Raw genomic sequence first — 53,574 nt, forward strand, 5'->3', positions numbered from 1 at the left:
ATAACGGTCCTAAGGTAGCGAAATTCCTTGTCGGGTAAGTTCCGACCTGCACGAATGGCGTAATGATGGCCAAGCTGTCTCCACCCGAGACTCAGTGAAATTGAAATCGCTGTGAAGATGCAGTGTACCCGCGGCTAGACGGAAAGACCCCGTGAACCTTTACTACAGCTTGACACTGAACATTGACCCTACATGTGTAGGATAGGTGGGAGGCTTTGAAGCATTGTCGCTAGATGATGTGGAGCCGACCTTGAAATACCACCCTTGTAGTGTTGATGTTCTAACGTTGTCCCGTTATCCGGGATGCGGACAGTGTCTGGTGGGTAGTTTGACTGGGGCGGTCTCCTCCCAAAGAGTAACGGAGGAGCACGAAGGTTGGCTAAGTACGGTCGGACATCGTACGGTTAGTGCAATGGCATAAGCCAGCTTAACTGCGAGACAGACACGTCGAGCAGGTACGAAAGTAGGTCATAGTGATCCGGTGGTTCTGTATGGAAGGGCCATCGCTCAACGGATAAAAGGTACTCCGGGGATAACAGGCTGATACCGCCCAAGAGTTCATATCGACGGCGGTGTTTGGCACCTCGATGTCGGCTCATCACATCCTGGGGCTGAAGTCGGTCCCAAGGGTATGGCTGTTCGCCATTTAAAGTGGTACGCGAGCTGGGTTTAGAACGTCGTGAGACAGTTCGGTCCCTATCTGCCGTGGGCGTTTGAGAATTGAGGGGAGCTGCTCCTAGTACGAGAGGACCGGAGTGGACGAACCGCTGGTGTTTGGGTTGTTATGCCAATAGCATTGCCCAGTAGCTACGTTCGGAACTGATAACCGCTGAAAGCATCTAAGCGGGAAGCAGGCCTCGAGATTAATTCTCACTAGGACTTTAAGTCCTCTGAAGGGCCGTTGGAGACTACAACGTTGATAGGTTGGGTGTGTAAGCGCTGTGAGGCGTTGAGCTAACCAATACTAATTACCCGTGAGGCTTAACCATACAACACCTAAGTGTTGCTAAACCTTATTTAGAACCATGAATGCTTGATAGTGCTCATGAGATAGTCAGCTTTTTCGAATGTTAAAGAACAACAAGTTTTTGCCTGGTGGCAATAGCGTTGTGGAACCACCTGACCCCATGCCGAACTCAGAAGTGAAACGCAACTGCGCCGATGATAGTGTGGGGTTTCCCCATGTGAAAGTAGGTCACCGCCAGGCTTCCAATTTGAAAACCCAGCTGATGGCTGGGTTTTTATTTAGCTGATATAGCTCAGTTGGTAGAGCGCACTCTTGGTAAGGGTGAGGTCGGCAGTTCGAATCTGCCTATCAGCACCATATACAAATAAGCCCGGCAAAACTGCTGGGCTTTTTTGTTTTTATCGGTCAATTATGGTCGATATTTCTTGTTAGCTTGCCGGATTTTTCGGCAGTGTTAGCGAACTAAGTGTGAAATAACCCATTTTTTAATGGTGAGTGAAGAGGCTTTTTGCTTTTAAGTTTTTGTTTTTAATGTGTTTTCTAAATAGATTAAACAAATTTTAGACAATCCTACCAATTAAAAAATTAGGGTGTTATAATTTCGCGCCCTTTAATTAGGCAGCCAGAGATCTCAGCGCTAATTGCTGGGATCAGTTGTAATATATAGCGGAGCACTGAAATGATCCAAATGCAATCTACTATGGACGTGGCGGACAATTCCGGCGCGCGCCTTGTACAGTGTATTAAGGTCCTAGGTGGTTCGCACCGCCGTTATGCACGAATTGGCGACATCATTAAAGTTACTGTAAAGGAAGCGATTCCACGCGGTAAAGTTAAAAAAGGTGACGTAATGAATGCTGTGGTAGTGCGTACTAGAAAAGGCGTACGTCGTCCTGATGGTTCTGTAATTCGTTTTGATCGCAATGCAGCGGTTATTTTGAATGCAAACAATCAGCCTATTGGTACTCGTATCTTTGGTCCTGTGACACGTGAACTTCGAACTGAACAGTTCATGAAAATTGTGTCTCTAGCGCCAGAAGTACTTTAAGGAGTCCCAAATGGCTAATAAAATCCAAAAAGGCGATGAAGTAATAGTTATTGCAGGTAAAGACAAAGGCAAGCGCGGTAGCGTAACCAAAGTTTTACCTACCGGTAAACTATTCGTTGAAGGCGTAAACGTAATCAAGAAGCACCAAAAGCCTAACCCTCAATTGGGTCAAGCTGGCGGTATTGTTGAGAAAGAAGCGGCCCTTGATGCATCAAACGTAGCGATTTATAACCCTGCCACTGGCAAGGCTGATCGCGTTGGTTTCCGATTTGAAGACGACAAAAAAGTTCGTGTTTTCAAATCGTCTAATGAAATTGTAAAGTAACTGGAGTTAACGATGGCGAAACTGCATGACCTATATAAGGAAAGTGTAACGCCTGAACTCATTAAGGAGTTCGGTTACAAATCCATCATGCAAGTCCCTCGGATTGAGAAAATCACCCTTAACATGGGTGTGGGTGAAGCGGTTAATGACAAGAAAGTACTAGAGCACGCAATTGCTGACCTAGCTGCTATCTCTGGTCAAAAACCTCTTACTACCAAAGCTCGTAAATCTGTAGCAGGCTTTAAGATCCGTGATGGATACCCAATTGGTTGTAAAGTAACTCTACGCGGTGAGCGTATGTGGGAGTTTTTAGAGCGTTTGATTTCAATCGCAATTCCTCGTATTCGTGATTTCCGTGGCCTAAATGCTAAGTCATTTGACGGTCGTGGTAATTACAGTATGGGTGTGCGTGAGCAAATCATCTTCCCTGAAATTGACTATGACAAAGTTGATAAGGTTCGTGGTATGGATATTACTATCACTACTACTGCCGAAACCAACGAGGAAGGCCGCGCTCTGTTGGCTGCCTTTAACTTCCCATTCCGTAAGTAAGGTAGAGTTAGTTATGGCTAAACAATCAATGAAAGCACGTGAAGCGAAGCGCGAAAAAACCGTCGCTCGTTTTGCGGAGAAGCGCGCGGCGCTTAAAGCGATTATTAGTAGCGTGAACAGCTCTGATGAAGAGCGTTGGGACGCAGTTCTAAAATTGCAATCTTTACCTCGTGATTCAAGTCGGTCTCGTCAGCGTAATCGCTGTAACGTAACCGGCCGTCCTCATGGCTACCTACGCAAGTTCGGCTTGAGCCGTATCAAATTGCGTGAAGCGATGATGCGCGGTGAGGTTCCTGGCCTTAAGAAAGCCAGCTGGTAAACCACTTAATTACGGAGTAAACGATTATGAGCATGCAAGATCCTATTGCGGATATGTTGACTCGCGTTCGCAACGGTCAATCGGCAAATAAAGTATCTGTTGTTATGCCTTCGTCAAAAGTTAAAGTGGCAATTGCTAACTTGCTGAAAGAAGAAGGTTATATCACAGATTATGCTGTGACTGGTGACGTTAAGAAGTCATTAGAAGTTACCCTCAAATATTTTGAAGGTAAAAAAGTTATTGAAAAGATTGAACGTGTAAGCCGTCCAGGCCTACGCATTTATAAAGGTGCTAAAGACCTACCTAAAGTTATGGGTGGTCTAGGCGTTGCAATCGTTTCTACATCGAAAGGCGTTATGACTGACCGTGCAGCACGTAAAGCTGGCATGGGCGGTGAAATCGTCTGTTACGTAGCTTAACCGGAGGTAGGTAATATGTCTCGCGTAGCCAAGGCTCCCGTTACAATTCCTGCTGGCGTTGAAGTCACAATCAACGGCCAAGAATTAACGGTTAAAGGTAGCAAAGGTACATTGACTCGCGTTTTTAATGACGCAGTTGTTGTAACGAAAGAAGAAAACGAATTGAAATTTGCTGTAGTTGAAGGTGCTTCTTCAGCTCAAGCAGGTACAGCTCGTGCTCTAAGCAACAACATGGTTGTTGGCGTTACAGACGGGTTTGAGAAAAAACTAACATTATTAGGTGTTGGTTACCGTGCCGCAGTTAAAGGCAATGTTGTAAACCTAACTCTAGGTTTTTCTCACCCTGTAGATTACACCTTACCAGAAGGTGTTACAGCAGAGTGTCCATCACAGACTGAAATCGTACTGAAAGGTGCTGATAAGCAGGTGGTAGGTCAGGTAGCAGCAAACATTCGCGCGTTCCGTCCGCCAGAGCCTTACAAAGGTAAAGGTGTTCGTTACTCTGACGAAAATGTTCGCCGTAAAGAGGCTAAGAAGAAGTAGGTTAACACTATGGAAAAGAAAATTGCTCGTCTGCGTCGTGCAACACGCACTCGCAAAGCTATGCAAGAGTTGGGGAAAACCCGCCTGGTGATTCACCGTACTCCGCGCCATATTTACGCGCAGGTGATTGCACCTGATGCAAAGGTTATCGCCACTGCATCAACAGTAGATAAAGCCGTTTCTGAAGGGCTAAAAAGTTCAGGTAATGTAGCTGCCGCTACTGCAGTAGGTAAAGCAATCGCTGAACGTGCTGCGGCAAAAGGCGTTACATCTGTAGCTTTTGACCGTTCTGGCTTTAAGTATCACGGCCGCGTTGCTGCGCTTGCAGAAGCAGCACGTGAAGCTGGTCTTCAGTTCTAAGGAGTGAGTCATGTCTAAATTTGAAGCACAAGCCGGTAGTGAGCTGAACGAAAAGCTTATCGCGGTAAACCGTGTGTCAAAAGTAGTTAAAGGTGGTCGTATCTTCAGCTTCACTGCTCTAACAGTAGTGGGTGACGGTAACGGTCGCGTAGGGTTTGGTTACGGTAAAGCACGTGAAGTTCCTGCTGCTATTCAAAAAGCAATGGAAAAAGCACGTCGTAACCTTACTAGTGTAGAACTTCGCGGTACTACACTGCAGCATCCTATTAAGGGTCGCCACTCTGGGTCGCGTGTTTACATGCAACCTGCATCAGAGGGTACTGGTATTATTGCCGGTGGTGCAATGCGTGCTGTTCTTGAAGTTGCGGGTGTGCAGAACGTATTGTCTAAAGCATACGGTTCTACTAACCCAATTAACATTGTTCGCGCTACTATTGACGCTCTTGAGAATATGCATTCTCCACAAGACGTTGCTGCTAAGCGTGGCCTAAGCGTCCAAGAAATTCTGGGGTAATAAGCCATGTCGAACAAAATTAAAGTAACACAGACCAAAAGTGCTATCGGCCGTTTGCCTAAGCACCGCGCGACCTTAACTGGTCTAGGTCTTCGTCGCATTAATCACACTGTTGAGCTAGAGGATACTCCTTGCGTTCGCGGTATGATTAATAAAGTTTCTTACATGGTTAAGGTTGAGGGAGAATAATCATGCGTTTGAATACTCTTTCTCCAGCTGCTGGCTCTAAGCCAAGCGCTAAGCGTGTAGGTCGTGGTATCGGTTCTGGTTTAGGTAAAACTGGTGGTCGTGGTCACAAAGGTCAGAAGTCACGTTCTGGCGGTACTGTGCGTCCAGGTTTCGAAGGCGGTCAAATGCCATTGAAACAACGTTTGCCTAAATTTGGTTTTACTTCACGTAAATCAATGGTAACTGCTGAAGTTCGCACTAGTGAGCTAGCGAAAGTTACTGCTGACGTGGTAGATTTGGACGCTTTGAAGGCTGCTGGTCTTATTACTCGTAACATTAAGTTTGCGAAAGTAGTATTATCTGGCGAAGTAAAAGCACCAGTTACCCTACGTGGCCTGCGTGTAACCAAAGGCGCACAAGCAGCTATTGAAGCTGCTGGCGGTAAAATCGAGGAATAAGTACAAAACATGGCTAAGAATCCAGGAACAGCATCAGCAAGTGCACAAGGCGGTTTAAGCGAACTTAAGAGTCGTTTACTATTTGTGCTTGGAGCAATTATTGTGTTTCGAGCAGGCTCCTTTGTGCCGTTACCTGGGATTGATGCCGCTGTACTGGCCGCGTTGTTTGACCAGCAGAAAGGTACCATTCTGGAAATGTTTAACATGTTCTCAGGTGGTGCTCTTTCACGTGCGTCTATTTTCGCGTTAGGTATCATGCCGTATATTTCGGCATCGATTATCATCCAGTTATTGACTGTGGTTCATCCCACTCTTGCCGAATTGAAAAAAGAAGGCGAGTCGGGGCGGCGTAAAATCAGTCAATACACGCGTTATAGCACACTGGTTCTAGCAACCTTCCAAGCTGTTGGTATTGCTACTGGCTTACCAAATATGATGGCGGGTCTGGTGATTAATCCAGGCCTACCATTCTATTTCACTGCGGTGGTTAGCTTGGTAACAGGAACAATGTTCCTGATGTGGTTAGGTGAGCAAATTACTGAACGCGGTATTGGCAACGGGATCTCGATTCTGATTTTTGCTGGTATTGTGGCAGGATTGCCTTCTGCAATCGGTCAGACGGCTGAGCAGGCGCGTCAAGGAGAGTTGCACTTATTGTTACTCTTGTTCATCGTTGCTCTTGTATTTGCGGTGACCTTCTTTGTGGTATTTGTAGAACGTGGACAACGTCGTATCGTTGTTAACTATGCAAAACGCCAACAAGGTCGCAAAGTGTTTGCAGCGCAAAGCACACATTTACCACTTAAGGTAAACATGGCTGGGGTTATTCCTGCTATTTTTGCTTCAAGTATTATTTTGTTCCCTGGCACTTTAGCTCAGTGGTTTGGTCAAAATGAAAGCTTGTCTTTCTTATCTGACCTATCATTAACGCTACAGCCTGGACAACCTTTATATGTGTTCTTGTATGCTGCGGCTATTATCTTCTTCTGTTTCTTCTATACTGCGTTGGTGTTTAATCCACGCGAAACAGCAGACAACTTGAAGAAGAGTGGCGCGTTTATTCCAGGGATTCGTCCTGGTGAACAAACCTCGCGATACATCGACAAGGTGATGACTCGTTTAACCCTAGCTGGTGCTTTGTACATCACGTTTGTATGTTTAATTCCTGAGTTTATGATGATCGGAATGAACGTTCAGTTCTACTTCGGTGGTACTTCACTACTTATCGTAGTGGTGGTTATCATGGACTTTATGGCTCAGGTCCAAACCCATTTGATGTCTCATCAATATGGTTCGGTTCTGAAAAAAGCTAATCTTAAAGGTTACGGCCGATAGGCCACCTTGAGATTGGACTTTAACTTTTGCGGAGATAGCAATGAAAGTACGTGCATCCGTTAAGAAAATCTGCCGTAACTGTAAAGTTATTAAGCGCAACGGTGTTGTGCGTGTAATTTGCAGTGAGCCAAAGCATAAACAGCGCCAAGGCTAGTTAGTAGATTTCAAGACAATATTATTTGCAATGTGGTCATCTGTTGAGTATCCTTACGGGCTTTTCACAGATGGCCTTCGTTTAACACGAAAAATAGGAGTGTGCCAATGGCCCGTATAGCCGGCATTAACATTCCTGATCAGAAGCACGCAGTTATCGCTTTAACTGCAATCTTCGGTATTGGTTTAACCCGTTCACAGCAAATCTGTGCGGCAGCTGGTATCGCTGAAGATGTTAAGATCAGAGAACTTGACGAAACACAAATCGATAAACTTCGTGACGAAGTAGCTAAATTCACCGTTGAAGGTGATCTACGTCGTGAAGTATCAATGAACATTAAGCGCTTGATGGACCTAGGTTGTTACCGTGGACTTCGTCATCGTCGCAGTTTGCCCCTTCGCGGTCAGCGCACTAAAACTAATGCGCGCACCCGTAAAGGTCCTCGCAAACCTATTAAGAAATAAGGGGTGAGGGAAAATGGCTAAAACTCCGACTCGCGCTCGTAAACGCGTAAAAAAACAAGTTGCTGACGGCATGGCTCATATCCATGCTTCTTTCAACAATACTATCGTGACTATCACTGATCGTCAGGGCAACGCGCTTTCTTGGGCTACCGCAGGTGGTTCAGGTTTCCGTGGTTCTCGTAAGTCTACTCCGTTCGCTGCACAGGTTGCTGCTGAGCGTGCTGCTGAAGCAGCTAAAGACTACGGCCTTAAAAACGTAGAAGTGTTTGTTAACGGACCAGGACCTGGTCGTGAGTCTTCAATCCGTGCATTACATGCTGCGGGTTTCCGTGTGACTAACATCACCGACGTGACTCCGATTCCACACAACGGTTGTCGTCCACCTAAGAAACGCCGCGTGTAGTTTCTGGATAGATTGGAGAAAGAAAAATGGCAAGATATTTAGGTCCAAAGCTTAAACTTAGCCGTCGTGAAGGTACCGATCTTTTCTTGAAAAGTGGTGTTCGCGCGATCGACACAAAGTGTAAGCTGGATACAGCACCTGGACAACATGGTGCACGTAAAGCGCGTCTTTCAGACTACGGTTTACAGCTTCGTGAGAAGCAAAAAGTTCGTCGTTTATACGGTATTCTTGAAAAGCAATTCCGCAACTACTATAAAGCCGCTGCTCGCCTTCAAGGCAACACCGGTGAAAACTTGCTGCAATTGTTAGAAAGCCGTCTAGATAACGTTGTTTATCGTCTAGGTTTTGGTGCTACTCGCGCTGAAGCTCGCCAGCTAGTAAGCCATAAAGCAATTCTAGTAAACGGTAAAGTGGTAAACATTCCTTCTTACAAGGTATTGCCAGAAGACGTTATCAGTGTTCGTGAAAAATCTAAGAAGCAAGCACGTATCGTTGCATCTTTAGAAATTGCCGGACAACGTGAAGCGGCATCGTGGATAGAAGTAGACGCTACTAAAATGGAAGGCACTTTTAAACGCCTACCTGAGCGCACTGACTTGTCTGCGGAAATTAACGAACAGCTGATCGTCGAACTTTACTCTAAGTAAAGTTGAATTATAGAGAGGACACAATGCAGGGTTCTGTAACAGAGTTTCTAAAACCAAGGCTAGTTGAGATTGAACAAGTTAGCCCAACTCGTGCAAAGGTTACGCTTGAGCCATTAGAGCGTGGTTTTGGCCACACTTTAGGTAACGCTCTTCGTCGTATTCTTTTATCTTCTATGCCAGGTTGTGCGGTAACTGAAGTTGAAATCGACGGCGTGTTGCATGAGTACAGCAGTAAGGAAGGCGTTCAAGAAGATGTCTTGGAAATCTTGCTAAACCTGAAAGGTATTGCTGTGAAGTTAGAAGGTAAAGACGAAGTAACCCTTAGTCTTACCAAGTCTGGAGCAGGTCCTGTGGTTGCAGGCGACATTCAGCACGATGCGGATGTCGAAATCGCGAATCCTGAGCACGTTATTTGTCACCTAAGTAGCAATGCTGAAATCAGCATGCGAATTAAGGTTGAACGTGGTCGTGGATACGTACCAGCTTCAGTTCGGGTTCACTCTGAAGATGAAGAGCGTCCAATTGGTCGTTTGCTAACTGACGCAGCTTACAGCCCAGTAGAGCGTATTGCTTATACTGTTGAAGCTGCCCGTGTGGAGCAACGCACCGACTTGGACAAATTGGTTATCGATATGGAAACCAATGGTACTCTTGATCCAGAGGAAGCCATCCGCCGCAGTGCAACTATTCTTGCCGAGCAATTGGATGCCTTCGTTGACTTACGTGACGTAAGTGAGCCTGAAGAAAAAGAAGAGAAGCCAGAGTTTGATCCAATCCTGCTTCGTCCTGTCGATGATCTAGAGTTGACAGTTCGCTCTGCTAACTGTTTGAAAGCAGAAGCGATTCATTACATTGGTGACTTGGTACAACGTACCGAGGTTGAGCTACTTAAGACCCCTAACTTGGGTAAGAAGTCGCTTACAGAAATCAAAGATGTATTGGCATCTCGTGGTTTGTCTCTAGGCATGCGCCTAGAAAACTGGCCACCTGCTAGCATCGCTGATAAGTAAGTCATCACTGGTTTTAACGTCTTATTATAGAAGGATAAGGTCATGCGCCATCGTCAGAGTGGTCGTCAATTGAACCGTAATAGCAGCCATCGCCAGGCTATGTTCCGGAATATGGCCAGTTCATTGGTTCGCCATGAAGTTATCAAGACAACATTGCCTAAAGCCAAAGAGCTTCGCCGTGTTGTTGAGCCATTAATCACATTGGCTAAAAACGACAGCGTAGCTAACCGCCGTCTTGCTTTCGCTCGCACCCGCGATGCAGAAGTAGTTGGTAAGCTATTCGCTGAAATTGGCCCACGATTCAAAGAACGTGCTGGCGGTTACACTCGCATTTTAAAATGCGGTTTCCGTGCCGGTGACAATGCCCCTATGGCATACATTGAATTGCTGGACCGCCCTGAAGTTGAAGAAGTAGTTGAAGAAGCTGCTGAGTAAACTTGGGCACCAAGCATAAAAAACCGGACTTAGGTCCGGTTTTTTTTTGTTCTTTTTTAAGGATAAATAGCAGTTATAGGCTTTTGTTGTTATCAAAGAAGTAGGAAATCCGCGTTCTAGGATTGAGGTATTCAAATACTGCTTCGGGTAAGGCTCCTGGCTTCAATGCTTTTTCAATGGTGAGCCCTGCCGCTTCCAAATCAATAATTGGGGCTTCACTGCGTGGAATGGCGGCATCATAAACCTGCACCGTTGGGAACAACAAACGTTCCGAATTTACCGACATCACCAAGCCAATTTGTCCTGAGCTGAGCTGTACTACGCTGCCTGGAGGATAAATGCCAAGTAGCCGAATTAATACACCTAAGTCACCGTTGTTCAGTTGTTTTTTACGTTGTTTATAGAGGTAGGCGATTACTGTAAACGGTATGCGTGACTGTTTGGGATCCCTTGGGTGGCACAGGCTGTCATACTCATTGACCACAGCAATTAACTGCGACAAGCGGTCAATTTGATCCCCTTTAAGTTGTTTAGGGTAGCCGCTACCGTCTAGGTATTCGTGATGCTGTTCGGCAATGACTTTCACTTTCTCGGGAATGGTTTCCGAGAGCTTCAAGAAATCGACGCCATACTTGGTATGCATCTTTAATAGATTGTTTTCTTGAGGCGTTAATTTACCTTGTTTGCGTAACACGGTGTCGGGAATTTTCATCTTACCCACATCGTGAAATAGGCCGGCTAGGCCAAGCAGCTTAATGTCCCGCTCCGAGAAACCAACCGCCTTGGCCAGCATCATCGAAAGAATAGATACGTTAAGGCTGTGGTAGTAGAAGTTATCCGCCTCGTTACTGTCGTTCATCAGGTGTAATACGATATTCTCACCTGAAAGTAAGTCTTCTGCTAGGTTATTAACTAAGGTGGTGGCGTCTTCTACCGCATTAAGTGGGCGGTTTTGTAACTTAGACATCACCGCTCGCACCTGAGCCATTGAGCGGTCAAATTCTTTTTCCACTTTTTGTAGGTTGCGACGGTAGTTTTTTAGCTCGTCGATGCGCGCGCGCTTTTCATCCCACAAGGCATTTTTTGAGTGCTCAGAGTTTTTATCGTCTGGAGACTCGTCCACCTTATGGTTTACCGGTAAGGGGGCTTATCACTTTTTTCAGGTACCACAATGACGTGCTTTAAACCAAGATTACGAATAACCTCGATTTGTTCTTGGCTTTTAATTTTGAAGCTAGTGAACATAAACGGGTGCTCGCCCCACTTCACGGGAAGCTTAACAAAGACCCCAATTTGTAAACGTTCTACCGTTAGCTTTAACTCTGCCATATTCCTTTACTACAAAAACAATCCAAGCTGCATTATGTATAAATTTGTACTTAAAATCAGCTGCTTTTAACAAGTTCTAGACATACTCTATAATCTAATTAAAATGGGTATCTAGATGTCTAGACATATATATTATGTTTGCAAGGAGCCAGCTAATGCCAATTTGTATTCCTGATCAATTACCTGCTGCTGAAGTACTACGTAACGAAAACATTTTTGTTATGCCAGAAAGCCGTGCTGCGCATCAGGATATTCGCCCACTGGAAGTGGTGTTGCTGAATTTGATGCCGAAGAAAATCGAAACCGAGAATCAAATCTTGCGTCTGTTATCTAATTCGCCATTACAGGTAAATGTTAAGTTATTGCGAATTGATCATCGGGTGTCGAAAAATACTCCTCAAGAGCATATCGATAGGTTTTATCGAGATTTTGACAAATTGCGAGAACGTAACTTTGATGGCTTAATTATTACCGGTGCGCCGCTGGGTCAAGTTGATTTTGAGGACGTTTATTATTGGGAACAGGTCAAAGAGATTATTGATTGGTCGACTACCCATGTTACCTCAACCTTGTATTTGTGTTGGGCGGCACAGGCGGCACTTTATCACCTTTATGGTTTGCAAAAGCAAACTCACGAAAGCAAGCTATCTGGTGTGTATTGGCATCAAACCAAACATCGCCATAACCCTTTGGTAAGAGGTTTTGATGATGCCTTTCTTGCGCCCTTGTCGCGTTACGCTAAGTTTGACTCAAGACTTATCACCGAAGAAACCGACTTAAAAGTCTTGGCTGATAGCCCTGAGGCGGGCAGTTACTTATTTGCCAGTGAAGACTTCCGGCAGGTATTTATTACCGGCCACCCCGAATATGCGGCCGATACGCTACATAACGAGTTTGTCCGCGATACCCAAGAAGGTTTGAATCCGCGTCTACCTGAAAATTACTATCCGAATAACGATAGTAAAGCCAGCCCTTGCGCTACTTGGCGTAGCCATGGACACCTGCTGTATAACAACTGGTTAAATTACTGCGTTTACCAAATTACGCCTTATGATTTGGCAGACCTTAAACCTAAGTCCGATAATATCTTGAAATAATTTCATATAACTTTATCGCAGAGATGTCATATAGGGCGCTGTGTTACACTGCCGCACCGAATTAACGGCGAAAGAAATAGGATATACCCGTGTCAGCAAGACAAAAACTAGAAAACCAGCTAAGCCAGCGCATCATGATTATCGATGGTGGCATGGGCACCATGATTCAGTCTTATAAACTTGAAGAGGCTGATTACCGTGGAGAGCGGTTTGCTGACTGGCACACCGATGTAAAAGGCAATAACGATATGCTGGTTTTAAGCCAGCCGAAAATTATTGCTGATATTCATCGCGAGTATCTGTTGGCCGGTGCCGACATCGTTGAAACCAATACCTTTAACGCAACCACTATCGCCATGGCTGACTATGATATGCAAGCACAGTCAGCGGAAATTAACCGTGAGGCGGCGCGCATCGCTCGTCAGGTGGCCGACGAGGTAACAGCGCTCGATCCACAGCGTCCGCGCTTCGTGGCGGGGGTACTTGGGCCAACTAACCGAACCTGTTCTATTTCGCCGGACGTAAACGACCCTGGTTATCGTAACGTCACTTTTAATGAACTAGTAGAAGCCTATCAAGAGTCGACCAAGGCCTTGATTGAAGGCGGCAGTGACCTGATTTTAATCGAGACCATTTTCGATACCTTAAATGCAAAGGCTGCGGTATTTGCGGTGAAGTCGGTATTTGATGAGCTTGATATTGAGCTGCCTATTATGATCTCGGGCACCATTACCGATGCCTCGGGCCGTACCTTAAGTGGCCAAACCACCGAGGCCTTTTATAATTCTTTACGTCACGCCAATCCGATTAGTATGGGCCTTAACTGTGCTCTTGGCCCTGATGAATTACGCCAATATGTGGAAGAGCTGAGCCGAGTCAGCGAAACGTATGTTTCTGCTCACCCTAATGCCGGCCTACCCAATGCTTTTGGGGAATATGATTTAGAAGCCGAAGAAATGGCCGAGCACATTGGCGAATGGGCGCGTGCTGGTTTTCTTAATTTGGTGGGGGGTGCTGTGGTACCACGCCGCAACATATTAAAGCTATGGCCGAGGCGGTGGAAGGCGTAGCGCCGCGCAAACTACCAGAAATTGACGTCGCCTGTCGTCTAGCGGGCTTAGAACCCCTCACCATTAGCCCAGAGACTTTATTTGTTAACGTTGGGGAACGTAACAACGTTACTGGTTCGGCTTTATTTAAGCGTTTGATTATTGAAGAAGACTACGACAAGGCGATCGAAATTGCCTTGCAGCAAGTGGAAAACGGCGCGCAAATCATCGATGTGAACATGGATGAGGGCATGCTTGACTCTCAAGCTGCCATGGTTCGTTTCCTTAATCTTATTGCCTCTGAGCCTGATATCGCCAAAGTACCGGTGATGATTGACTCATCTAAATGGGACATCCTCGAAGCGGGTTTACAGTGCGTGCAAGGTAAGCCTGTAGTGAACTCCATCTCGATGAAAGAAGGGGTGGAGCCGTTCATTCAGCAAGCCAAGATCTTACGCCGCTATGGCGCCGCTGTGATAGTGATGGCCTTCGATGAGGTAGGGCAAGCCGATACACGTGAGCGTAAGTTTGAAATTTGCCAAAAGTCTTACGATATTCTGGTCAACCAAGTAGGCTTTCCGCCAGAAGATATTATCTTCGACCCGAATATTTTTGCAGTAGCCACCGGCATCGATGAACACAACAACTACGCTGTGGATTTCATCGAAGCAGTAAAAGATATTAAAGATAAGCTGCCACACGCGATGATTTCGGGTGGGGTGTCTAACGTCAGTTTCTCGTTCCGCGGAAATAACCCTGTTCGTGAAGCCATTCATGCCGTGTTCCTCTATTACGCCATCAAGAATGGCATGGACATGGGCATCGTAAATGCCGGCCAATTAGCGATTTATGAAGATATTCCTAAAGAGCTGAAAGACAAAGTCGAAGCCGTGGTACTAAATACCCATGATAATGCCACCGAAGAGCTATTAGCGATTGCCGAAAAATACCGTGGTGATGGCAGTCAGCAAGAAAATACTCAAGATTTAGAGTGGCGTTCATGGGATGTTAATAAACGTCTTGAACACGCTTTAGTAAAAGGTATTACTGAATATATTGAGGAAGATACCGAACTAGCCCGACAAGCCGCAGAGCGTCCGTTACACGTGATTGAAGGCCCCTTAATGGATGGCATGAACGTAGTGGGGGACTTATTTGGCGCAGGTAAAATGTTCCTACCTCAGGTGGTGAAGTCGGCGCGAGTGATGAAACGTGCCGTGGCCTACCTGCAACCCTTTATCGAAGCCGAGAAAGGCGAAGGTCAGCGCTCTAATGGCAAGATTGTAATGGCGACGGTGAAAGGTGATGTGCATGACATCGGTAAAAACATTGTTGGCGTAGTGCTGCAATGTAATAATTTCGAGGTGATAGACCTCGGGGTGATGGTGCCCTGCGACAAAATCTTAAAAGTTGCCAAAGAAGAACAGGTGGATATGATTGGCCTGTCGGGTTTGATTACGCCTTCGTTGGATGAAATGGTGCATGTGGCCAAAGAAATGCAGCGCACAGGCATGGACATTCCATTATTGATTGGTGGTGCCACTACCTCTAAAGCACACACAGCGGTGAAAATTGAACAAAACTACCAGCATCCAGTGGTGTACGTTTCCAATGCTTCACGCGCAGTGGGGGTATGCCAGAGTTTATTATCGCAAGAGACCCGTGGCGGTTTTGCCGAAAAACTGGCTAAAGAATATGACATTGTGCGTGAGCAGCATGCCCGCAAGCGCCCTCGTTCGGCGCCGGTAAGTCTAGAGCAAGCGCGGGCTAATCGCCTCGACATAGATTGGCAAAACTATACTCCGCCAGTGCCTAAGCAACTGGGCGTACAACAATTTGATGATGTGTCGATTGCTGAGATTGAACCCTACATCGACTGGACGCCGTTCTTCATGACATGGTCTTTAGCTGGCAAGTACCCAAGAATACTTGAAGATAAAGTGGTGGGTGAAGAAGCGCAGCGTTTGTTTAAAGATGCCAAGGCGATGCTGGCGCGCTTTAAGCAATCTAAGGAAATTAAAGTCTCGGGAGTCTGTGGCTTGTTCCCGGCTAACAGTGTGGGTGATGACATTGAGATTTACCGCGATGAATCACGCAGTGAAGTGATAGCGCTTAGCGCTCAGCTACGCCAACAAACAGAAAAGAAAAATGGTGCAAACTATTGTTTGGCTGATTTTATAGCGCCTAAGTCTTCAGGCAAGGCTGACTACTTTGGTGCCTTTGCGGTGACTGGCGGTATTGGCGAAGATGAATTGGCCGAAGCCTATAAGGCCGATGGTGACGACTACAACGCGATTATGGTTAAAGCCGTGGCTGACCGTTTGGCAGAAGGCTTTGCCGAATACTTGCATGCTCGAGTACGTAAAGAGTTCTGGGGCTATGCCGCCGATGAGAACTTAACTAACGAAGAGCTGATCCGTGAGAATTACCAAGGGATCCGTCCGGCACCGGGTTATCCGGCTTGTCCAGAACATACCGAAAAGGGCTTGATCTGGGACTTGCTAGAGGTGGAATCGCGGATTGGTATGAAGTTAACCGAAAGCTACGCCATGTGGCCAGGGGCGGCTGTTTCGGGGTGGTATTTCTCTCATCCTGATAGCCGTTATTTTGCGGTAGCCACGATTCAAGCGGATCAAGTGCAAGATTACGCCAAGCGTAAAAACATGAGTCTTGAAGAAGCTGAGCGTTGGTTAGCTCCTAACATCAACTAGTTGTTTTAAGCGCTAATTAATGATTGCTTCTGAGCTTAGCTCAGGAGCAATAAAGCGCTTGAATTAACGGCTTTTCCCTCCTACAATTGCGCCGAATTTTTATCCGAGAAGCTATTATGACACCGGACCCCGACAGTCGACATTTTCATTGTTTTTTAATTCCAATCGTACACTATTTCTTCGTATAGACTGTCTGCTTAATGGCTAGCTCTATGCGAATGCTGGAGCAGTAAATGGCACATCTTCAACAAAATTAGAGCTTGCTCTGGTTAACTTAGATAAGTTAACTCTTCGTTCCACTCTTGATGAATACCACTTTGCCGATATCGGCCAAGCCTTAGCTGAATTTGCACCTAAGGAAGCCTTACCGCTGATCTCGATGTTCTCCTTGGCCGATCGCGCTAAAGTGTTTTCTTATCTGCCTCCTTATATGCAAGCCGATGTTGCGGCTTTAATGAAGCGACATAAATTAGCAGCCTTGTTTTCGCGTATGGAGGCCGACGAACGGGCCGACTTATTTAATGCCTTAGATGACGAACAGCGCGCCATGGTATTGCCGGGCCTAGCTCAGGCCGAACGAGAAGACTTACGTAAGCTGGCCAGCTATGCCGAGGGCACGGTGGGCTCGATCATGACTTCCGATTACGCCACCTTGAAAGAACACTGGGTGGTGAGCCGAGCCTTAAAGCAATTGCGTTTGGAAGCGCCCGATAAAGAAACCATCTATCAGACCTACGTTATCGACCGGGAGCGCCGTTTACTCGGTACCATCTCGCTTCGCGAGTTGATTTTAGCTTCACCCGATACCGCAGTGAGTGACTTAATGCGTAGCGAAGTGGTGTCGGTGACGGTGGATCAAACTCAGGAGACCGCAGCCCACCAAATTCGCCACTATGACTTATTGGCGCTACCCGTGGTGGACGAGCAGCAAAAGCTAGTCGGCATCGTTACCTATGATGATGCGATGGATGCGGCTGAAGAAGAAGCCACCGAAGATGCGCAAAAAAGTGCTTCGGTGGGCAAGTTGGATGAAACCGTTGACCGAGTCAGTATCTGGGAGCTGTATCGTAAGCGGGTATTATGGTTAGTATTGTTGGTATTTGGCGCAATGTTTTCGGGTGCCGGAATTGCCCACTTTGAAGATACTATTTCCAGCCATGTTGCCTTGGTGTTCTTCTTGCCTTTGCTGATAGGTAGTGGTGGTAATGCAGGCTCTCAAGCTGCAGCCTTGATGGTACGCGCCTTGGCTACCGGAGAGGTAGATAAAAGCGACTGGTCGAAACTATTTGCCAGAGAATTGTTAGTCGGTTTTTCCTTGGGGCTTACTATGGCAATTGCGGTATATGGCGTGGGCGTTTATCGAGGTGGGCCGGAAGTGGCTATCATCGTATCAATGTCGATGGTGATTATTGTGCTAGCCGGCTCGTTAGTTGGTTTGAGCCTGCCCTTTATGCTGAATAAAATTAAAATGGACCCTGCTACGGCATCAGGGCCATTGGTGGCCACCATTGCTGACGTAACCGGCGTATTGGTTTATTTCAGCTTAGCCAGTTTGGTCCTAGCCATATAGTGGGGATTAGCGGGGGAGATTACCCCGCTATGGGCTTAATCGGCTTTTTTCTGTTTGCTTTCAGTGGGGCGGATAAGTCCCACGCCCTCACGAATAATCATCAGCCCTAGATAAACCAATTTAACACAGACCCAAAGAAAAACGATCAACACGATGACTTTGATAAAGGTTTGGAATATCTCGAAAAATTCTTCGCTGACTTGGGTGATAATGGCGTCGGTATCGGCCATTAACCAATTAAAAAAGTCCTGCATAAATGGCGCATCATGCGGTAAGGTCACTAAGCTGATAGTTTGTGGTAGTACGTAGCCGATGACCGCTATCCCTACCACAATTAAGACTATTGCGAGTACCAAGCGAGTGAGTTCTAGTGACTTATTCATATACATCCTTGAATAATTATTAATATTTTTATTGCTAGTCACTTTACTGCACTCAAGCTGCCGGTCAAGTGATTTAGGGCTTGGCTTCTATACCAAAAGCTTGCTGTTGTTGCTCTAACTCTTCTTGAAGTTCAAACCACGCTAATTCGGTCTCTTCGAGTTCGCTTTTTAGCTGCGCCTGCTGCTGTAGATACTGCTGTAAAGTGGCTTTGTTATCCGCTTCATAGAGCTCTGGCTCAGCCATTTTCTGTTCAATTTCATCTAGGCTTTGCTGAGCTTTAGTGCTACGTTTTTCCAAGCTTTCTAACTCCTTACGTAGCGCTTTAGTTTGCTGGCGAAATTCGGCTTCTCGGCGTTTTTGCTCTTTACGCAGGTTAACCGGGTTATTCGCGTTGCTTGAGCTAGGGCTGCTGCTTTCGGCGCGATTGGCTTGGCTTAACCATTGCTGGTAGTCATCTAGGTCACCGTTAAAAGGGGATACGCGCTGGCTATCAACCAAATAAAACTCATCGGTAGTAGCACGCAGTAGTGCTCGGTCGTGCGATACAATAATCATCGCACCGGTAAATTCTTGTAGCGCTAAGGTCAAAGCATGACGCATTTCTAAGTCGAGGTGGTTGGTGGGCTCATCCAGCAACAATAGGTTGGGCTTTTGCCATACTACTAAGGCCAATACCAAGCGGGCTTTTTCACCACCACTAAACGGTGCCACAGCTTCTAAGGCCTTATCCCCTTGAAAACCAAAACTACCCAAGTATTTACGCAAGTCAGCTTCGCTGGTGGTAGGGGCCAGTCGCTGCAAGTGCTGCATCGGACTGTCTTCAGAACGCAGTGTTTCTAATTGATGCTGGGCAAAGTAACCTACTTTGGCCATTTTGTTGATTTCAACATTTCCAGCCAGCGCTTTAAGTTCGCCCGAAAGCAATTTAATAAAAGTCGATTTACCCGCGCCATTGCGCCCTAATAAGCCTATCCGGCTGCCCGGTACTAGGTTAAATTTCACCTGTTCTAGAATGGTTTTATCTTGGTAACCAGCACTGACCTTTTCCATGGTGAGTAGTGGTAGTGGCAAGCTGTCGGGTTCTCTAAAGCGAAAACTAAATTGGGAATCAACGTGCGCTTGGCTAATCACTTCCATTTTTTCTAAGGCTTTAAGGCGGCTCTGGGCTTGCTTTGCCTTACTGGCTTTGTAACGAAACCGGTCGACAAAGCTTTGCATGTGGGCGCGTTCGCGCTGCTGCTTCTCATACATCGCTTGTTGTTGGGCTAGGTGAGTAGCGCGCATTTGTTCGAAGTCTGAATAACTACCGGTATATTCATTGAGCTTTTGATGCTCAATATGCACGATGCGATTCACAATGTTATCTAGGAAATCGCGGTCGTGAGAAATCAGAATTAAGGTGCCGGGGTAGCGTTTCAGCCACTGTTCTAGCCACACTACGGTATCTAAGTCCAAGTGGTTGGTGGGTTCATCCAATAACAACAAGTCGGAGCGAACCAGTAGCGCTTGAGCTAAGTTAAGGCGCATCCGCCAACCACCGGAGAAGTCACTCACGCTTTGTTGTTGGCTGGCTTCACTAAAACCCAAGCCAGCCAGTAGTTCTGCCGCTTTGGTGGTAATTTGATAGCCGCCAATGGTGTCCATTTTGGTATGCAGAGTGGCGATGAGTTCACCCTGATTGGCCGCCTCGGCCGCGGCAATGTCTTGCTCTAGTTGTCGGTATTCCATATCGCCATCAATGACATAGTCAATTGCTCTACGTTCTAAGGCGGGGGTTTCTTGAGCAACGCTAGCAATGGCCCATTTACTGGGGATGGAGAGATCGCCCGCGTCAACATGAAGTTGTTGTTTTAGTAAGGCGAATAAAGATGACTTGCCACAGCCATTTTGTCCTACCAGACCCACTTTTTGGCCGGGATGAATAGTCAGGCTGGTATCGGCTAAGAGAAATTTGCTGCCACGTTGCAGGCTAATGTTGTTGGCTACGATCATGCTGGGTGTTATGTGCTGCTTAAACTATGCAATAATGCCGCTATGATACCTGATGTGGTGAAGGCCGCATAGCAACCGTCAAAAGCAAAGTTGAGTTAATAATGGCAAGACATCGATTTATTGCAGGCGCAGTCTGCCCCGCCTGTGGTGAGCACGACTCTATTCGTCTAATTGTTGAAACGGCGAGTAATAGCTCTGAAGAAAACGAGTTTATTGAATGCGTGAGCTGTGATTATCGTGCCGAGCGGCCTAAGCAGCAACAGGCTAGTCCAGAGCAAGATATCATCGGTTTATTTAAGCCTTAGCGGTCCCTTGAAACAGGCTTAATGCGGTTTGCAAAAACAAATTTTACTCTTCTACGGACTGCCATTGTCTTCAAATCCGACCATTTGGTAGCCACTAGCCATTAATAAGCGCAACATCGACGGATAACAACTCATCGATTTTACGCTAATCCTTTGATAACCATGCTCCATGGCCCAAGCTTCTTGCTGTTTGCGCAAGCGAGTGGCTATCCCCGTTTACGATAGGCCAGCATTATGCCGCCTAAGCAGCTGTAAAATTCATGCTTATTTAATTGATAACCGAGCTGGTAAGCAAGCGGCTGCTTATTATGGCTAACCAGTAGAATGAGCCTTGCCTTTCCTGCTAGTCGCTGCTGGAGTATTTGTTCAGTATTTGCTCTTGGAACTCAGGAATGGCTGCCTCAACTTGTAGGCCTTCTGCCAAAGATCCTTGATAATAATGAATATTAAGCTTGTCTTGCACGCTTAAAGGCCTAGTTAAGTGGCTTGCCAAGGATGCTTAGACTGTAGTCTTGCCCGTCCATTCTCGCCACATTAGGCAGCTTGCCCCAAGGTTGATAGGCCAGCTTCTCAAATAGCGCGATGCTAGGCGTGTTGTGGCTAAAGATAAAAGCCAGCAGCACTTCAATGCCTAATTGCTTGGCTATGGTTTCGGCCTCTTGTAATAAGCGTTTACCTAAGCCCTTGCCGCGTTGCGACTCGGCTAAATAGAGACTGATTTCGGCGCTGTGCTGGTAAGCGGGGCGGCCATAAAAGTCGCTAAAGCTAAGCCAAGCTATTACTTGTTGCTGTTGTTCTACAACATATAAAGGGCGCTTAGGGTGTTGGTGTTGGTCAAACCAGGCTTGCCGTGACGCGACGCTTTGCGGCTCGGTATCCGCGGTGACTTGGCGAGAAGCGATGGTGGAGTTATAGATCGCAACAATTGCGGGTAAGTCGGCTGCTTCGGCTAAACGAAATTGGTAAGTCATAGAGGCTACTAATAGTGAGGAGGAGGTGTTTCTTGTTCTTGAGGTGCCACGGCATTACCGGCGTCACCATCAAACAACTTGGCTCTAATTAATTTGAATTGATGCTGTAAAGTATCCAGTTGTTGCTGTTGATCCTGTAAAGCAAGGTTGAGCTGCTCAATGGTATCGTCTTGAAAAGCCAATTTGGTTTCAAGGCTCTCGATAATGTCTTCTAATTGTTGTTGCTTCATTGCGCTACTTATTTATTTGCCAAACTTCTACTAAACCACTCGAGCTGGCGCTCGCTAAGCGCTCATTATCAAGCATCGCCGCACTATACACAACTGCGCTTTTAGGGCGGGTTTTTTGGTGGGGGGTGACCAACCAATCTTGCAATAACTGGCCGCTTTTAACATGCCACAAGCTGAGTTTTCTGGCGGCTGAGCCGGTGATTAACCATTCACCTTGATTAGCAAAAGTGACATAAGAAAAAATATTTTGTCTGGCGGTGAGCTTTAACTGACTCACCTGCTCACCACTGGGTAAGGCCCAAATTCTTGCTAGTTTGCCGTTATCAGAAGTAAAGGCATAGCGGCCGTCACTTTGTAAGGCCACTGAAGAGACTCGTCCGGGGTGGGGGAAACGCAACAGTACCTGGGCGGTTTGGGTATCCCAAAATAGTGCTTGGTAATCGTTGCCTCCGGTGAGGGCGTAACGGCCATTGGCCGACAGCGCCACCGAGTTGATCTTTTCGCTGTGGCCTAAAAACTCTAAGCGGCGACCGGTTTGTAAATCGAGATGGATGACCTTGCCGTTGCCAAGTCCCAGTAATACTTGTTGGCCGTTGCTGGATAAGGCTACATCCCGAATGCTGGATTCGCTAAGTCGCCAATAACCAAGGGCTTGGCCAGTCTTAATATTCCATACTACAAAATCATCACGGCTGGCACTGATGGCAAAGTGATTGCCTTCAGCAATTTTAACCAGAAAAACCTGATTGTTTTGTTGGTTTTGGTGACTCCACTGAAACAGTTGACGTTGTTGTTTTACATCCCATAGGCTCAAACCATGGTGGATCGATGAGACCATGCTAAGACGCCCATCGGCCGATAAATCCGCGGCATAGGCACCCTCAACGGCTTGTTCCCAGCTGTTAAGGGGAGGCAGGTCGTCACTGCAACTGCTGATGAGTATAGCGACTAAGAGGATCACAAAGCGTTTAATAGATATCATCTTTTTGCGTAATTTTACGGAACTGTCACTAGGTTGTATTGACTAATAGGGTTAGTATAAGGGCTTTGTCGGCTAAGTGTTTAATTATTCATAATGATCTTGCACACACGCCACAGATTTAAAGCGACTCTAATGGAGATAATTGAATGAAAAAGTATTTTGCCGTGTCGGTTTTAGCCGCCTCGATTTTTGCCGTTACTGGCTGTCAAGAAGAGAAAGCTGAAACAACTGCGGCAGCACAAGTTGCCTTAGAAACAGCAGAGCAACAGCAAGCCTATGCCATTGGTGCATCGGTATCTCGCTACATTGCCACAACTTTAGAGCAGCAAAAAGAATTGGGCCTTGAGCTAGACAATGCTTTAGTTTTAAAAGGCATGGAAGACGGCTTAGGTGGCGAAGTGTCTATGTCTGAAGAAGAAATTCAGTCAACACTTAAAGCGTTAGACGAAAAACTAGCCGGTTTAGTGCAAGCTAAAGCTGAAGCCGATGCTGCTTCTGCAAAAGCGGAAAGTGAAAAATTCTTAGCCGATAACGCAGCTCGTGAAGGCGTAACGGTAACTGAGTCTGGCCTACAGTTTGAAGTATTAACTGATGCTGAAGGCGACAAGCCAAGCGCAGCCGATACTGTGACTGTTCACTACAAAGGCACACTTACCGATGGAACGCCTTTCGATAGTTCTTACGACCGTGGTGAGCCAGCGACCTTCCCATTGAACCGCGTTATTCCAGGTTGGACTGAAGGCGTTCAGTTAATGTCTAAAGGCGCTAAATACAAGTTCTTTATTCCAGCAGAACTTGGTTACGGTGAAAGTGGTGCTGGTAGCATTCCACCTAACTCAGTTCTAGTGTTCGAAGTTGAATTAATCGACATTGAAAAAGCAGACGCTCCTGCGGAAGAAACTCCAGCGAGCTAAATTGCCGAAAAATGGCCGTAAAAAAGCAGCATTTAGATGCTGCTTTTTTGTTTTCGCGGTAGAAACCAGCCGAGCTTATTCTGCGGCGGCTTGCTGTTGACTGTGCTGATAAAGGTGATCGAGTAGTTCATCTTCTACTTCAAAGCGCTCTTCCATCTCCTGTCCCAGTTGCGACAAGTCGCGGTCAAAACTATTGAGTTCAATATTTTCATCCACTTCAGCGTAGCTATCGTTAAACGACAAGGCGATGTCGGTGGTCTCAGTGATTAGCGGTAATAGCCGTTCTCCGGGAGTTGTATCACCATCGTTGGCACATTCATTTACGATTTGCTCATAAATTTCGAAATGTCCAGTAGAGACATAATCAACTAGTTGTTCGCAGAATTGAGAAATTTTGGAGGCGTCAGGAAGGGAGCGGTCGAGCTTGTCATAAGGTGGCAGGCCGGCCAACTCACAATAGGCTATGAGTAATTTTTTTCGTGCGCTTAACCAAGCATCGATTACTTGGCTGGCACCACCCCATTTAGCCTGAGCTTGTTCTACTTTTCTTAGCATGCCCTTGCTCCTTCATCCCCTAAATAGTCTATCTATAACTAAATAAATTCCTTGCTCTCGTCAACTGGTATTTAGCTTAAGTGCGGAGTGCTAAACATTTGTTGTTAGTGAAAAGCTTGTTATGTCGTGTAAGCTTGGTCATTATTCGCTTACTGAGCAAGTGCAGGATAGAGCAAGGAGAAACTTTGGATAAACAATTTGGCTGGTGGTTTTTCACTTGTGAGCGGCAAATCTTGGTGATCCCACATGGCGAGCACATTCCTTACGGTGACTTAGACGATTTACCGGTCCCCTCTTTAGATACGTCAAAAGCTGAACGTTTTGCCCATTATAAGGGCGAAGCTTGTATTCGCTTAGAGCTGGCTGAGCCGCTGGATTTGGGTATGGGAGAGTGGATGGATTTACGCAGCTCCATGGCACTGCTTAGCCCAAGCGTATTTGATTTAGTTGGAAAAGCGCAACAGTTTGCCTTGTTTCTTAAAACTCACCGTTTTTGTGGTTGTTGTGGGGAAAGCTTACAACGGGTTGATTGGGAGTTGGCCATGCAGTGTGAACACTGTGGCTTTCGCGCTTATCCGAGAATATCACCCAGTATCATCGTATTAATTAGTGATGGTAAACGATTGTTATTGGCGAACCATCGACGCCATCAACAAAAAGATTGGCCTATTTATACGGCGATCGCCGGATTTGTGGAAGCGGGCGAAACGCTTGAGCAAACGGTACACCGTGAAGTGCGCGAGGAAACTGGGGTTAAGATTAAAAACCTGCGTTATTGGAAGAGCCAACCTTGGGCTTTCCCTCATTCTTTAATGGCGGCTTATTTTGCAGAGTATGACTCAGGAGAGTTGAATATAGACCGTCGCGAACTGTGTGATGTTCAGTGGTTTGAGCCAGACAAACTGCCCAATTTACCGCCACATGGCACTATTGCTCGAGAAATGATTGAGCATTGGTTGCATCAAACTTGCAGTTCGCAGCACTAAGGCTTGAGTTGTTAATGTAGCTCGTTACAATGCACTAGCTAAAATTTAACATGATTAGGAACGCTGCATGTCGGAACTGAAAAATGATCGCTATTTACGCGCACTGTTAAAACAACCGGTAGACCATACACCGGTTTGGATGATGCGCCAAGCGGGTCGTTATTTGCCTGAATATCGAGAAGTGCGCGCTGGCGCGGGTGACTTTATGACGGTGTGTCGAGATGCCGATTTAGCCTGTGAAGTGACTCTGCAACCACTGCGTCGCTTTAAGCTTGATGCAGCAATCTTGTTTTCCGATATTCTCACCATCCCCGATGCGATGGGACTGGGTTTGTACTTCTCCAGTGGAGAAGGTCCTAAGTTTGAACGTCCGGTTATCAGTAAAGCTCAGGTTGAAGCCCTAGGCGTTCCCGATCCTGAGCAAGAGTTGGCTTATGTGATGAACGCGGTGCGCACCATTAAACGTGAGTTAAAAGGTGAAGTGCCGCTTATTGGCTTTTCTGGTAGCCCCTGGACCTTGGCCACCTACATGGTGGAAGGTGGAACCACCAAGTCTTTTGCCGGCATTAAGAAAATGGCTTTTAGCGAGCCACAAACGCTGCACCTGCTGTTAGATAAGCTAGCTGATTCGGTGATTTCGTATTTAAACGCGCAAATTGCCGCCGGAGCTCAGTCGGTGATGATCTTCGATACCTGGGGTGGGGTATTATCACCTCGGGATTACCAAGAATTTTCGCTGTCCTATATGCATAAAATTGTAGATGGTTTGTGCCGCGAAGCCGATGGCAGAAGGGTGCCAGTGACCTTGTTTACCAAAAATGGTGGCCAGTGGTTAGAGCAAATTGCGGCTACTGGATGTGACGCACTGGGTTTAGATTGGACGATTAATATTGCCGATGCTAAGCGACGGGTGGGTGACAAAGTCGCTCTGCAAGGCAACATGGATCCTTCTATGTTGTATGCGCCAATCCCTCGGATCCGCCAAGAAGTGGAAACAATACTAGAGGGCTTTGGCGAGGGAACTGGCCATGTATTTAACTTAGGCCATGGCATTCACCCGGATGTTAATCCTGAGCATGCTGGCGCATTCATTGACGCGGTGCACGAGCTAAGCCAGAAGTATCACCCTTAGACTCGTTTATTCATATCTTGGATTTAAATAAGGCAAAAGGAAAACTTTTGTCTTATTTATCTAAATGTCATCGATATTTCGCTACATTGTGCTATATTGCGTTACCTTAGAACTCTTTACGGATGAAGTTCGTTAAACCGTAATAGAGAGCTTATTAGATGAAATCTCCTTTCCAAATCGGCATCGTCCTTCTGTTAATGGTTTTAGTTGTACTGACCTACAAACTAAAACGGGTTGGCGGCTCACATGACCTGTCTCCAGTCTCTTCTTTGCAGACTAATCTCAGTGATTCACTTGCGCATCAAGCGCGCTTAACGCAGACTGAAGCACACATAAAAAATAACTAATAGCTTGATACTATTGTGATGTTCTTTAACTTTCTGCTAGTGGGAGCAGTAGCAGGATTAATGTCAGGTTTATTTGGCATTGGCGGCGGTTTGGTTATTGTGCCGGTATTGATTGGTAGCTTTGCTGCAATGGGTTTTGCCAGTGAGTCGGCCATTCATTTAGCCATTGGAACATCCCTGGCTTCTATTCTGGTGACTGCCACTAGTGCTAGTTACGCACACTATTGTCGAGGCTCGATTGATCTAACCATCGTTAAACGATTGGGTATCGGGATTGTTTTTGGTGCCATGCTAGGGGCTGGGATTGCCACTCAATTGGCAGCGCAACAATTAACTTGGTACTTTGCTGGCTTTTTATTAGTCATGGCGGCTTACATGGCATTTGGTCGAACCCCTAAAGCGCAGCGCTGTTTACCGGGCGCTACCGGCACCAGTATTATAGGTGCGCTAGTGGGCACAATTTCGGCAATGTTTGGTATTGGCGGTGGCACGATTATGTTTCCTTGTTTGAGTTGGTTTGGCGTGCCCGCCCCAAAGCGGTGGCGGTTGCCGCGGTATGTGGTTTACCCATCGCCGTAGTGGGTACCAGTGCTTATATTTATAATGGTTGGCAGCAACCGGGATTGCCGGATTGGAGTTTGGGGTATGTGTATTTGCCCGCTTGGTTCGGCATTATCGCCAGCAGTGCTTTGTTTGCCCGTTTGGGGAGCCGTTTGGCTTATCGTTTGCCTGCTAAAAGATTGAAACAAGCCTTTGCATTGCTGCTATTGGTTATGGCTGCCAAGTTATTAGTTTGAGGTGAAGATGAATCCTATTCGCATATTGCTTATGCTCGTTGTTGCATTCGTTCATTCAGTTAGCTTTGCTTGTGAAGCGCCTTCTGAGCAAGGGCTTGGTGAGGTGCTGGTGGCGTCTCGAGCCAAGCTCTACCAGCAACCGCCACAACAAGATTATGCTTGTTTAGAGGCCTATGGCTTAGATACCCGGTATTCGGTATTTGTAAGAAGTTGGCTTTATTTTGAACTGCGGATAATAGAGCAACGTTTAGCTTTAGTGGCTAACGATAAGCGGACGCTGCAGCAACAGCAAATTCTATTGAGATTACAACGGCGAATTGATTTAGAATGAGGCGTTTTTATTTAGAGGAGTCACAATGTCTTTTTCATTGTTGTTAGGCATCAGTATCTTGGTAACCGACATGTTTGCCATCGTGAAGATCATTAATAGCAGCGCAGAAATCGGTAGAAAGTACCTGTGGGTATTTTTGATCTGCGCTTTTCCGGTTTTAGGTTTCATTCTTTGGCTGTTTAAAGGACCAAAGAACTAACTATGCTGAACCTGCTCTAGTAGTTGCTGCATTTTTTGGTTGTTATAGGCCAATACTTGTAAGTTTGCCCGAAACAGGGCAGGTAATTCGATTAGGCTAATCGCCACCAATAAACAAAGGCCTAAAGACCAAACACCGAATAGCAAGAGTAGCAGTGCAACTAGCGATACCAGTAAATTAACAGCCCCCCTTAACCATTTATGTAAATAAAAGTGGTGTAATCCCGCCAACAACAAATAATTGAGTACCGCGTAGCTGTCGGGGTCTTTTACTTGTTTTTCCCAAGCTTGATAAAACTGTTTGCGTTGCTCGGCTGAGAGTCGATTAATTTGCTGGCGCAGCTGTTCTTGTTGTTGCTCTAGGTGCTGGCGGTTTAACATGCTTAACGCCCTAGCGTGACAATCACGGTTTCTCGGCTCCAAAACAGCCAAAAACGGCGATTTTCGATGACTTGGAAAACCATTTGCCAGCCCTCACTTGCCTCCTTGTTTAGGGTGGCCTCTACTTTTTGTAGTGGCATGCCTGACGCACCTAAAAACAAGGTACCTAAAGCGCCTTCGGTAATTGCGATAACTTTGTATTCTTTAAAAGCCATTGTGTTTTTTCACCTCATCACTGTTTGTTCGACTATAAGCTATGCTTAAAGACAAAACCAATGTTAAGCATTTATAAAAAGCTGTGCTAATGTTAATGGCATGATAATAATAGCGCGTTTTAATGCGCGATTTTTAGTGTCTTCTTGATATCAATATCAAAGGCTTGGCCTTATAGACACACTTAGAGAGCGATAGGGCCTAGGAACCAGTTATGAAAGTAACCATGCTGTATTATGACGAAGACAATCCTCTGCTGTTACAGCAGCAAGTGCTGTCAGGTTTAAAGCAAAGCGCCAAAGGGCGAGTGATTATTCCTAATGAAGAAAAACAAGGGAAAATCATCATTGCCATCTTAGATGGTGAAGTTAAAGTACTAAACTCTTTAGGTGATCGCGCCTTTGCTGCTTTCGATCTTGAAAAGCACATTTCTTTTGATGACGAAGCCTGATCTAGATTAACGGTAAGCCAAGCTTACCGTCTCTTCCATTAATAGCCTTTAGTAAAATCCACCTTATCTGGTAATTCTTGCCCCGCTAAGTAAGCCTTCAATTTTTCAGCAAATAGCCGACTAATATCACTCACCCTGCTAGGCGCAGCAATGTGGGGAGTAATAATGCAATTGCTTTGCTGCCATAGGGGGTGGTCTTCAGGTAGCGGTTCCGGTTGGCATACATCGATAATTGCCCTCGCTTTAGGCTTTTGTTGTAAAAATGCCAATAGCGCCTGGTGATCTACGGTGGCGCCTCGCCCTACATTAAAAAAGATAACCTCATCGGCTAAGTGCTCAAAGAACTGCTGATTTAGTATGTTGTGAGTTGCTTGGGTATTAGGCAATACTGCCACTACCACGTCGGCTTGGCGGCAGGCTTGTAAGCCTTGCTGAAATGAAAACACTTGCTCAAAGGGCGCTTTAGTTTGGCCACTATAGCTTAAGGCGATTGGCTTCATAGCAAAATGCGCTGCCGTGGTGGCGAGGTGTTGGCTGATGTTGCCGCTACCAATACAACAGAAGGTTTTCCCCTGTAAACTTTGATGGGGCAGGGCTTGCCATAGACGCTGAGCTTGTTGGGCTCGATAAGCTTGGTGCTGTTGAGTTAAGGCAAGCAGATGTGAAAACACGTATTCGCTCATGAGTGGGCCAAATACACCGCGGCTATTGGTGAGCTGATAGTGTCTAGGCAAGGCCGTATCTAGCAGTGCGTCCACTCCGGCAAAGGTAGAATGTAGCCAAGTCAGTTGTGGCATGTCGTTGAGTATCGCGGCTGCATCGGCCGGAGCGGCTAATAAGACCTGACTATGTAAGGCCGCTTGACTTAGTTGCTCAGTTTGTTCTGCCCAAAACCACTCACAGTGAGGAAATTGTGGCGCTAATAGTTGATAATATTGTTGAGCATCGGGGCTAAGAATAGTGATTTGCATAGTGGACCTTCGGTTGGGTAATAAGACGACATTTCGCTAAGCTGCACTGCAGTGTTAAGCTGCTCAGTTCACCAGCCCTAATTATCTTAATCGTTTTATGGAGTGCGGAGCAAACCATGCTTACCCCTTGTGATACAGAGCGTCTAACTCGCCTATCTAGTCAGCAGCAGTCGTTATATTGTCTTGGCTTATTGCAAAGAATGACCCCTAACTACTTACTTTTTTGCCAAGCTGTGGAATTAGAGCATGATGCAGCCTTCAATAAACTATTGGCGTTATTTTGGGAGGGAGTCATGCACCCTAAAACCAAAATTAACTTCAGTGCCCAACGAGAGCGCTTTGAAGCCTTGATCCCCGAACCCCAAGATTATGACATGTATGGGGTCTATCCGGCGCTTGATTGCTGTGTAGTGGTGGACTGCTTGTTTAATTGTTTGTTAGAGGCCACTGGCGAAGAAGCAGAACAAGCTAGCCAAACTTCTTTAGCGAGTGTTTTAAGCTTGCTTGAGCTGCAATTTGGCGAACAAACAGAACAACAAATAATGGATCAAGCATTAGTGATTCAAGAGTTGGCTTTTCAGAGCGAATTGTTAGACCATATTGAACAGCTGGACGGAAGTAAAACCTCGCTTCAAGCCTTGAAAACGCTGGCGATTAACCAAGGTGTAAGTAATTTAGGGATCAGCTTAGACAGTGATAATGAGTGATTCTCTAATATTTAAACGGTGTTTTTGTGACTGTTTACGCATAAATTGGTTAAAGCCCCGCCAAACAAGGCTTGAAAGGGGAAAAACTCTTTGCGCAGCGATTTTTTTTCTCTTAAAGTGAAGCTGGATTATTTAAACGAACATAAAGGATTTAGATATTATGAACAAAACTGAACTAATTGATGCTATTGCTGAAAAAGCTGACCTATCAAAAGCACAAGCAAAACTAGCATTGGAATCAACTTTAGGTGCAGTAACTGACGCGCTTAAAGAAGGCGATCAAGTTCAGCTAATCGGCTTTGGTACATTCAAAGTTAATCATCGTGCAGCTCGCACTGGCCGTAACCCACAAACTGGTGCTGAGATCCAAATTGCTGCTGCTAACGTACCTGCATTTGTTGCTGGTAAAGCACTAAAAGACGCTGTTAAATAGTTTCTTTAATTAGCCCTTGTTTCGGCAAGGGCTAATTGTTTCACTCCTTCCGCTCCAAGTTCTATTCTCCCGCTCTTAAGTTTTATAAAACGGCTTTTCTGTTGCTGTTTGAACTCGTATCATGAATTTCTTTTTTGCCTTAAGGAAGTCTATGCAAGCGTTATTGGTAGTGGCTCACGGCAGCCGTCGTGCTCAGTCTAATCAGGAAGTCATTGAACTTGCCGCGCAGATGGCGACATCATTGCCGCAGTTTCAAGCGGTTGAAGCGGCCTTTTTAGAGCTGGTAGAGCCAAGCATTAGTCAAAAAATTACTCAGTGTTACCAGCAGGGCATTAATAACATCGTTATCTATCCGCATTTTTTAGCTGCAGGTACCCATGTGGTGAATGATTTGCCGCGTATTATTGAAGAGGCAAAGCAACAACATTCTGGGCTTGAGATTAAACTCTTGCCTCATCTTGGCGGCTTTAGTGGTTTAAGTGAGTTTATTTGCCAGTCTCTATAAGTGGCTTAAGGCCTTTGAGCAAAGTTAAGTAAATACGACTTTGGTCGAAGGGCTGTCTTTTGCTGAGTGGTCTATCCTGAAAGTTTGCTGAATGATATGCAGTAACATCGAGTTCATGGAGGATCAATGAATAGCCACTCGCTTAACAATGCTTCGGTTTTATTGTCGACTCGTCGGCGGCGTAATCGTCGTAATTCCTTAGTTAAACTGGCAGGCCAAGTAAACTTACTTAACAAGTTGTCCAATGGCCAACAACATAATCAGTCCGAGTATTCTATTAGCGTGATAGATTGTCATTCCTACCTTGAATAAGGGGCCTGTTAATTTGGGGGTTTGCGAGTGCTATTAATACTTGGCAAGCGGGCGTTAATTTGTTGTAGTGTCGCCATCTTTTGATCATGAGAACGCAGCATGCAAGTTGAAAAAAATAGCGTAGTACGCTTTGAGTACACCCTACATGAAACCGATGGTGAGCTATTAGAGAGTACCGATGGCCAAGCCGTCGCCTACTTACATGGCCATAAGGCGATGATTCCGGCGATTGAAGAAGGTTTAGAAGGTAAGCAAGCCGGAGATGAAGTAAAGCTTAGCCTAGCCCCAGAGCAAGCTTATGGTGTACGCAGAGAAGAGGCGCAAGAACGCATTTCGGTGAAGCACTTACAGGGCGCTAAAACTTGGAAGCCTGGTATGGTAGCGCTAGTGCAAACCGAACAAGGCCCTCGCCAAGTGACCATTTTGAAAGTGGGTAAGTTCATGGCTACCATTGATACCAATCACCCTTACGCGGGTAAGCACCTTGATTTCGATTTAAAAATCGTTGAGGTTCGTGCCGCGACTGAGGAAGAAATTGCTCATGGCCACGCTCACGGTGCCGGAGGCCACCAACACTAAGGACTAGGGCCAGTGTATTGCACACTGGCCCTTCATTTTAGGCCGGTTGCGCGGGCGCATCAGCGTGTAACAAGATCTGCTGATTTAGAGCGCACAATAAAGCTTTAAGACTGGCAGTTAGAATATCTTTATCAATGGCCACCCCTAGGTAGCGCTTACCTGCAATTTTCGCCTGTATATAACACACTGCCTCGGCTTCCGCTCCCTTGCTTAACGCGTGCTCATTGTAATCTAGCACTTCTATATCCACCTCAAAGCGCTCGGCTAAGCCGTTGGCAAAGGCGGCTAAAGCGCCATTCCCTGAGGCTTGGATCTGCATGACCTGCTGTTCTCGCTGCAGCTCGACTTGTAATTGGTCTTGCTGCTGATAGCTCACCTGATAATTCGCCAACTGATAGGCTTGCGCTTGCACTAAGTAGTGCTGATTAAATAGTTGCCAAATTTTTTGCGGACTAATTTCTTCACCGCTTTGCTCGGCATCTTTTTGCACTACCGCACTAAACTCAATTAGCGCCCAGCGAGGTAACTGAATGCCATAATCCTTATCGAGAATATAGGCGATGCCTCCTTTACCGGATTGGCTATTAATACGAATCACCTCTTGATAGTCACGACCAAGATCGGCTGGGTCTATCGGTAAGTAGGCCACATCCCAATAGGCGTCGTTTTGCTGAGCATCCAAACATTTTTTGATGGCATCCTGATGGCTGCCAGAGAAGGCGGTAAACACCAATTCGCCAACATAGGGGTGACGTGGATGCACGGGAAGCTGAGTACAGTCTTTTACTACCTGCACAATCTCATCAATATCTGCTAGGTCTAGCTGTGGATCGATGCCTTGGCTATATAAGTTCATTGCCATGGTCACGATGTCCATATTGCCGGTACGCTCGCCATTGCCCAATAGTGTGCCTTCAACGCGGTCGGCGCCAGCCAATTGCCCTAGTTCGGCAGCGGCAATGCCACAACCACGATCGTTGTGAGTATGTTGGCTCACGATGATGTCTTCACGGTGCTGAATATGTTGAATAAACCATTCTATTTGGTCGGCATAAACATTGGGAGTCGACATCTCAACCGTAGCCGGCAAATTCAAAATGATTTTTTGCTGAGCCTTAGGTCGCCATTCGGCAATTACTGCATTACAGATTTCCACCGCGAAGTCGAGTTCGGTGCCGGTAAAACTTTCCGGAGAATACTGAAATTGCCAGTTAGTTTGCGGATACTGATCGGCGTGTTTTTGTAGCTCTTTCGCCCCTTGCACGGCAATATCGATGATGCCGGCTTTATCTAGCTTAAATACCTTGTCGCGCTGTACTTTGGAGGTGGAGTTGTATAAATGCACAATGGCATTCTTGGCTCCTTTTAGGGCTTCAAAAGTGCGAGCGATCAAGGCCGGGCGAGCCTGCGTTAACACTTGAATTGATACGTCGTCGGGGATTTGCTGATTGTCTATTAACCAACGTACAAAATCATAGTCGGTACTCGAGGCCGCGGGAAAGCCCACTTCAATTTGTTTAAAGCCCAATTTTATTAATAAGGCAAATAGGCGCTGCTTTTGCTCCACCGACATGGGCTCAATAAGTGCCTGGTTTCCATCACGTAAGTCTACGCTACACCATTGTGGTGCTTGGCTAATTACTCGATCTGGCCATTGTCGCTGGTGCAAGGTGACGGGGGGAAAAGCTTGGTATTTTTGATGATTAAACTGTGACATGAGAGTTCCTTGTGGCGCATTGAAAAATGAAAACGCAGGCAACAGTGAATTAGCAGTCAGCGCTTGCCTGATTAATGCGCTGACTGCCGCTTAGTCGTAGCGTGTATAGCATGGTCAGTTCTTCATTGAGTTAACAGAAATACAGTATAAGAAAATCGACGAGGTGAGTGCTTGCTAATTGTGTTGTTATTTATTTATATTAAGCAATAAAGGTTCAATTATTTATCAATTGTAGCAATTAATGATTAATTAATTCCGAATTAGAGGTGAGTGCATTAGGGGTGCGGCTAACAGCGTTGCCGTTCGACTTATTGGCCCTGCCAAGCAGGGCCGTAAAACTTAAAAATTAAATGCCGCGCCAATGTACAAACCTTTGGTGAAGTCGAGGTTGGCTTGTTCTTTATAGCGGAATTGAATGACACGGTAACCGATATGTACAGTGGCTTGCGGCATCATGGCGTAGCCCAATTTCGCGTCTACATCATAGTAGCGACTCAGTTGCGAGCTGGTTAATACTGAAGGCGCGTAATAGCCGCTAGCAGAAAGCGTGAGTTTGTTGGCTAAATCAATGCTGTAATCACCGCCGATGGCAAAAGAGTGGGGATTATCGCGATGATTGGCCCACAACTTACTGAATTTGGCGCCAATCGAAAAACTGTGTATGTCTTGGCGATGGCTGGCTTTAATACCAATGTCGGCTAAATCACCTTCTGGGCGAGAATACAGGTAGTTGGCTGAAAATTCCGCGCCAGCCGTAATGGCTGTTTTAAAGCCGACTTCCACGACGTCGTCATTCAAATCTACATGTAATGAACTGGCGTAAGCGCTGCTACAGCTCCCCGCAATGATTAAACTGGCTAGAAAGTTATTTTTCAACATATTGTATCGCTATTCCCTGTTTTTGTGGGATTTGGTAAGGTTATGGTGAGTGTGCGTAGTTTTTATCTGAATATTGACTGTGTTGCAAATCAAATAGTTATATAGCAAGGCTGCTGGGCCTGACCCTGTGGACGGGATGGTGTGTTTACCCCCTAATCACAGCCGACAGGAGTGCTCTGCTTATGGCGGTTCCGATCTACGACTATTCGCGACTATGCTTGGTTCATCTGCTCTGTTAATGTAATGTTAATAAACGCGCGGCTTTTATTCCCTACAAAACTATATAGCAAACAGACAGATAGAATAGAAAGGAAGAAAAATGACCAAAGGATGGCTTGCAGCAGTGCTGATGATCAGTACTAGCTTATCGTTAAATGTTCAGGCAGAAGGCAAGGTTTATCGCTTAAAATTGGCGGAATCGTGGCCAACAAACTTTCCATTGTTAGACTCAGGAGTGCAACGTTTTGCCGAAATGGCTGAGCAAATGTCTGATGGGCGCTTGAAAATAAAAGTCGACTCTGCCAACAAACATAAAGCCCCTTTAGGTATTTTTGATTTAGTAAAAAGCGGTCAATACGACATGGGCCATTCAGCTTCCTACTATTACAAGGGCAAGGTGCCCAATACCATGTTCTTTACCACCATGCCCTTTGGTATGACGGCTATGGAGCAACATGCTTGGTATCGTTATGGCGGTGGTAAGGAATTAATGGCCAAGGTATATCAACCGCATGGCTTATTAACCTTTCCGGGTGGTAATACCGGTGTACAAATGGGGGGATGGTTTCGCCACGAGATTAATAGCGTAACAGATTTACATAATCTAAAAATGCGCATTCCTGGCTTTGCCGGTGAAGTGTTAGCCAAGTTAGGTGCCACTCCAGTGAATATTCCTCCCGCCGAGTTGTATACGGCACTAGAGCGCAATACCATTGATGCCTTGGAGTGGGTAGGCCCGTCGTTGGATTTGCGTATGGGCTTTCACAAAATTGCCCCTTATTACTACACCGGTTGGCATGAGCCCAGTTCAGAAAACATGTTCTTAATAAATAAAAAGGTGTTTGAAGGTTTGCCAGAGGATTTGCAAAGCATATTGCAAACTGCGATGCGTTTAACTGCCTTTGATATCTATGTTGAAGCCACTGCAATGAGTACCAACAACTGGGAAACCATGCTGCAAGAGTACCCAGATATTAAAGTCAGAAGCTTTCCTAAAGAAGTGTTAATAGCTTTGAAACAGGCCAATGATGAGTTGTTAGCAGAGTATGCCGAGCAAGATCCCTTAGCCAAAGAAATCATCGAATCTCAGCAGGCTTTTGCTAAGAAGGCGCGAGCTTACACCTTAATTTCTGATTATGGCTATTTACAGAGCACTAAAGATCTTTAGCGCCGGCACAATCCTATAGAGATAAAAAAGCGGTTGTAGCCGCTTTTTACGTTCGGGTTTATTTGGCTAAGCGATGTTTATGACTACATTGCCGGTGGCGCCGGCTTGCATTACTGCTTGATGGGCTTGGCCGGTTTGCTCCAGTGAAAAACGTTTGGCTATCACCGGATTAACGAAGCCTGCTTCCGCTCCCGCATAAATGGCGCGATGGATTTGCTGTAGCTGTTGTGAACTGGCATTGGCCAAGGCCATGCCCATGATGCAGGCATCCCGAGCCATTAAGTCTCGCGGATTAATTTCTACGTTGCCACGGCTACCGATTACCACCACGCGGCCGTCTTTATTGAGTAGCGGTAAGTCTTCAGCCAAATTTAGGTTGGCCAGCATCTCTAAAACAACGTCTATTTTTCCGGCTTGTTGCAGCTGTTGGTAATGCTCCGGTTCATGGTGGTTAACCACCACATCGGCTCCTTGTTGTTTGATTAGCGCTAAACCCTGTTCGCTGCCGGCGCTGGCAAATACAGTGCAGCCAGCAGCTTTGGCAAACTGAATCGCCGCTAAGCCAACCCCGCCGCTAGCGCCGTGTACCAACACGGTTTCGCCAGCTTGAGCATGGGCTCTTATAAATAGCGCGCGCCAGGCGGTGGCATAGGGCGTACCTAAACAGGCTCCTTGTTCAAAGCTGAGTGAGTCAGCCAGGGGAAATACTTGTTCTGGTTTAGCTAAGCAGTATTCGGCGCTGGCACCGCTCAGTGTGCCGCTGCAATAAACTCGTTGGCCCAATTCAAAGCCGCTCACTCGTTCACCTAATTGCACAATCGTGCCAGCAGCATCTTTTCCCGGAGTGTGAGGGAACTGTGCCGTGTAGTTATTTGTGCCAGCCACAATGTAGGTGTCTACCGGGTTGACGCCAGCTGCGGCCACCTCAATTAGTATTTGCTCAGGGCCTGCTTGCAGCTTAGCAATCTCATTGACTACTAGTTGGTCGCCATGGAACTGTGCTTGAACGGCTTTCATTATCCTTTCTCCAAATTAGTTGCTTTAGCTTGTCTTAGCATAAGCGAAAACACTGCATGAAAAAGCTCGCTATTGCTATCTTGTGATCATTTTCCATAGTTCGTGATGGCTGCAATCGAGTTTAACTGGCGAGCACTAGAGTTTGAAAATGTTTTCAATCCTTCCGTTAGGTAATAAAATTACCAAAAGTTAAATTTAGCAATGATATAATCAAATTTCATAATACTAAATGTGCGTCGTGTCGCATAAAATTTAAAGCGTAAGAGAAAGTTAATAACAAAAAGCCGCTGGCAAGTGTTATTTTCTTTCAAAATGAACTTAAAACAAAAGGTGAAATATTATGGAATTATTTGGATTGTACTACGCATTACGTGCCAACAAAGTAAGCAACGAAAAATCTTTAGCTGAACGTAGCCGTTAATTTACGTCTTAAAGTAGAGGATATCACTATGTATGAACTAATGGGTCTAGTTGCTTATTTCTCAAGCAGCAAAACTGAAGCTCAAAAGTTAAAAGAACTTCAACAACGTAGCCGTTAATAAACACTTTAACAAAGAGAGAATCATGATGAATATGTTAGAATTATTAGGTTGGGTTGCACTTGGCCAAGTAAGCAAACAAAAAACGGAAGAACAACGCATCGCTGAATTAAGCCGCTAGTTAATAGTAAACAGTCACTTATATAGTAGCATTTATGTTATCGCCGATCAGGCGAACCGGCCTCCTCAATTCTTAGAGGAAGCATTATCTCCTTAGCTGGCCTCAGCCGCCGCAAAACAATATCCCAATAACACTATCAGTCGCTAAAGGCTTAGAGCCTAACTTTATCTGCCCGCATACTCGCTTCGAATAAATTATTTACGCGCTAACTCAAGACATGGCTGATAAGCATGACAGTCGCTTAAATGATCGTTGACCATGCCTACCGCCTGCATGAAAGCATAACAAATGGTGGGGCCAACAAAGCTAAACCCGACTTTTTTTAAGGCCTTGGACATCGCCCTAGATTCTACGCTTTCACTGGGTACTTGCTCATTCTGCTCAAAGCGATTGATGATGGTTTTGCCTCCCACAAAACTCCATAGGTAGTCATTAAAGGCCACACCTTGTGATTCTAGCTGCAGATAGGCTTTGGCATTGTTCACTATGGATTTAATTTTTAATCGGTTACGAATAATTCCCGGATTAGTCATCAAAGCTTCACAATCTTGTTCACTAAACAAGGCCAGTTGCTCTGGCTCAAATTGGGCAAAAGCCTGATAGTAGTTAGCTTGCTTGCGTAATATGGTGAGCCAAGACAAACCCGCTTGCTGGCCATCGAGGCAAAGTTTAGCGAACAGCTCTTTAGAGTCGTAAACCGGCCGCCCCCATACCGTGTCGTGATAATGTTGATAGGCTTGATCTTGGCCGCACCAAGGGCAGCGCTGCACACTATTACTCATGTTCATTTCCTTGAGGGAGTGGTTTTGGTGTGGTCTGTTCGCCTAAGGTAGTAGCGGAGCTTTCGGCTGGTGGTTCTTCGCTACTGGCTGGCGGCGCGGGTTGCTCTGCTGGGCTGGAGATGTTGGTTTCACTGTGTTTTGCGTTATCTTTACTTAGCCCCATATGCTCAGCATTTTTTTCTACCACCTGCTGCTTGATAATCTCACCTTGCTGTTCCAAATCTTCAATGCTGCGACGTTCACCAAGGTTGAATACGGCATAACCAGCACTGACAAATTGGTCTTGGGCACGGCCTAGCACTACCGCATCGAAGGGGGAGTAGAGCATTTCCACTTCGTCGGTAATCGGGTTGCTGATCTCACCTAGTAATTGGCCTTGGTTAACTCGTTGTCCCAGGGTCACTTTGTTAATCAAAATACCCCCTTGGCGTGAGCGCAGCCATTCCGAGGCATAAAATACCGGTTGCGGAGAGGACCAAAAGAACGAGCGCGGTAGCATGTCGATGGCGCTTAGGTAACTGCGCAGGGCTTTTACCCCGGTTTCCACTAGGCTAACATCCACGGTGAAGGGGCCGCCCACTTCCATCACTACTGTGGGAATGCCGGCTGCGGTAGCCGCGCCGCGCAGACTTCCGGGAGGAGCGATGCTTTGCAATACCGGAATAGCACCGAAATGGCTGGCTAACTCCGCGACTGCTGGCAGGGTGAGGTCGGCGCGTAGCTGACTAATATTTTCGCGAAACATCGAGCCGGAATGCAAATCTATTACGCTATCGCAGTGACGAATGATGCTGGTGAATAGGCTATGAGCGACTCGTGAGGCAGTTGAGCCGTTGGCATCACCGGGAAAGGCGCGGTTAAGGTCGCGTCTATCCGACATATAGCGATCTTTACGCCATAGACCGTCAATATTCACCACCGGTATCGAAATAATAGTGCCTTTTAAGTCTTCCGCTTTGAGGTTTTGTACCACGCGGCGGGCTATTTCTACGCCATTCACCTCATCACCATGGATGGCGGCGGTAAGGCAAACCCGTGGCCCTGGCTCTTTACCGTGAACCACCACTACAGGGGTGGCTAATTCAAAGCCTCCAGGAAGGTGACCAGAGTACCAATCTAAGGTGGCGGTGCTATTGGGGCTGAGCTCGGTATTGAGTAAGGAAAGGGCTCCCCAAGCGGCTTCGGCTTCGCTGTCGGCAGCAATCTCGGGGGCAATTTCACTCGTTTCGGCGGCTCCGGCAACGACGGTTTCAATACTATCTAGTGGGTCCGGTAAGCCGGTGTCTCCATCGATGATTTCTGCGGCCGGGTTACCAGTTTGACTGGCCGTAGGTTCTTTGGCTTGTTTCGCATTTTGCTGTTGGTGTAGGCTGGGGTTTAAGACTTCTTCATATTGTTCTTCTTGCTCGGTGGCATAAGTACTTAGGCTTAAACCCAAGAGTAGCAACAATAGCTGACGTGGCATAAGGGCTCCAGTAAATCGAGCGAAAATAGGATTAAACATAATCGCAAGTGTAGCAAGTAATGGCTTAAGTTTGAGGCTCAAGTTGGGCCTGTATTAAGCTATTACGTGGACTGATGGTAAAGGGAAACAGTTCGATAAGTTCAACCTTGTAACCAAGTTGTTGTAAATACAGGCAGCGATCCAACAGCAGCCAACGCTCCAGTAGCGGACGAAACAGCTGCTGCACCAGTTCTAAGCGTTGTACTTGCTGATGACGAGCTTGACCCAGCGCTAATAGCGCGGGTTCATCTAGCTGTTGTGGTAAGTGCAACCCATGTTGCTGCGCCGCCCAGCGGGCGAAATCGACAAATGTTGCCTGCTGGCTAAACCAATGTTTGGCCAGCGAAGGCAGGGCTTGATAATGCGCTTGGCCGGTGATTTGTTCACGCAAACATTGATAACTAAGGCGCCAGTGGAGTTCGCGTTGGCGAAGGGTTTGCACCCGCTGTCCGGATGTGACCGACTGCGCTACCGCGAGGCGTAAATCCGCTTTACTTAAGCGTAAATCGCTTGCTCGAGCTTCACTTGATAGGGGCTGATAGTGTGGAGCTGTTATTAGGTGATAGCAGCAGGGGCACAGGCTAAGCTGCTGCGGTTGTTGTTGGCCTGCTAAGCGTAGCAATTGTAGGTGTAACTCACCGCAAGCGTGCAGCGCTACCACATGCTGTTGTGGCTTAATAAAGTCTTGTGCCTGTGGGCTCAGCACGTCACAGTGATGAAATTGTTGCCTTAGCTTGAGCTTATCGCTGGTGTGTTGTCCGGCCTCACACAAACTGGCTTGCCACTCTAAGCTATCAACCTTAAGTTGGTGGTGGAAACTGAGCAAGCGACCGAGGTGGCCTTTGCCGGCGCACCACTCCAGTATAGGCAGTTGTTCGCCTTGCAGCAGCTCACTAAAAGCCTGTATTTGTTCGGCTTTACGCCCTTTTATTCCGGTGTTTAGCCAAAATGGTGTGGCCAGTTTATCAGCCTTGCTGCTGGCTAAGGCAAGCGACTCAAGCGCTTCGGCCAGCTCTGGAAAGAACGCAATTAAGCCTTCATCGGCTTGCTTAGTTTGCGCTGGTGTCTGCTGTTGTTTAGGTTCCAGCTGCTCGAGATAAGCGTCCAGTGCCGGATTTTGCCAAGGGCGCGCTTGTTGCTCAAAGGGGCTGAACTGCCAGTAATCTTGGTAGCGATGTAGCAGCTGATCAAGGCGCTTAAATTGGTAACTAAAACTCACGCTATGACTATTTAACATCGATTACGACAAACCTTGATAGCGGCCACTCTTGTGATTTAAGGCTATCACAATGTTCAGGGCGATGGCGCCAACGATGGACCATAGCAATATGCTTAAGGGCACTAAGAAGTAAGAAGTGGCCACAATTAATACATCTAGGGCCATTTGTACATGACCCGCGCGAATATTAAAGGTTTGCTGTAAGTAAAGAGCCAGAATGTTTACGCCACCTAAACTGCCCTTGTGGCGGATCAAAATAAGCATACCAGTGCCGATTAAAAAGCCTCCCGATAAAGCTGCATAGGCGCGATTTAATTCGCTGAGGCTAATCACTAAATGCAAGTAGTCGGTCATTAGCGATACTAGCGCTACGCAGGCAACGGTGCGTAAGGTAAAACCTGCGCCCATCTTGGCGAAGCCGAGTATGAAAAACGGCAGATTGATTAACAAGAATATCTGGCCAAAAGACAGCGCAATAAATTGGTTGCTTAATAAGGCGAGGCCAGCGGTGCCCCCGGTGAGTAACTGGGTGTCTTTAAAAAAGAACAGCCCTAATGACACCATTATGCTGCCAATAATTAAGGCGAGGATGTCCTCTAACCAGTTGTGCTTTTCCATGATGCTCTTCAGTTGCTAATAGACAGTGAATGATAGCATTGTTTTTATAAGTTTGAGATAAACAACTATGTATAAGGTTTAAAACAAAAAAAACCACTAACTTAGTAAATGTTAGTGGTGTTATGTTTGGGGTATTTAAGCTTTGAGTTTAGTCGTTTTCACGAGCAATCGCGCGGTAACCAATATCTTTGCGGTAGAACATACCTTGCCAAGACACTTTTTCTACCAAGGCGTAAGCATTGGCTTGGGCTTCGGTAACGCTATTGCCTAAGGCAGTAGCACACAGTACTCGACCACCGTTGGTCACGATGGCACCGTCTTTTTCAGCCGTGCCGGCATGGAATACCTTGGCACTGTCGCTTTCTTCACTCAAGCTGGGTAGGCTGATCACGTCACCTTTAGGGTAAGAGCCTGGGTAACCCGCAGCGGCTAGCACTACACCCATCGCGGCACGAGGATCAAACTCTGCGGTTTTAGTGTCTAACTTACGGTCAACCGCTGCGAGACATAAGTCCACGATGTCTGATTGCATGCGCATCATAATCGGCTGGGTTTCTGGGTCGCCAAAGCGGCAGTTGTATTCGATGATCTTCGGCGAACCGTCGGCCATAATCATCAAACCGGCGTACAAGAAACCAGTGTACTCGTTGTCTTCTGCGGCCATGCCTTTAACGGTAGGCATGATCACTTCATCCATGATTCGCTGGTGAATTTCTGGGGTCACCACTGGCGCAGGTGAGTAAGCGCCCATGCCACCGGTATTGAGGCCGGTATCACCGTCGCCGACGCGTTTGTGGTCTTGGCTGGTGGCCATGGCAAGTACATGCTCACCATCTACCATCACGATGAAGCTGGCTTCTTCGCCGTCGAGAAACTCTTCAATCACCACCCGCGAACCGGCTTCGCCAAACACGTTGTCGGCCAACATATCTTCGATGGCGGCAATTGCTTCGGCTTCGGTCATGGCAACAATTACGCCTTTACCAGCAGCTAAACCATCGGCTTTTACCACAATCGGTGCGCCTTGCTGCTTCACATAGGCAATCGCTGGCTCAACTTCGGTAAAGGTTTGGTAGTAACCGGTAGGAATGTCGTGGCGCGCCAAGAAGTCTTTAGTGAAGGACTTAGAGCCTTCCAGTTGGGCGGCCTTTTCGGTGGGGCCAAAAATTTTCAAACCAGCGGCTCTGAAGGCATCCACCACACCGATCACTAAGGGCGCTTCTGGGCCAACAATGGTTAATTCTACTTGGTTCTGTTGGGCAAACTCGAGCAATGCCGCAATGTCTTCAACGGCAATCGCCACGTTTTCTAACTTTGGCTCTAGCGCTGAACCGGCGTTGCCTGGTGCAACAAATACTTTATCAACTAAAGGCGATTGGGCTGCCTTCCATGCTAGGGCATGTTCGCGGCCGCCGCCGCCAATCACAAGAACGTTCATGTTTGTCTATCCAATACTGAGTAAACCGGGCTTGGCGTACCAAGCCTAAATACAACACAGCCAGCACGAGGCTGGCTGTGGCTTGTTAGTGGTAGAAGTGGCGCATGCCAGTAAATACCATGGCCATGCCGTGCTCATCGGCTGCGGCGATGACTTCTTCATCGCGCATTGAGCCACCGGGCTGAATTACACAAGTAATACCGGCTTCGGCGGCAGCGTCGATGCCATCGCGGAACGGGAAGAAGGCATCGGATGCCATCACGCTACCCGCGACTTCTAGGTTTTCGTCGGCGGCTTTAATACCAGCGATTTTGGCGCTGTAAACACGGCTCATTTGGCCAGCGCCCACACCAATAGTCATATTACCTTTAGCATAAACGATGGCGTTAGATTTAACGTATTTGGCCACTTTCCAGCAGAATAGCGCATCACGTAGCTCTTCTTCGCTAGGTTGGCGCTTCGATACTACGCTGAGTTGCTCTTGGCTCACCATGCCTTGGTCACGGTCTTGAACCAATAAACCGCCGTTTACGCGTTTTAGCTGTAGGCCGGTGGTTTTGCTTGACCATTCGCCACATTCTAAGAGGCGAACATTTTTCTTAGCGGCCACAATTTGCGCGGCGGCTTCGGAGACTTTAGGTGCAATAATCACTTCAACAAACTGGCGCGATACGATGGCTTCGGCGGTATCGGCATCCAATTCGCGGTTAAAGGCGATAATGCCACCAAAGGCCGAGGTTGGGTCGGTTTGGTAGGCACGCTCGTAGGCTTGTTGAATGCTATCGCCTAACGCTACACCACAAGGGTTGGCGTGTTTAACAATCACACAGCAAGGCTCGTCGAATTCTTTCACACACTCTAAAGCGGCGTCGGTATCGGCAATGTTGTTAAACGATAAGGCTTTACCTTGCAGTTGGCGAGCGGTGGCCACAGAGGCCTCTTCGATGTTGCTTTCTACATAGAATGCGGCCGCTTGATGGCTGTTTTCGCCATAACGCATGTCTTGTTTTTTGATGAATTGGCTGTTGAAGGTGCGAGGGAATTTGCTTTCTTCGTCGCCTTCTTTGTTATCACCGTAGCTAGGTACCATGGTGCCGAAGTAGTTGGCAATCATGCCATCGTAAGCGGCAGTATGCTCAAACGCGGCAATCGCTAAATCGAAACGAGTAGCATGGGTGAGTGATTGATTGTTATTGGCCATTTCCGCCAATACCCGGTCGTAGTCAGAGGCATTTACTACGATGGTCACGTCTTTGTGGTTTTTTGCTGCGCTGCGAACCATGGTTGGGCCGCCAATGTCGATATTCTCAACCGCATCTTCTAAGCTGCAATCGGGATTGGCTACGGTGGCGGCAAAAGGATAAAGATTCACTACTACCATGTCGATGGCGTTAATGTTGTGCTCTTGCATCACCTGATCATCGGTGCCACGTCGACCTAAGATGCCACCGTGTACTTTAGGGTGAAGGGTTTTTACCCGTCCATCCATCATTTCTGGGAAGCCAGTGTAGTTTGATACTTCAATAACTTCGATGCCGTTGTCGGCCAGTAATTTAGCGGTGCCACCAGTAGATAGGATCTCTACGCCTTGTTGAGCTAAAGATCGAGAAAATTCGATGATGCCTGTTTTATCTGAAACACTGATCAGTGCACGTCGAATCGGTCGAGCGTTTTCCATTGGGGTTTTATCCTCATTAGCAGTTATGTGCGCTAGCGGTACAAGTTGCCCGAAAAATAAACAACTTAGGTTTGAGGCGCGCATTTTACAGCAAAAGTGTGAAGAATGCGCCGTTTTTTAATCGATTAGTCTGAGTGGGGTAAGAAAATAAGTGATTGAAAAACCGATAAGTCCCATCGTGACAAAACCTTACATCGGCTTACTTGACCAAGTGGTCATTATTGGCTGCAGCGCTTAGCCGCCAATGGCCAGCATCGGCTAGCTTAACGGGCTGTTAGGAAAGTTCTAATTGCTCGATTTCTTTCCATAGATCCACGGCATCAGCGCTCAGCATGGAATAGGTCATGATATCTCCACGCTGCTGGGCTTTGCTAGCGGTGGCCACTAAGGCGTAGTACTTATTGCGCTTACGTTTTAGCGAAATCGGTTTTAGTAAACTCAACATATGCTGTCCTCAATTGGCTATTGGCTTAGGGAGATTATCGACGCCTTTAATGAAAGATTTATTACACCGCGCTGTTTTGCTGCAGAATGATCGGGCCGCTGCCTTGAGTGGCCAGTTGGTCTTCAGGGTTGTATAGCGGGCAGTGCTGCATCGATAAACAGCCACAACCAATGCAGGCACTGAGCGAGTCTCGTAATACTTCTAGTTGTTTAATGCGTTGGTTGAGGGCGTCTTGCCATTGGGTAGATAAGGTTTCCCAATCGGCTTTGGTGGGAGTGCGCTGTTGCGGTAAGCTGGCGAGTGCCTGTTTTATTTCGGCCAAGCTGATGCCTAAGGCTTGCGCTGCCTTAATCACCGAAACGCGACGCAGCACATCGGAGCGATAACGGCGCTGGTTTCCGGCGTTACGCCAACTTTGGATTAAGCCTTTGCTCTCATAAAAGTGCAGGGTAGAGATTTTTATGCCACAGCGTTTAGCCACAAAACCCACACTTAAGGCTTGCCTGTTCATCACTTTCTCCTTTCAAAAATATCAGCTTAGGTAAAAAGTACTTTACCTCAACTTAACTTGAGGTTTTAGCCTTGCTTAGGTGTATAACAAAGATAAGGAATAAAGCGATGTATTTGGAACACCTAAACTTAGTGGTTAGCGATATGCCACGTAGCTTGGCTTTTTATCAAGCCGCGCTGCCTCATTGGTCTATTCGCGGCGAAGGCGAGCAAAACTGGTATGGCCAAGCGCGGCGGTGGCTGCATTTTGGCGACCAGCAGTTTTACCTCACTTTGAACGACCATGGCTATGGGCAAAATCGCGATTTGCAAAGCAATACCATTGGTATGGCCCATTTTGCCTTGGTCACACAAAACCTTGATGCCTTGATTCAACGTATGCAGCAAGCGGGCTTTGAATTGGCTCATCACGGCGCCGCCAGTCCGCATCGGCGTAATGTGTATTATCTAGATCCCGATAACTATGAAATAGAGTTTGTTGAATACCTGTCTGACCTGCCCAGTGAGCGTAATCTTTACGATTAGGCAGGGCAGCTAGCTTTAGCCTTGGTGGATTTGACTGCGAAAACGTAAAACTTCTTGACCCTGTACCTAGGTATAGGGTTTATCATTATCTTAAGGGAGGGCTTATGTTCAAAATTGGAGAATTGGCCAAGCAAACTGGCTTAAGTGTTGAAGCGCTGCGCTTTTATGAGCGAAAGGGCTTGTTGGCTCCCGCCGCTCGTGCGGCTAATCAGTATCGACAATATACCGAGCAAGATCTCAATCGACTGCACTTCATTCAGCGAGCTAAGCAGGCGGGCTTGTCGATTAAGGACATCGCCGAGCTGCTTAAGCTCAGAGACAATGCAACCACGGTTCGCTGTAATGATGTGAGCCGAGTGGTGGGGCAAAAGCTGGCTAAGGTGCAGCAGCAATTACGAGAGCTGCAAGCCTTTGAGGCCCATTTAAAAAAACTTCACAGTGAGTGTTGTGGTGGCGAAGAAAGCGCCGAGTCTTGTTCAATACTAAAGGCCTTAGATGATGTTATGGAATAATTTATTAGCTTTGTTTTTGAGCGCCGCGCCTTGGCTATTTATTGGCTTTGTGATTGCCGCCACCATTAAATTGGGAGAACCCAGCCGTTGGCTAGCAAAACACCTAGGTAACAGCAAACCCAGTACCACGGTGAAGGCTGCCTTAATTGGCGCGCCTTTGCCTTTGTGTTCTTGTGGGGTCATTCCTGCGGCCATGGGGCTGCGCCGGGCCGGTGCCTCAAAGAGTGCAACCACCTCATTTTTAATTGCCACGCCTGAGACTGGAGTGGATTCGGTGGCGGTATCTTACGCCTTGTTAGGCCCAATAATGGCTATCGTTAGGCCCATCGCTGCTGTGGTTAGTGCCATTGTGGCGGGCTTGTTAGTGGGCAATGCCGAAACCGAAACTGCCCCAAGCGCCGCCGCTAAGTCTTGTTGCAGTGGCAGTAGCTGTTGTGGGGGAGAGGCTAAGCCCGCCGAGCAAACCAGCTTTAGCCAAACCATCAAAACTTGGCTACACAACTTTAAAGAGCTGGTGGAAGACAGCTACTTTTGGTTACTAATTGGTTTAGTGTTTGCCGGTTTAATTCAGACTTATATGCCAGAGAGCTTTATGACGCGCTGGGGGCAGGGCTGGTTAACCATGCTAGTAATGGTGCTGGTGGGGATCCCGATGTACATTTGCGCCACCGCTTCTACGCCCATCGCCGCAGGCTTGATGCTGGCAGGGGTGTCTCCCGGTGCGGCTTTGGTCTTTATGTTGGCAGGGCCTGCCACTAATATCGCCACTTTGATGTTGGTGCGCCAAGAAATGGGCATGCGTGCTTTAGTGGCCTATTTAGTGGGAGTGATTGGCAGTGCCATGGTATTTGGTTGGGGCTTGGATGTTATGGTGAGTCATTGGGGTTGGCAAATCAATCCAGCGCAATGGCAGGAACAACAGCTACTCAATAGCGGCTGGGTAATAGGCAGTAGCGCTATTATTGCCGTGTTGATGTTAATGGCGGCGGTGAACGATCTGCGGCAACGCTGGTTTAGCGCCGCCGCTTAATCAGTTGGTGTTAGTCCTTGCTGGGCACGCGTTTAAACTTGGCACCATTACTCAAGCGTAGTTGCTCACCATCTAGGGTAAGTGGCTGCGCTATGGCTTCAACAAATTCTGCTTCAATGGTATTGGCCATGCCAGTACACATTTTGCGAGTGAGCGCCAAAGGTTGCTCTATGATGAGCTGCTGGCCGTCCCAACTGGCTTGGCCAAAGAAATTATTACAACCGGTGGTGCCGCTAATTTTATAGCCTTGCTCATTTTGCTCTAAGTTAAAGGCTGGCAGTTTAATGTCGGCAATTTGGTAATAGTCACCGCTCATATACCAACGACTGTTAGCTAAATCCATGCTTGTCTCCGCTTGCTTGCTGGCGCAAGCACTCAGTCCTACTCCCATCATCAGTGTTAAACCCATCATCAATGGTTTATTCATAGTATTACCTCTTGGTAAGCATAAAGATTATTTTCTAGCTTATTGTAGAACACGGTGGCTTGAAAAAGTTCGCTCATTGATAAAATTAATCGCAAATTTTCCAACATAATGAGTAACTATCGGCCATATTAGGGCCAAGTCGGGCTCAAATGCGAGATGTTTCACACTTATTGCTCGATTCTCGTCCTATGCTCAGCTCAACAATCACGGAAGCAAATTAAGTAGGTAACGATGAACCAGCAAGCCACAGTTTTTCATTTGGGCTTAAACCCAGAGATGTTAAAAGGCGCACGTTTAGCGATTATTCCTGGCGATCCTCAGCGTGTAGAACGCATCGCCTCATTATTAGAACAGCCAGAATTATTAGCCGCTCACCGAGAGTTTACCTCTTACCTTGGTTTTCTCGATGGTAAGCCAGTAGTGGTATGTTCTACTGGTATTGGTGGCCCTTCTACCTCGATAGCCGTGGAAGAGCTAGCACAATTAGGCGTAACTACCTTTCTACGGGTAGGCACTACGGGAGCGATTCAACCGCACATAAATGTGGGGGATTTAATTGTGACCACAGCATCGGTACGTTTAGATGGAGCGAGTAGCCATTTCGCACCGATGTGTTTCCCAGCGGTGGCCGACTTTTCTTGTATGCAGGCATTAAACGCCGCCGCTTTAGAGGCTAAGGCCACTTGCCATGTGGGTGTGACCGCTTCCAGTGATACCTTCTACCCTGGGCAAGAGCGTTACGATACGGTGTCTGGACGTGTTACCAAGGCTTTGCAAGGCTCAATGGCTGAATGGCAAGCCATGGGCGTGCTTAACTTTGAAATGGAAAGCGCCACGTTGTTTACCATGTGTGCCTCGCAGGGCTTAAAAGCCGGTTGTGTCGCTGGGGTGATAGTGAATCGAACTCAGCAAGAGATTCCCGATGAAAGCTTAATGAAAAATACCGAAAGCCAAGCGGTGAATGTGGTAGTGGAAGCGGCTCGTAAAATGTTAGCTGAAGCTTAAACTGTCGTTTTATAGTGTTTAAGGCCCAAGCTTACTTGGGCTTTTTTGTGCGCGGTTGCTTATAAAGATAGTCGCATATCTAAATTGTCTTGTTGATTATAGGCGGTGTAAAAACGGCCAATTTCGGCAAAGCCTGCTTTCTTATAAAAGTGAATAGCCCTGAGGTTGCTGGCTTGGGTTCCACCCATTAATACCAAGCTTTTTAAGCCCTGTTGTTGGCAATAGCTGATGAGTTCAGCCATGGCTAATGAAGCCAGCCCTTGGTTTTGATAGTGGTCAGCGATGCAAGGGGCAAACCGAGGCTCTAACTGGAAGTTCAAACCTATACCCGCTTGCTGATAGCGTTGTTGCTCGGCTTCTGCCGGAGTGAAATCCAAGATGAAATAACCCACAATGGCCTGTTTCTCACATAAAACCAAACGTTGAATTTGCGCTTCTGGCTGGGCAGTGCAGAGGGCATGAGCGGTGCTTTCATCTAAGGGGTGAGGGCCGAAACGGGCCCGCGTTTCGGTGCCTAAGTTGCGCAGGAAATCTGCAAAATTGGAAGCATCACTGCTACGCAAAGGCCGCAGCTGTAGTTCTTCACCATACTTATTGGAGAGCCTACGGTGCATTGTGGTATTCCTGGTGAGGTAGTTTATTTTCCCGCACTTAACCGAGGTTAATTACGGCTAGCTAGCTGAACAATATAGTAGCGCTACAGTTAATCGCAAGGGCATCTATATGAACAGCATTATTCCAGCATTACAGTGGCGTTATTCGTTAAAGCAATTTTCCAGTCGTAGCATAGAACCGAGCCACTTAGAGAGTTTAGTCGAAGCTGCTCGGTTATCGGCCTCGTCTTATGGTCTTCAACCTTATCAAGTGTGGGTGGTGGAAGAGCGGAGTCTACTAGCCAAACTGGCCGAGGCAGCCTATGGCCAAGAGCAGCTTAACAGTTGTTCGCATTTATTGGTTTTTGCCAACGAAACGTCGATTGGCGATAGTACCGTAGATGATTACTTTGCTCGCTACTATCAACAAACCAATACGACAGCAGAAAGCTTGGCTGGTTATGCCGAGCATATCAAGGCGGCTCTGCGAGATAAAACTCAACAGCAGCGGTTGGCTTGGGCGGAGCAGCAAGCTTATTTGGGTTTGGGCTCGGTATTATGTCAAGCTGCGGTTTTGGGAATAGATAGCTGCCCAATGACCGGGTTTGAGCAAGCGGCGGTTAATCAGATATTGAGTTTAGGCAAACACAATTTAAGTGCCAGTGTTATCTGTGCGCTGGGCTATAGAGAAGCGGATGCTACTCCGCCTAGCAAAGTGCGCAAGGAGAAGGCCGAATTTGTACACTATGTTGGGTCATTGGAGGTGACAAAATGAATTTAGATGACTATTTGGCAAAATTGGCGCTGACGCCACCCGCTCAACCTGACTTGGCTTTTCTTCAGCGTTTAGTGGTTCGCCATTTGGAGTGCTTCAGTTTTAATAACTTAGCCGTATTGCTTAAGCAGCCGTTGCCTTTAGATATACCGGCTTTACTCGATAAAGTAGTGTATCAGCAGCGGGGCGGCTACTGCTTCGAACACAATAAGTTGGCCTACCAATTACTTGAACACTTGGGTTATTCCCCCAAAATCGTGCTGGGCCGAGTATTGAATAACTATATTCGCCCTGTGCCCAGAACCCATCGCTTTAATCTGCTTGAGTTAAACGGTGAAAAATACTTACTCGATGTGGGTTTTGGCCCGGCGTGCCCGGTGGGCTTAATCGCCTTAAGCCAGGCTAATGCTCAGCCCGCGGGTTTAGATAGTTACCGGATCCGCGCTCTGGAAAACAATGAGTACGAATTGCTACAGGATAACGGCAGCGAGCCATTCATTCTATATCGCTTTGACTTAGCCGAGTATAGTGAAGCTGACTGTGAACTAGGGCATTTTTACTCTCACCAACATCCCGACGCGGTATTTGTTAATAACCTGCTGGTTAGTCGTAAAAACGCCGAGCAAGTTTGGGCCCTAAGCAACACTACTTTTACTCATCGGCAGGGCGAGCAGCGCAGTGAGACCCTAGTGAGCTCGGCGGCCCAGTTACATCAGCTGCTTACTCAGTACTTCTTTATGGCTTTAGCGCCAGAGGTGTGTGAATTTTTGTTTGAGCGCTACCTCGCACCTAAGCTTCCTGAGGCCCAGTCTGATAATAGGGCTAGCCAATGAGCGCCCGAATTTTGGCCCTAATGTGGGCCGGTTTAATGGCTTCCTCGTTTGTGGCTTCGGCCAGAATCACCGATTATGCCTCGCCACTTGTTACCACTGGTTTGCGCTTCGGATTTGCGCTACTACTCATGACCCCAATCTATTGCTTAACAAGGTCTCGGCGTAGTCTTTCGTTACGAGAGTCGCTTTACTCAACTAGTTTTGTGCTACGTTATTTACTGATTAGTGGCAGCTTAGTTGGTTTTTTCATTGGGCTATTTACCGCCTTAAAAACCACTACCTCGTTGAATACATCGGTAATTTACACTTTAGTTCCGATTATCGGTGCATTGTTCGCCAGCCTGTTTGGGCAAGCCACGGGGCTTAGGCAGTGGTTGGGTTATTTACTGGGGGCTGGTGGAGCAATATTGGTATTGTTATTCACCCGCGATGGTAGCATTGAGTGGCACAAAGGGGATGCCATTTATTTGGTGGCGTGTTGTTTGCTGGCTTTTCATGTTGTGGCTGTGCAACGTTGGAGTGCTAAGGTGTCGGCCTTTGAAGGAGCCTACTTAATACTGCTATTTGCTAGCGCTAGTTTGTTACCTATGGTGCTGGTATTTGGAGAGTTAAGCTCGGTGCAGTGGCTTAACCTACATTTCTGGAAGCTACTGGCTTATCTCACGGTGTTTACTACCTTAATTACGTTCATCTTGCAGCAGTGGGTTACGGCGCGGGCAGGCGCGGCTTGCTTGCTTGGCTTCAGTTACACTATTCCGGTATGGGGAGCAGGTTATTTTGCCCTTACCTACGATGATTTTAGCCTGCTTTCCAGCGGGTTTGGGCTTGGCCTGCTGATGGTGATTTTGGCACTATTGATGATTGATGGCCGCTTTACGCGAGTAAGTAGAGGAGCGCATGGACCGACGCTATCTTAAACAACAGTTAATGGACTTCTTTAATCAGTATCAACTTGGCATAAACTGGCGCTTACTCACGCTTAATTTCGAGGTGCATTCACTTCACAAGGGGGAGTGTTTGGTTCATCAAGGGGAGCATTCTTCTAAAGTGTTTTTTTTGAATAAGGGTTTGCTGCGCTACTACAGCCTAAGCGATAATGGCAAGGAATATACCCAAACGCTGGCTAAAGCGCCGCGTATGGTGGGCTCTACTCGGGCGATGGTTAGTGAGCAACCGAGCTTGTTTAGTATTGAAGCGCTCGAACCATGCTTAGCGATTTCTTTCTCATGGAAGTCGTTTTATCAGCAAATGAGTCAAGATCTGGCTTTTATGCAAGCCTATGCCAAATTTATGGAAAGCATCTTTATCAGCAAGGAGATGAAAGAGCACAGAATGGCCAGCCATTCAGCAACCCAACGCTATTTGGATTTTTGCTGCGATTTCCCCGAGTTACAACGAAGCCTACCTCAGCAACAAATTGCTTCCTATATTGGTATTACTCCGGTGGCTCTCAGCCGCATTCGCGCT

General features: G+C 46.8%; 67 protein-coding genes, 1 tRNA gene, 2 rRNA genes and 1 pseudogene (2 of these 71 cut by a window edge). 46 read left to right on the top strand and 25 right to left on the bottom strand.

Going from position 1 to position 53,574, the window contains the following annotated elements; all coding sequences use genetic code 11:
- From AR383_RS15155 to rplQ, 20 genes are all read left to right on the top strand, one after another.
- A 23S ribosomal RNA gene (locus tag AR383_RS15155) occupies window positions 1-989 on the top strand (it extends 1,893 nt beyond the left edge of the window).
- A 102-nt stretch (window positions 990-1,091) separates the two neighbouring features.
- Window positions 1,092-1,207 (top strand): 5S ribosomal RNA (gene rrf / locus AR383_RS15160).
- A gap of 41 nt (window positions 1,208-1,248) precedes the next feature.
- A tRNA-Thr gene (locus AR383_RS15165) sits at window positions 1,249-1,324 on the top strand.
- 322 nt (window positions 1,325-1,646) lie between these two features.
- Window positions 1,647-2,015, top strand: coding sequence for a 50S ribosomal protein L14 (rplN, locus tag AR383_RS15170; RefSeq protein WP_055733893.1), 369 nt, complete (start codon window positions 1,647-1,649; stop codon window positions 2,013-2,015).
- 10 nt (window positions 2,016-2,025) lie between these two features.
- Window positions 2,026-2,340 (top strand): 50S ribosomal protein L24, encoded by a 315-nt coding sequence (gene rplX / locus AR383_RS15175; protein ID WP_055733894.1) that lies wholly within the window; start codon window positions 2,026-2,028, stop codon window positions 2,338-2,340.
- A gap of 12 nt (window positions 2,341-2,352) precedes the next feature.
- Entirely contained in the window at window positions 2,353-2,892 is a 540-nt protein-coding gene (gene rplE / locus AR383_RS15180) for a 50S ribosomal protein L5 (RefSeq protein ID WP_055733895.1), read from the top strand.
- 13 nt (window positions 2,893-2,905) lie between these two features.
- The gene (rpsN, locus tag AR383_RS15185) at window positions 2,906-3,211 is read left to right on the top strand and encodes a 30S ribosomal protein S14 (RefSeq protein WP_055733896.1); all 306 of its coding nucleotides are present in this window, start codon (window positions 2,906-2,908) and stop codon (window positions 3,209-3,211) included.
- 26 nt (window positions 3,212-3,237) lie between these two features.
- Window positions 3,238-3,630 carry a 30S ribosomal protein S8 gene (rpsH, locus tag AR383_RS15190; RefSeq protein WP_055733897.1) on the top strand — a complete coding sequence of 131 codons (393 nt, stop codon included), beginning with the start codon at window positions 3,238-3,240 and terminating at the stop codon, window positions 3,628-3,630.
- Between the two features lie 15 nt (window positions 3,631-3,645).
- Complete coding sequence (gene rplF, locus AR383_RS15195) at window positions 3,646-4,173, top strand: 50S ribosomal protein L6 (RefSeq protein ID WP_055733898.1); 528 nt, start codon at window positions 3,646-3,648, stop codon at window positions 4,171-4,173.
- A 9-nt stretch (window positions 4,174-4,182) separates the two neighbouring features.
- Window positions 4,183-4,533: a 50S ribosomal protein L18 gene (rplR, locus tag AR383_RS15200; RefSeq protein ID WP_055733899.1), complete on the top strand. Its 351-nt coding sequence runs from the start codon at window positions 4,183-4,185 to the stop codon at window positions 4,531-4,533.
- Window positions 4,534-4,543: 10 nt separating this feature from the next.
- On the top strand, window positions 4,544-5,047 hold the full coding sequence (gene rpsE / locus AR383_RS15205; protein ID WP_055733900.1) for a 30S ribosomal protein S5: 504 nt from the start codon (window positions 4,544-4,546) through the stop codon (window positions 5,045-5,047).
- Window positions 5,048-5,053: 6 nt separating this feature from the next.
- On the top strand, window positions 5,054-5,236 hold the full coding sequence (gene rpmD, locus AR383_RS15210) for a 50S ribosomal protein L30 (RefSeq protein WP_055733901.1): 183 nt from the start codon (window positions 5,054-5,056) through the stop codon (window positions 5,234-5,236).
- Between the two features lie 2 nt (window positions 5,237-5,238).
- Entirely contained in the window at window positions 5,239-5,673 is a 435-nt protein-coding gene (gene rplO / locus AR383_RS15215; protein ID WP_055733902.1) for a 50S ribosomal protein L15, read from the top strand.
- Between the two features lie 9 nt (window positions 5,674-5,682).
- Window positions 5,683-7,008, top strand: a complete 1,326-nt coding sequence (gene secY / locus AR383_RS15220; RefSeq protein ID WP_055733903.1) for a preprotein translocase subunit SecY — start codon at window positions 5,683-5,685, stop codon at window positions 7,006-7,008.
- 40 nt (window positions 7,009-7,048) lie between these two features.
- Entirely contained in the window at window positions 7,049-7,162 is a 114-nt protein-coding gene (gene rpmJ / locus AR383_RS21355; protein WP_000868186.1) for a 50S ribosomal protein L36, read from the top strand.
- A 107-nt stretch (window positions 7,163-7,269) separates the two neighbouring features.
- Window positions 7,270-7,626 carry a 30S ribosomal protein S13 gene (gene rpsM / locus AR383_RS15225; RefSeq protein WP_055733904.1) on the top strand — a complete coding sequence of 119 codons (357 nt, stop codon included), beginning with the start codon at window positions 7,270-7,272 and terminating at the stop codon, window positions 7,624-7,626.
- Window positions 7,627-7,639: 13 nt separating this feature from the next.
- The gene (gene rpsK, locus AR383_RS15230; RefSeq protein ID WP_016402131.1) at window positions 7,640-8,029 is read left to right on the top strand and encodes a 30S ribosomal protein S11; all 390 of its coding nucleotides are present in this window, start codon (window positions 7,640-7,642) and stop codon (window positions 8,027-8,029) included.
- Between the two features lie 26 nt (window positions 8,030-8,055).
- The gene (gene rpsD, locus AR383_RS15235; RefSeq protein WP_055733905.1) at window positions 8,056-8,676 is read left to right on the top strand and encodes a 30S ribosomal protein S4; all 621 of its coding nucleotides are present in this window, start codon (window positions 8,056-8,058) and stop codon (window positions 8,674-8,676) included.
- Between the two features lie 23 nt (window positions 8,677-8,699).
- Entirely contained in the window at window positions 8,700-9,686 is a 987-nt protein-coding gene (locus tag AR383_RS15240; RefSeq protein WP_055733906.1) for a DNA-directed RNA polymerase subunit alpha, read from the top strand.
- A 42-nt stretch (window positions 9,687-9,728) separates the two neighbouring features.
- Complete coding sequence (rplQ, locus tag AR383_RS15245) at window positions 9,729-10,121, top strand: 50S ribosomal protein L17 (RefSeq protein ID WP_040307251.1); 393 nt, start codon at window positions 9,729-9,731, stop codon at window positions 10,119-10,121.
- A gap of 73 nt (window positions 10,122-10,194) precedes the next feature.
- Here rplQ and AR383_RS15250 read toward each other — a convergent pair whose 3' ends face one another.
- Both AR383_RS15250 and AR383_RS22165 read right to left on the bottom strand, forming a co-directional pair.
- Window positions 10,195-11,244: an HD-GYP domain-containing protein gene (locus tag AR383_RS15250; RefSeq protein WP_232304750.1), complete on the bottom strand. Its 1,050-nt coding sequence runs from the start codon at window positions 11,242-11,244 to the stop codon at window positions 10,195-10,197.
- A gap of 8 nt (window positions 11,245-11,252) precedes the next feature.
- Window positions 11,253-11,450: a DUF3391 domain-containing protein gene (locus AR383_RS22165; RefSeq protein WP_232304751.1), complete on the bottom strand. Its 198-nt coding sequence runs from the start codon at window positions 11,448-11,450 to the stop codon at window positions 11,253-11,255.
- Between the two features lie 155 nt (window positions 11,451-11,605).
- Here AR383_RS22165 and metA point away from each other — a divergent pair, with 155 nt between their 5' ends.
- The 3 genes and pseudogenes from metA to mgtE all read left to right on the top strand — a co-directional run bounded on the left by metA (window position 11,606) and on the right by mgtE (window position 17,877).
- Window positions 11,606-12,547, top strand: a complete 942-nt coding sequence (gene metA, locus AR383_RS15255) for a homoserine O-acetyltransferase MetA (RefSeq protein WP_055733907.1) — start codon at window positions 11,606-11,608, stop codon at window positions 12,545-12,547.
- 134 nt (window positions 12,548-12,681) lie between these two features.
- Window positions 12,682-16,307, top strand: a pseudogene (gene metH / locus AR383_RS15260) (methionine synthase).
- 265 nt (window positions 16,308-16,572) lie between these two features.
- The gene (gene mgtE, locus AR383_RS15265; RefSeq protein ID WP_055733908.1) at window positions 16,573-17,877 is read left to right on the top strand and encodes a magnesium transporter; all 1,305 of its coding nucleotides are present in this window, start codon (window positions 16,573-16,575) and stop codon (window positions 17,875-17,877) included.
- Window positions 17,878-17,912: 35 nt separating this feature from the next.
- Here the strand turns inward: mgtE and AR383_RS15270 are convergent, their stop codons facing one another.
- Both AR383_RS15270 and AR383_RS15275 read right to left on the bottom strand, forming a co-directional pair.
- Entirely contained in the window at window positions 17,913-18,260 is a 348-nt protein-coding gene (locus tag AR383_RS15270) for a hypothetical protein (protein WP_055733909.1), read from the bottom strand.
- 73 nt (window positions 18,261-18,333) lie between these two features.
- On the bottom strand, window positions 18,334-20,253 hold the full coding sequence (locus AR383_RS15275; RefSeq protein ID WP_055733910.1) for an ABC transporter ATP-binding protein: 1,920 nt from the start codon (window positions 20,251-20,253) through the stop codon (window positions 18,334-18,336).
- Window positions 20,254-20,354: 101 nt separating this feature from the next.
- Here AR383_RS15275 and AR383_RS15280 point away from each other — a divergent pair, with 101 nt between their 5' ends.
- The gene (locus AR383_RS15280) at window positions 20,355-20,558 is read left to right on the top strand and encodes a YheV family putative zinc ribbon protein (protein WP_055733911.1); all 204 of its coding nucleotides are present in this window, start codon (window positions 20,355-20,357) and stop codon (window positions 20,556-20,558) included.
- Between the two features lie 51 nt (window positions 20,559-20,609).
- On the opposite strand, the gene AR383_RS22170 is transcribed toward AR383_RS15280, so the two are convergent.
- The 4 genes from AR383_RS22170 to AR383_RS15300 all read right to left on the bottom strand — a co-directional run bounded on the left by AR383_RS22170 (window position 20,610) and on the right by AR383_RS15300 (window position 22,741).
- Window positions 20,610-20,756: a hypothetical protein gene (locus tag AR383_RS22170; protein WP_229711250.1), complete on the bottom strand. Its 147-nt coding sequence runs from the start codon at window positions 20,754-20,756 to the stop codon at window positions 20,610-20,612.
- Between the two features lie 275 nt (window positions 20,757-21,031).
- Window positions 21,032-21,529: a GNAT family N-acetyltransferase gene (locus tag AR383_RS15290; protein WP_055733912.1), complete on the bottom strand. Its 498-nt coding sequence runs from the start codon at window positions 21,527-21,529 to the stop codon at window positions 21,032-21,034.
- A gap of 8 nt (window positions 21,530-21,537) precedes the next feature.
- A complete protein-coding gene (locus AR383_RS15295) occupies window positions 21,538-21,759 on the bottom strand; it encodes a SlyX family protein (protein WP_055733913.1) in 222 nt (73 codons plus the stop codon).
- A 4-nt stretch (window positions 21,760-21,763) separates the two neighbouring features.
- On the bottom strand, window positions 21,764-22,741 hold the full coding sequence (locus AR383_RS15300) for a WD40 repeat domain-containing protein (protein WP_083481637.1): 978 nt from the start codon (window positions 22,739-22,741) through the stop codon (window positions 21,764-21,766).
- Window positions 22,742-22,887: 146 nt separating this feature from the next.
- On the opposite strand from AR383_RS15300, the gene fkpA reads away from it, so the two are divergent.
- Window positions 22,888-23,655 (top strand): FKBP-type peptidyl-prolyl cis-trans isomerase, encoded by a 768-nt coding sequence (fkpA, locus tag AR383_RS15305; RefSeq protein WP_055733914.1) that lies wholly within the window; start codon window positions 22,888-22,890, stop codon window positions 23,653-23,655.
- A 75-nt stretch (window positions 23,656-23,730) separates the two neighbouring features.
- Here the strand turns inward: fkpA and AR383_RS15310 are convergent, their stop codons facing one another.
- Window positions 23,731-24,210 carry an Rsd/AlgQ family anti-sigma factor gene (locus tag AR383_RS15310; protein WP_055733915.1) on the bottom strand — a complete coding sequence of 160 codons (480 nt, stop codon included), beginning with the start codon at window positions 24,208-24,210 and terminating at the stop codon, window positions 23,731-23,733.
- Between the two features lie 185 nt (window positions 24,211-24,395).
- On the opposite strand from AR383_RS15310, the gene nudC reads away from it, so the two are divergent.
- The 6 genes from nudC to AR383_RS21360 all read left to right on the top strand — a co-directional run bounded on the left by nudC (window position 24,396) and on the right by AR383_RS21360 (window position 28,002).
- A complete protein-coding gene (gene nudC / locus AR383_RS15315) occupies window positions 24,396-25,196 on the top strand; it encodes an NAD(+) diphosphatase (RefSeq protein WP_055733916.1) in 801 nt (266 codons plus the stop codon).
- Window positions 25,197-25,263: 67 nt separating this feature from the next.
- Window positions 25,264-26,328: a uroporphyrinogen decarboxylase gene (hemE, locus tag AR383_RS15320; RefSeq protein WP_055733917.1), complete on the top strand. Its 1,065-nt coding sequence runs from the start codon at window positions 25,264-25,266 to the stop codon at window positions 26,326-26,328.
- A gap of 407 nt (window positions 26,329-26,735) precedes the next feature.
- On the top strand, window positions 26,736-27,254 hold the full coding sequence (locus AR383_RS15325; protein ID WP_198150161.1) for a sulfite exporter TauE/SafE family protein: 519 nt from the start codon (window positions 26,736-26,738) through the stop codon (window positions 27,252-27,254).
- Window positions 27,215-27,472, top strand: coding sequence for a TSUP family transporter (locus AR383_RS22715; protein ID WP_198150162.1), 258 nt, complete (start codon window positions 27,215-27,217; stop codon window positions 27,470-27,472). The genes AR383_RS15325 and AR383_RS22715 overlap by 40 nt, the downstream gene beginning before the upstream one ends.
- Before the next feature lie 7 nt (window positions 27,473-27,479).
- Complete coding sequence (locus tag AR383_RS15330) at window positions 27,480-27,803, top strand: hypothetical protein (RefSeq protein WP_055733918.1); 324 nt, start codon at window positions 27,480-27,482, stop codon at window positions 27,801-27,803.
- A gap of 25 nt (window positions 27,804-27,828) precedes the next feature.
- Complete coding sequence (locus tag AR383_RS21360; protein ID WP_083481638.1) at window positions 27,829-28,002, top strand: PLDc N-terminal domain-containing protein; 174 nt, start codon at window positions 27,829-27,831, stop codon at window positions 28,000-28,002.
- On the opposite strand, the gene AR383_RS15335 is transcribed toward AR383_RS21360, so the two are convergent.
- Together AR383_RS15335 and AR383_RS15340 are read right to left on the bottom strand one after the other, a co-directional pair.
- Window positions 27,999-28,382, bottom strand: a complete 384-nt coding sequence (locus AR383_RS15335; RefSeq protein ID WP_055733919.1) for a hypothetical protein — start codon at window positions 28,380-28,382, stop codon at window positions 27,999-28,001. The genes AR383_RS21360 and AR383_RS15335 overlap by 4 nt on opposite strands.
- Window positions 28,383-28,384: 2 nt before the next feature.
- Complete coding sequence (locus AR383_RS15340; protein ID WP_055733920.1) at window positions 28,385-28,597, bottom strand: DUF4177 domain-containing protein; 213 nt, start codon at window positions 28,595-28,597, stop codon at window positions 28,385-28,387.
- 212 nt (window positions 28,598-28,809) lie between these two features.
- On the opposite strand from AR383_RS15340, the gene AR383_RS15345 reads away from it, so the two are divergent.
- Window positions 28,810-29,046 carry a TIGR02922 family protein gene (locus AR383_RS15345; protein WP_055733921.1) on the top strand — a complete coding sequence of 79 codons (237 nt, stop codon included), beginning with the start codon at window positions 28,810-28,812 and terminating at the stop codon, window positions 29,044-29,046.
- Window positions 29,047-29,084: 38 nt separating this feature from the next.
- Here AR383_RS15345 and AR383_RS15350 read toward each other — a convergent pair whose 3' ends face one another.
- Window positions 29,085-30,017: a D-2-hydroxyacid dehydrogenase gene (locus AR383_RS15350; protein ID WP_055733922.1), complete on the bottom strand. Its 933-nt coding sequence runs from the start codon at window positions 30,015-30,017 to the stop codon at window positions 29,085-29,087.
- 116 nt (window positions 30,018-30,133) lie between these two features.
- Here AR383_RS15350 and AR383_RS15355 point away from each other — a divergent pair, with 116 nt between their 5' ends.
- From AR383_RS15355 to AR383_RS15375, 5 genes are all read left to right on the top strand, one after another.
- A complete protein-coding gene (locus tag AR383_RS15355) occupies window positions 30,134-30,724 on the top strand; it encodes a YjaG family protein (RefSeq protein WP_055733923.1) in 591 nt (196 codons plus the stop codon).
- A gap of 160 nt (window positions 30,725-30,884) precedes the next feature.
- A complete protein-coding gene (gene hupA / locus AR383_RS15360) occupies window positions 30,885-31,157 on the top strand; it encodes a nucleoid-associated protein HU-alpha (protein ID WP_055733924.1) in 273 nt (90 codons plus the stop codon).
- Window positions 31,158-31,308: 151 nt separating this feature from the next.
- Window positions 31,309-31,662, top strand: coding sequence for a sirohydrochlorin chelatase (locus AR383_RS15365; protein WP_055733925.1), 354 nt, complete (start codon window positions 31,309-31,311; stop codon window positions 31,660-31,662).
- Between the two features lie 126 nt (window positions 31,663-31,788).
- Window positions 31,789-31,974 (top strand): hypothetical protein, encoded by a 186-nt coding sequence (locus AR383_RS15370; protein ID WP_055733926.1) that lies wholly within the window; start codon window positions 31,789-31,791, stop codon window positions 31,972-31,974.
- A gap of 99 nt (window positions 31,975-32,073) precedes the next feature.
- A complete protein-coding gene (locus AR383_RS15375; protein ID WP_055733927.1) occupies window positions 32,074-32,553 on the top strand; it encodes an FKBP-type peptidyl-prolyl cis-trans isomerase in 480 nt (159 codons plus the stop codon).
- 37 nt (window positions 32,554-32,590) lie between these two features.
- On the opposite strand, the gene leuA is transcribed toward AR383_RS15375, so the two are convergent.
- Both leuA and AR383_RS15385 read right to left on the bottom strand, forming a co-directional pair.
- Complete coding sequence (leuA, locus tag AR383_RS15380) at window positions 32,591-34,270, bottom strand: 2-isopropylmalate synthase (RefSeq protein ID WP_055733928.1); 1,680 nt, start codon at window positions 34,268-34,270, stop codon at window positions 32,591-32,593.
- Between the two features lie 339 nt (window positions 34,271-34,609).
- Window positions 34,610-35,149, bottom strand: coding sequence for a YfaZ family outer membrane protein (locus tag AR383_RS15385; protein WP_055733929.1), 540 nt, complete (start codon window positions 35,147-35,149; stop codon window positions 34,610-34,612).
- 319 nt (window positions 35,150-35,468) lie between these two features.
- Between AR383_RS15385 and AR383_RS15390 the strand changes: the two genes are divergently transcribed.
- Entirely contained in the window at window positions 35,469-36,536 is a 1,068-nt protein-coding gene (locus AR383_RS15390; protein ID WP_055733930.1) for a TRAP transporter substrate-binding protein, read from the top strand.
- A gap of 66 nt (window positions 36,537-36,602) precedes the next feature.
- Here AR383_RS15390 and AR383_RS15395 read toward each other — a convergent pair whose 3' ends face one another.
- The 9 genes from AR383_RS15395 to soxR form a co-directional block, all read right to left on the bottom strand.
- The gene (locus tag AR383_RS15395; protein WP_055733931.1) at window positions 36,603-37,553 is read right to left on the bottom strand and encodes an NADPH:quinone reductase; all 951 of its coding nucleotides are present in this window, start codon (window positions 37,551-37,553) and stop codon (window positions 36,603-36,605) included.
- Window positions 37,554-38,407: 854 nt separating this feature from the next.
- The gene (locus AR383_RS15400) at window positions 38,408-38,995 is read right to left on the bottom strand and encodes a DNA-3-methyladenine glycosylase I (RefSeq protein WP_055733932.1); all 588 of its coding nucleotides are present in this window, start codon (window positions 38,993-38,995) and stop codon (window positions 38,408-38,410) included.
- Window positions 38,988-40,460 carry a succinylglutamate desuccinylase/aspartoacylase family protein gene (locus tag AR383_RS15405; RefSeq protein WP_055733933.1) on the bottom strand — a complete coding sequence of 491 codons (1,473 nt, stop codon included), beginning with the start codon at window positions 40,458-40,460 and terminating at the stop codon, window positions 38,988-38,990. Before AR383_RS15405 ends, AR383_RS15400 begins: the two co-directional genes overlap by 8 nt.
- 64 nt (window positions 40,461-40,524) lie before the next feature.
- Window positions 40,525-41,736, bottom strand: coding sequence for a methyltransferase (locus AR383_RS15410; RefSeq protein WP_055733934.1), 1,212 nt, complete (start codon window positions 41,734-41,736; stop codon window positions 40,525-40,527).
- Window positions 41,737-41,739: 3 nt separating this feature from the next.
- Window positions 41,740-42,336, bottom strand: a complete 597-nt coding sequence (locus AR383_RS15415) for a YitT family protein (protein WP_055733935.1) — start codon at window positions 42,334-42,336, stop codon at window positions 41,740-41,742.
- 148 nt (window positions 42,337-42,484) lie between these two features.
- Window positions 42,485-43,774: a phosphoribosylamine--glycine ligase gene (purD, locus tag AR383_RS15420; protein ID WP_055733936.1), complete on the bottom strand. Its 1,290-nt coding sequence runs from the start codon at window positions 43,772-43,774 to the stop codon at window positions 42,485-42,487.
- 85 nt (window positions 43,775-43,859) lie between these two features.
- On the bottom strand, window positions 43,860-45,452 hold the full coding sequence (purH, locus tag AR383_RS15425) for a bifunctional phosphoribosylaminoimidazolecarboxamide formyltransferase/IMP cyclohydrolase (RefSeq protein WP_055733937.1): 1,593 nt from the start codon (window positions 45,450-45,452) through the stop codon (window positions 43,860-43,862).
- A gap of 274 nt (window positions 45,453-45,726) precedes the next feature.
- Window positions 45,727-45,897 (bottom strand): DUF6435 family protein, encoded by a 171-nt coding sequence (locus AR383_RS21800; protein ID WP_188407546.1) that lies wholly within the window; start codon window positions 45,895-45,897, stop codon window positions 45,727-45,729.
- A 61-nt stretch (window positions 45,898-45,958) separates the two neighbouring features.
- Window positions 45,959-46,408 carry a redox-sensitive transcriptional activator SoxR gene (gene soxR, locus AR383_RS15430; protein ID WP_055733938.1) on the bottom strand — a complete coding sequence of 150 codons (450 nt, stop codon included), beginning with the start codon at window positions 46,406-46,408 and terminating at the stop codon, window positions 45,959-45,961.
- Window positions 46,409-46,515: 107 nt separating this feature from the next.
- Between soxR and AR383_RS15435 the strand changes: the two genes are divergently transcribed.
- The 3 genes from AR383_RS15435 (at window position 46,516) to AR383_RS15445 (ending at window position 48,474) form a co-directional block, all read left to right on the top strand.
- Complete coding sequence (locus AR383_RS15435; RefSeq protein WP_055733939.1) at window positions 46,516-46,932, top strand: VOC family protein; 417 nt, start codon at window positions 46,516-46,518, stop codon at window positions 46,930-46,932.
- 104 nt (window positions 46,933-47,036) lie between these two features.
- Window positions 47,037-47,444 carry a Zn(2+)-responsive transcriptional regulator gene (gene zntR, locus AR383_RS15440; protein WP_055733940.1) on the top strand — a complete coding sequence of 136 codons (408 nt, stop codon included), beginning with the start codon at window positions 47,037-47,039 and terminating at the stop codon, window positions 47,442-47,444.
- The gene (locus tag AR383_RS15445) at window positions 47,428-48,474 is read left to right on the top strand and encodes an SO_0444 family Cu/Zn efflux transporter (protein ID WP_055733941.1); all 1,047 of its coding nucleotides are present in this window, start codon (window positions 47,428-47,430) and stop codon (window positions 48,472-48,474) included. The genes zntR and AR383_RS15445 overlap by 17 nt, the downstream gene beginning before the upstream one ends.
- Window positions 48,475-48,484: 10 nt before the next feature.
- Here AR383_RS15445 and AR383_RS15450 read toward each other — a convergent pair whose 3' ends face one another.
- On the bottom strand, window positions 48,485-48,901 hold the full coding sequence (locus AR383_RS15450) for an META domain-containing protein (RefSeq protein WP_055733942.1): 417 nt from the start codon (window positions 48,899-48,901) through the stop codon (window positions 48,485-48,487).
- A 231-nt stretch (window positions 48,902-49,132) separates the two neighbouring features.
- On the opposite strand from AR383_RS15450, the gene udp reads away from it, so the two are divergent.
- A complete protein-coding gene (gene udp, locus AR383_RS15455) occupies window positions 49,133-49,906 on the top strand; it encodes a uridine phosphorylase (RefSeq protein ID WP_055733943.1) in 774 nt (257 codons plus the stop codon).
- A 59-nt stretch (window positions 49,907-49,965) separates the two neighbouring features.
- On the opposite strand, the gene AR383_RS15460 is transcribed toward udp, so the two are convergent.
- Entirely contained in the window at window positions 49,966-50,520 is a 555-nt protein-coding gene (locus AR383_RS15460) for a GNAT family N-acetyltransferase (RefSeq protein WP_055733944.1), read from the bottom strand.
- Between the two features lie 109 nt (window positions 50,521-50,629).
- On the opposite strand from AR383_RS15460, the gene AR383_RS15465 reads away from it, so the two are divergent.
- The 4 genes in view from AR383_RS15465 to AR383_RS15480 are tightly spaced (each overlapping or abutting the next) and all read left to right on the top strand, a layout consistent with a single transcriptional unit that may run on beyond the window.
- The gene (locus AR383_RS15465; protein WP_055733945.1) at window positions 50,630-51,274 is read left to right on the top strand and encodes an NAD(P)H-dependent oxidoreductase; all 645 of its coding nucleotides are present in this window, start codon (window positions 50,630-50,632) and stop codon (window positions 51,272-51,274) included.
- Window positions 51,271-52,107, top strand: a complete 837-nt coding sequence (locus AR383_RS15470; RefSeq protein WP_055733946.1) for an arylamine N-acetyltransferase family protein — start codon at window positions 51,271-51,273, stop codon at window positions 52,105-52,107. Before AR383_RS15465 ends, AR383_RS15470 begins: the two co-directional genes overlap by 4 nt.
- Entirely contained in the window at window positions 52,104-53,024 is a 921-nt protein-coding gene (locus AR383_RS15475; RefSeq protein ID WP_055733947.1) for a DMT family transporter, read from the top strand. Before AR383_RS15470 ends, AR383_RS15475 begins: the two co-directional genes overlap by 4 nt.
- Window positions 53,005-53,574 carry the 5' portion of a Crp/Fnr family transcriptional regulator gene (locus AR383_RS15480; RefSeq protein WP_055733948.1) on the top strand. The gene runs 24 nt beyond the window's last position, so the window shows 570 of its 594 coding nt (coding positions 1-570); its start codon is at window positions 53,005-53,007; the stop codon falls past the right edge of the window. Before AR383_RS15475 ends, AR383_RS15480 begins: the two co-directional genes overlap by 20 nt.

Origin of the sequence: Agarivorans gilvus, assembly GCF_001420915.1 — a bacterium.
In the GTDB taxonomy this organism is placed as follows: domain Bacteria; phylum Pseudomonadota; class Gammaproteobacteria; order Enterobacterales; family Celerinatantimonadaceae; genus Agarivorans; species Agarivorans gilvus.

Coding starts and splice junctions, on each gene's coding strand:
- hemE (WP_055733917.1), top strand. CDS start 25,264: ATGTCGGAACTGAAAAATGATCGCTATTTACGCGCACTGTTAAAACAA.
- AR383_RS15275 (WP_055733910.1), bottom strand. CDS start 20,253: ATGATCGTAGCCAACAACATTAGCCTGCAACGTGGCAGCAAATTTCTC.
- AR383_RS15390 (WP_055733930.1), top strand. CDS start 35,469: ATGACCAAAGGATGGCTTGCAGCAGTGCTGATGATCAGTACTAGCTTA.
- rplN (WP_055733893.1), top strand. CDS start 1,647: ATGATCCAAATGCAATCTACTATGGACGTGGCGGACAATTCCGGCGCG.
- purD (WP_055733936.1), bottom strand. CDS start 43,774: ATGAACGTTCTTGTGATTGGCGGCGGCGGCCGCGAACATGCCCTAGCA.
- rpsK (WP_016402131.1), top strand. CDS start 7,640: ATGGCTAAAACTCCGACTCGCGCTCGTAAACGCGTAAAAAAACAAGTT.
- udp (WP_055733943.1), top strand. CDS start 49,133: ATGAACCAGCAAGCCACAGTTTTTCATTTGGGCTTAAACCCAGAGATG.
- AR383_RS15375 (WP_055733927.1), top strand. CDS start 32,074: ATGCAAGTTGAAAAAAATAGCGTAGTACGCTTTGAGTACACCCTACAT.
- AR383_RS15325 (WP_198150161.1), top strand. CDS start 26,736: ATGTCAGGTTTATTTGGCATTGGCGGCGGTTTGGTTATTGTGCCGGTA.
- rplR (WP_055733899.1), top strand. CDS start 4,183: ATGGAAAAGAAAATTGCTCGTCTGCGTCGTGCAACACGCACTCGCAAA.
- AR383_RS15450 (WP_055733942.1), bottom strand. CDS start 48,901: ATGAATAAACCATTGATGATGGGTTTAACACTGATGATGGGAGTAGGA.
- secY (WP_055733903.1), top strand. CDS start 5,683: ATGGCTAAGAATCCAGGAACAGCATCAGCAAGTGCACAAGGCGGTTTA.
- rplX (WP_055733894.1), top strand. CDS start 2,026: ATGGCTAATAAAATCCAAAAAGGCGATGAAGTAATAGTTATTGCAGGT.
- AR383_RS15400 (WP_055733932.1), bottom strand. CDS start 38,995: ATGAGTAATAGTGTGCAGCGCTGCCCTTGGTGCGGCCAAGATCAAGCC.
- AR383_RS15310 (WP_055733915.1), bottom strand. CDS start 24,210: ATGCTAAGAAAAGTAGAACAAGCTCAGGCTAAATGGGGTGGTGCCAGC.
- AR383_RS15335 (WP_055733919.1), bottom strand. CDS start 28,382: ATGTTAAACCGCCAGCACCTAGAGCAACAACAAGAACAGCTGCGCCAG.
- AR383_RS22165 (WP_232304751.1), bottom strand. CDS start 11,450: ATGGCAGAGTTAAAGCTAACGGTAGAACGTTTACAAATTGGGGTCTTT.
- metA (WP_055733907.1), top strand. CDS start 11,606: ATGCCAATTTGTATTCCTGATCAATTACCTGCTGCTGAAGTACTACGT.
- rpmD (WP_055733901.1), top strand. CDS start 5,054: ATGTCGAACAAAATTAAAGTAACACAGACCAAAAGTGCTATCGGCCGT.
- AR383_RS15345 (WP_055733921.1), top strand. CDS start 28,810: ATGAAAGTAACCATGCTGTATTATGACGAAGACAATCCTCTGCTGTTA.
- AR383_RS15415 (WP_055733935.1), bottom strand. CDS start 42,336: ATGGAAAAGCACAACTGGTTAGAGGACATCCTCGCCTTAATTATTGGC.
- rplE (WP_055733895.1), top strand. CDS start 2,353: ATGGCGAAACTGCATGACCTATATAAGGAAAGTGTAACGCCTGAACTC.
- AR383_RS15385 (WP_055733929.1), bottom strand. CDS start 35,149: ATGTTGAAAAATAACTTTCTAGCCAGTTTAATCATTGCGGGGAGCTGT.
- AR383_RS15405 (WP_055733933.1), bottom strand. CDS start 40,460: ATGCCACGTCAGCTATTGTTGCTACTCTTGGGTTTAAGCCTAAGTACT.
- AR383_RS15290 (WP_055733912.1), bottom strand. CDS start 21,529: ATGACTTACCAATTTCGTTTAGCCGAAGCAGCCGACTTACCCGCAATT.
- AR383_RS15355 (WP_055733923.1), top strand. CDS start 30,134: ATGCTTACCCCTTGTGATACAGAGCGTCTAACTCGCCTATCTAGTCAG.
- rplF (WP_055733898.1), top strand. CDS start 3,646: ATGTCTCGCGTAGCCAAGGCTCCCGTTACAATTCCTGCTGGCGTTGAA.
- AR383_RS15270 (WP_055733909.1), bottom strand. CDS start 18,260: ATGAATAAGTCACTAGAACTCACTCGCTTGGTACTCGCAATAGTCTTA.
- AR383_RS15330 (WP_055733918.1), top strand. CDS start 27,480: ATGAATCCTATTCGCATATTGCTTATGCTCGTTGTTGCATTCGTTCAT.
- rpsM (WP_055733904.1), top strand. CDS start 7,270: ATGGCCCGTATAGCCGGCATTAACATTCCTGATCAGAAGCACGCAGTT.
- rplQ (WP_040307251.1), top strand. CDS start 9,729: ATGCGCCATCGTCAGAGTGGTCGTCAATTGAACCGTAATAGCAGCCAT.
- AR383_RS15370 (WP_055733926.1), top strand. CDS start 31,789: ATGAATAGCCACTCGCTTAACAATGCTTCGGTTTTATTGTCGACTCGT.
- AR383_RS15340 (WP_055733920.1), bottom strand. CDS start 28,597: ATGGCTTTTAAAGAATACAAAGTTATCGCAATTACCGAAGGCGCTTTA.
- AR383_RS15350 (WP_055733922.1), bottom strand. CDS start 30,017: ATGCAAATCACTATTCTTAGCCCCGATGCTCAACAATATTATCAACTA.
- AR383_RS15470 (WP_055733946.1), top strand. CDS start 51,271: ATGAATTTAGATGACTATTTGGCAAAATTGGCGCTGACGCCACCCGCT.
- rpsE (WP_055733900.1), top strand. CDS start 4,544: ATGTCTAAATTTGAAGCACAAGCCGGTAGTGAGCTGAACGAAAAGCTT.
- leuA (WP_055733928.1), bottom strand. CDS start 34,270: ATGTCACAGTTTAATCATCAAAAATACCAAGCTTTTCCCCCCGTCACC.
- AR383_RS21360 (WP_083481638.1), top strand. CDS start 27,829: ATGTCTTTTTCATTGTTGTTAGGCATCAGTATCTTGGTAACCGACATG.
- rpsN (WP_055733896.1), top strand. CDS start 2,906: ATGGCTAAACAATCAATGAAAGCACGTGAAGCGAAGCGCGAAAAAACC.
- AR383_RS21800 (WP_188407546.1), bottom strand. CDS start 45,897: ATGTTGAGTTTACTAAAACCGATTTCGCTAAAACGTAAGCGCAATAAG.
- AR383_RS15445 (WP_055733941.1), top strand. CDS start 47,428: ATGATGTTATGGAATAATTTATTAGCTTTGTTTTTGAGCGCCGCGCCT.
- rpsD (WP_055733905.1), top strand. CDS start 8,056: ATGGCAAGATATTTAGGTCCAAAGCTTAAACTTAGCCGTCGTGAAGGT.
- AR383_RS15240 (WP_055733906.1), top strand. CDS start 8,700: ATGCAGGGTTCTGTAACAGAGTTTCTAAAACCAAGGCTAGTTGAGATT.
- AR383_RS15435 (WP_055733939.1), top strand. CDS start 46,516: ATGTATTTGGAACACCTAAACTTAGTGGTTAGCGATATGCCACGTAGC.
- hupA (WP_055733924.1), top strand. CDS start 30,885: ATGAACAAAACTGAACTAATTGATGCTATTGCTGAAAAAGCTGACCTA.
- AR383_RS15465 (WP_055733945.1), top strand. CDS start 50,630: ATGAACAGCATTATTCCAGCATTACAGTGGCGTTATTCGTTAAAGCAA.
- zntR (WP_055733940.1), top strand. CDS start 47,037: ATGTTCAAAATTGGAGAATTGGCCAAGCAAACTGGCTTAAGTGTTGAA.
- rplO (WP_055733902.1), top strand. CDS start 5,239: ATGCGTTTGAATACTCTTTCTCCAGCTGCTGGCTCTAAGCCAAGCGCT.
- AR383_RS15365 (WP_055733925.1), top strand. CDS start 31,309: ATGCAAGCGTTATTGGTAGTGGCTCACGGCAGCCGTCGTGCTCAGTCT.
- AR383_RS15295 (WP_055733913.1), bottom strand. CDS start 21,759: ATGAAGCAACAACAATTAGAAGACATTATCGAGAGCCTTGAAACCAAA.
- AR383_RS15280 (WP_055733911.1), top strand. CDS start 20,355: ATGGCAAGACATCGATTTATTGCAGGCGCAGTCTGCCCCGCCTGTGGT.
- AR383_RS15475 (WP_055733947.1), top strand. CDS start 52,104: ATGAGCGCCCGAATTTTGGCCCTAATGTGGGCCGGTTTAATGGCTTCC.
- rpsH (WP_055733897.1), top strand. CDS start 3,238: ATGAGCATGCAAGATCCTATTGCGGATATGTTGACTCGCGTTCGCAAC.
- rpmJ (WP_000868186.1), top strand. CDS start 7,049: ATGAAAGTACGTGCATCCGTTAAGAAAATCTGCCGTAACTGTAAAGTT.
- fkpA (WP_055733914.1), top strand. CDS start 22,888: ATGAAAAAGTATTTTGCCGTGTCGGTTTTAGCCGCCTCGATTTTTGCC.
- purH (WP_055733937.1), bottom strand. CDS start 45,452: ATGGAAAACGCTCGACCGATTCGACGTGCACTGATCAGTGTTTCAGAT.
- soxR (WP_055733938.1), bottom strand. CDS start 46,408: ATGAACAGGCAAGCCTTAAGTGTGGGTTTTGTGGCTAAACGCTGTGGC.
- AR383_RS15460 (WP_055733944.1), bottom strand. CDS start 50,520: ATGCACCGTAGGCTCTCCAATAAGTATGGTGAAGAACTACAGCTGCGG.
- AR383_RS15410 (WP_055733934.1), bottom strand. CDS start 41,736: ATGTTAAATAGTCATAGCGTGAGTTTTAGTTACCAATTTAAGCGCCTT.
- AR383_RS15300 (WP_083481637.1), bottom strand. CDS start 22,741: ATGATATCTATTAAACGCTTTGTGATCCTCTTAGTCGCTATACTCATC.
- AR383_RS15395 (WP_055733931.1), bottom strand. CDS start 37,553: ATGAAAGCCGTTCAAGCACAGTTCCATGGCGACCAACTAGTAGTCAAT.